Origin of the sequence: Nesterenkonia sandarakina, from assembly GCF_003003175.1 — a bacterium.
GTDB lineage: Bacteria > Actinomycetota > Actinomycetes > Actinomycetales > Micrococcaceae > Nesterenkonia > Nesterenkonia sandarakina_A.
Genome location: NZ_PVTY01000015.1, coordinates 1 through 57,671 on the forward strand (window position 1 = coordinate 1; position 57,671 = coordinate 57,671).

The following is a 57,671-nucleotide window of genomic DNA, read 5'->3' on the forward strand; positions in this document are numbered from 1 at the left end:
CGGACGCCTGCGCGATGAAGCCGCATTCGCCGCACTCGCAGGGGTGAGTCCCATCCCGGCGTCCTCAGGCAATACCACTCGCCATAGGCTGAATCGCGGAGGCGACCGAAGACTCAATCGCGCACTCCACATGGCCACGGTCGCCCTCATGGCCCACAATCCTGAGACACGTGCCTACGTCGCCAAACGTCGGGCTGAAGGGCTCACCAACAAGGAGATCCGACGCTGCCTCAAGCGATACCTCGCCCGCCGGATCTACCGTGCCCTGGAAAACTCCCACAGGATCCCACTCGTTGCTTGACAGACATAGAAGAGTCCATGGGTATCATCGCACGTCGTGCGCGGACTTCCCGCTCCCGCAGTGTCGGAGGTGAACCGACCCACTGTTGGACAGCATTGGGAAGCGGCGACATCGCAGTGAGCACCATACGCGTTAGGCGATCTCCAGCGGCGAAGACGGCTGTCGCACCGACGTTTGAGACGGCACTCACAATGACAACCGGGAGTTGCATGTAGAGCGCGCTCGTTCCGCGCGCCGCCGCGATCGATGCCTGAGCTCTCACAGAAAATCGCAGCGAGCGCCCTCGGGCACGCCTGAAGTCATCGAGCGTAACGCCCGCCACTTTGAGCGAGAGAGTTACGGCAATGCACCAGGGCACGAGCAACGCAACGAGCGGGTAGGTCCACAGTGGCAATCCAGCAAAGAGCATAATGGCCGATACTCCGGCACCGGTTAGTCGCGGAATCGAATCTAGGGCGACGGTCAACCAGGGACGCCCAATACCAAAAAAATACCAAGCCATTGAGAGGCCAGCGAAGCAACTTGCCAGTGCAGTGAGCGCCGATTCCAATGCAAATGCACCACCGAGTAGGAAGGCAGCTGCCGTAGCGATTACTCCCAGGGGAAGCAGAAGTACGAGCCTACTGTTGACAGCCAGCGCAGCGTAGTGGCGACGCCTAGATGGCTTGGCACGCGCCACGCGCATAGGTCCATTCCAGGACCACCCTAACTCTACAAAAGCCGCAATTGCGCTACCGATCGCCTGGCCCACGGCAATCGCGGCCCATCCTTCCGCACCACTGTGCGTCGTTATCGCAGGTAGGACTAGAAGGGGCGTCAGCATTCCGAAAAGAGGGACTGCAGCGAAGCCGAATGTCTGCCTTACGCGGGGCATGAGGGACGTTCATGAGCTACGAACATCATTCGTTGCCTCCATTTTTAGCACCAGCGGCTCGGAGTATCGTGTGCGCAAATGTTGGATTTTAGAACACGCCACTCAACAATCTCGTCACCGAATGAAATTTCCAATAAAAGGCTCATCCAACTAGGTTAATGAAAAGGCATTACAAATTTTTTTATGCATAAAAACCGAGATAAGAGCCATGACTTGATAACGATTCTACGAAATAGCCCATCAGCTTAATGGGCACTTCCCCCAGGAAAAACCACTGCTTTGAAAGTTCTGAATAGAATACCGATATCTCCTGTAAGAGACCAGTTCTCTATGTAATAGAGGTCCAGCCGCACAGCTTGCTCCCACTCCAGCTCGCTGCGGCCGCTCACCTGCCAAAGACCGGTCACGCCGGGACGCATGATGAGGCGACGATGATGGGCATCCGTATATAACGCAACCTCCGCGGCGACCTGCGGGCGCGGTCCGATTAGACTCATTGAACCAACGAGTACATTGAACAGCTGTGGTAGTTCGTCCAGCGAGTACTTCCGCAAAAAACGTCCAATGGATGTGATCCGTGGATCGTTCTGAACCTTGAAAAGCGGCTCCTCTGCTGTCCCCTGCGCTTCAAGCAACGCTTGCAGTTCTCGGTCCGCTCCAACGCGCATCGACCGAAACTTCAGCATATCGAAAGGTTCCCCACGCTGGCCGATCCTCCTCGAACGATAAAGCAATGGCCCTGGCGAAGTAGCTTTTACGAGAAGCGCTATTATCAGCATGGGAAGCGCCAAGCCGGCGATGATCGAGAGCGACCCAACAACATCGAAACTTCGCTTCATCACCATCCGCAAACCAGTGTACTGAGGCGTTTCGACATGAAGTAGGGGCAGTCCTGAAACGGGGCGGCTATGGATTCTAGGCCCGCTGACGTCCGTTAAACTGGGCGCCATTATAAGAGAATACTTATCTTGCTCGAGTTCCCAGCTCAGTTCCTTAACGCGCCTTGGGTCGAGGTCATCGGAACTAGTGACGATGACGGTGTCGGCTGCGATCCGCTTCATTGCAACACGGGCGGTTGAGAAGTCTCCCACGACGGGGATCCCGGCAATTTCAGTCTTGATCCCAACTTGGGTGCGGCTGAGGCACACGCCGACTACCTTATAACCCGCCCATTGCTGACGTCCGAGTTCTTGAGCGATGTGCTCTACCGACGCAGGTGAACCCATGAGTAGGACACGTCGACAATGTTGTCCATTGCGCCTTCGACGGTGAAGCCACCTCCTCCATACCCAGCGCTCGACAAGTAGCGCCATAATCCCTATTGGGAAGATCAATAGGAGGTACCCGCGCGCAAGGTTCAGATTGAGGAGGAAAGCGAGTGTCGCGAAGCCGGCAAATAGTTTAATCCCGGAATCGGCGATGATACGATATTCCAACCACCCGGACCCTATTACCCGGCTATTGCGGGAACCCGTCATCCAGAGCATGGCAAGCCACAGACCCACGATGACCAGGGACACCAGAAGGTAGTTTATTCGACCCTCACCTGCAGCTGGGAGGCTGAATTCCGCTTCGGAACCCAAGCTGACCCAAGCCACCTGCACACCCACGACCACAGCGATAACAACAACTGAATCACTGAAGGCAAGGCGATTGGCGAAGCTCCGGCGCCACGACTCCCATTTCGACTCTTCCGGATGGGAATTTTTCAGCTCTAGGTTCGGTCTTGGACCCAACTTATGATCACTGTCGGGGGCTTCTGGCAGATTCAACCCGATGCTCACACAATCACCGCCCTTACGACATGGCCGTGACGGTTGCACGATGACACTGCAAACTTCATGGCTGCCTCCTAACAGGGAGATCTCCCAGACGAGCGTTCTTGCTTCGTGTAATATACCACTGATTATTGCGGAACTTACTACGCATCCGGCGCATCTCCTGTTGCGAATCCTACGCAGTATCACCGGCGTTTTCGCCGGCCTAAAGACCTTGTTTCACGCAAGAGCCGCCGCCCTACTTTGAATTCCTCGCCGCACGTGCCGGCGGCGTTATGCGCAGCCCATCAATTCCACTGTCGCTTTGACATGGCAACTTGACCCACAGTCTGGTTTCGCCAACACCTCGCCAGCCGGTGGCCTTGATCGGACGCGGGACAACGAGTGCCGATCCAGGCAAGTCCAGGGCTGCAGATCCATCGCTCGTTCGCGAGAGCCGCCAGATCAAGCAGACCGCAGCCAACCTTGCGATACACATGCTCGCGCTGGACTCCGGGCTACACCACGATGGCATATACCAGAGCCTTCGTCCGGACCAGGTTGCGTAGGAATGGGCTGAACTGCGCGCAGTTCATGCAGTGGCTTGTCAGTTGCGGCAACGGTTCTTGGCCCTACGAAGAGCGCGCACAGGAACCTTTTCTACCCAGAGCGTCCAGTCGCTGATCTGACAGAACACCACCCAACGATTTAAATGACAGCTGAGATTTGTCTCTGGACAATGCAAGGAGTTTCTCCGTTCGTCGGGTCATAAGATCCCACGAGCGAAGCAGCCATGGTGCTGTCCTGGTCGGATGACGTCAACTAATTCACGGTGCCCGTACTTGAACATGAGACTCTTTCCGCTCCCAACTGAGTCTCAGGGCGACAAGGACATAATCCGCTGCGATGAATGCCAGCAATGGGGGGACCGGCAAGAGAACCAGCGCGCCTCCTGACGAGGGTCTGCGCTGTGCCCCTTATGCTCTGAGCCGCTCGGCCAGGTGCATCGCGGTGCTCTCGATGTCATTCAGCGCTTCAACGATCTGGCGCGCAGATTCTTCATAGGTCTTTTGGGAACGACGGTAAGGATCCACTACGTCGACTGGACTGCCTTCTTCGACGGCCAGGTAACCACGTCTCGCTGCGGCCCACTTCACTCCGCTACGAAGCTTGTCAGCGGCGTCCAAAGTGGAGAAACCTGCAGGCGGCACTGCGAGAATTTTCCCTGCGCTCTCCAGGAGAGCCGCGAACTCCGTAAGTGTGAAGGCGATGCGCGAAGAGCGCGGGAGGAGACGCACCACGGCACTACGATGTTCCGTGGCCATACCTAAGACGAGGTCTGCTCGTCTCACATGCCCCATCGTCAGCTGACATCCAGAGTGGCCTGCAGGAGACCCTCCATAGCGTACGGAGCCGGCGGCGGCTTCTGTTGGCATGTCTGACCCGACCATGGCTCTCGTTCCGGCGCTCTCCACCACAACTGCCGGTTTCAGTAGTGGGAAGCGCTCGGCGATTCTGGCTCGGATGAGCTGTTCCGCTTGGGCGGAGCGGCAGATATTGCCAGTGCACACCACAAGGATGCGGAACGGGTCAGACATCACTCAGGCCCTTCGATCCTCTTCATAGGTATATGCGTAGTTGTATAACCCATATCCGTAGGCATCGGGGCCCTTGGTCGGAAGCATGGTGGGAATCACGCCAAACAGTTTCGCACCGACGTGCTCCAATGCAACCACCGACCTGCTGAGCTGGTGCCGGTGTGTCCGTCCCGCAGCAACCACGATGATGGCACCTGTTGCACGTGTGGCGAGGATCGCCGCGTCTGTGACAGTCAGTGGCGGCGCATCGATCAGCACCACGTCAAACTGTTCCTTCACGAACCGCAGCAAGGCATCCATGCTAGGCGAACCTAGAAGCTCACTGGGGTTTGGGGGAATGTCCCCGGCAGGAAGTACAGCAAGGTCGTGAGGGCCCCAATATTGGACGACGTCTTCCAGGTCCACTCTGCCGATCAGTACGTTGGTAAGGCCCACCGCGCCTTCAAGCCCGAAGTAGTCCGCGACCCTTGGACGACGGAGATCAGCGTCGATGACCAAGACCCTCTGACCGGCCTCCTGCATGGTAATAGCAAGGTTGGCGACCGTGGTTGACTTGCCTTCTCCCTGGTGGGACGAGGTCACTACGAAGCTTCGCTTGGTTTCACCGACCTCAAGGAACTGGAGATTGGTTCGCAGGGTGCGGAAGGACTCTGCACGCGGGCTCTTTGGATCCACCTGGACCACCAAGGGCCGCTTTGGGGCCTCGGGATCATAGGATATGCCTCCCAGGAGAGGTGTGTCGGTGACTGCGGCGATATCGTGCTCACCACGGATTCTGGTGTCGAGGACCTCGCGTAGCACCGCGATGCCCACACCAAGAACCAGCCCCGCAAGAAGACCGAGAGTGAGGTTGAGTGGGATCCGCGGTGCTACCGGAGTTTCCGGCGCCACTGCCTGCTGAAGGACTTCCACGGTGACCGCGCTGTCCTCGCCTGAAGAGCCCGGCGTAATCTCGCCGACTACCTCGATCAGGCTATCCGTCACAGCGTTTGCGATCTCGGCCGCAACGGCCGGATCCTCGTCCGTCGCCGTGATTTGCATGAGCACCGTATTTACGTCGGTGGAGATTGCCACAGATTCTGAAAGTTCCGTGGGCGTCTGCTCGAGGCCCAACTCATCGATAACAGGCTGCAGCACTCTTGGAGTGGCGGTTACCTGGACGAAACTTTGAACAATTTGCTGGGTGTAGGTGGTGCCCTGACCCAGCTCCGCCACGGTTGAGGCGGAATCCGTCGACACGTAAACCCGCGTCCCGGCCTCGTACTGGGGACTCTGGAGCATCGAGAACGTGGCAGCAGCACCGATCCCGGCGAGGGTCGCCAACACGATGATGAGCCATCCGCGACGGGCGATCCTTAGATATTCATGCAATTCCACGTACCGCTGTCCCCCAAAGTCCCACTGTCATGGCCTGCTTCAGCATAAGGGATGTACGGCGAAAAGACAGATTCTCCGTGAATGACTGGAGGACCTGAGACGTAGCACACGTTCGTCACATCTGGTCGTGGCCGGCGTTCTGCATCTGGCGGAGCTCCTTCTTCAGCTCGCCGATCTCATCGCGCAGCCGGGCGGCCACCTCGAAGTTGAGCTCCTCCGCGGCGTGGTGCATCTGGCCGGTGAGCTGGGCAATCAGGTCGGTGAGGTCCTTCGCCGGGGTCTGCGCCGCCAGGGACTTGCCGGACTTCTTGCCAGTGCTGTCCTCCCCGTCCTCATGATCGAAGCTGGTGTAGCCGCGATGGCCCTTGCCGTACTGGAAGCCGGTAGCCAGGCCACCCATCCCCTGCAACAGCTCTGCGGTGTCGGCATCCTCGCGGGCCAGCTGGTCGGTGATGTCGGCGATCTTCTTCTGCAGCGGGGTGGGATCGATCCCGTGTTCATTGTTGTACGCGATCTGCCGCTCACGGCGTCGGTCGGTCTCATCGATCGCGCGGCGCATCGAGTCGGTGATCCGGTCGGCGTACATGTGCACTTCGCCAGACACGTTGCGGGCGGCACGGCCGATGGTCTGGATCAGCGAGGTGGTGGACCGCAGGAAGCCTTCCTTGTCCGCATCCAGGATCGCCACCATCGAGACCTCCGGGAGGTCCAGGCCCTCGCGGAGCAGGTTGATCCCGACGACCACGTCATGGACGCCGCGGCGCAGATCCCGCAGGATCTCGATCCGCTTGAGCGTGTCCACGTCCGAGTGCAGGTACTCCACCTTGATGCCGTTCTCCAGCATGTATTCGGTGAGGTCCTCGGCCATTCGCTTGGTCAGTGTGGTGACCAGCACGCGTTCGTTCTTCGCGGTGCGAGTGCGGATCTCCCCCAGCAGGTCATCGATCTGACCTTTGGTCTTCTTGATGATGATCTGCGGGTCCACCAGACCGGTGGGTCGGATGATCTGTTCCACATAGCCATCGGCCTGGCCAAGTTCGTAGGGACCGGGCGTCGCCGAGAGGTACACGGTCTGTCCGATCCGCTCCAGGAACTCATCCCACTTCAGCGGCCGGTTGTCCATGGCGGAGGGCAGCCGGAAGCCGTGATCGACCAGGGTGCGCTTGCGCGACATGTCGCCTTCGTACATGCCGCCGATCTGCGGGATGGTGGCGTGGGACTCGTCGACGATCAGCAGGTAGTCATCTGGGAAGTAATCCAGCAGGCAGTGCGAGGCGGAGCCGGGTCCGCGGCCGTCGATGTGCCGGGAGTAGTTCTCGATGCCGTTGCAGAAGCCCATCTGCTGCATCATCTCGAGGTCGTAGGTGGTGCGCATGCGCAGCCGCTGGGCCTCCAGGAGCTTGTCCTGGGATTCCAGCTCGGCCAGACGCTCGCGCAGCTCGTCCTCGATGCGGCTGATCGCGCTGGCCATCCGCTCATCGCCGGCCACGTAGTGGCTGGCGGGGAAGATGTACATCTCCTCTTCCTCGCGGACCACGGTGCCGGTGAGCGGGTGCAGGGTGGAGATGGATTCGATCTCATCGCCGAAGAACTCGATCCGGACCGCGAGCTCCTCGTACATCGGGATGATCTCCACGGTGTCCCCGCGGACCCGGAAGGTGCCGCGGTGGAAGTCGGTGTCATTGCGGGCGTACTGCATCCCGACGAAGCGGCGCAGCAGCTCGTCGCGCTCGATCTTCTCCCCCACCTCGACCGCGACCATCTGCTTGATGTATTCCTCGGGTGTGCCGAGCCCATAGATGCAGGAGACGGTGGCGACCACGACCACGTCACGGCGAGTCAGCAGCGCGTTGGTGGCTGAGTGGCGCAGCCGCTCGACCTCCTCATTGACCGAGGAGTCCTTCTCGATGAAGGTGTCCGTCTGCGGCACATAGGCCTCGGGCTGGTAGTAGTCGTAGTAGGAGACGAAGTACTCGACCGCGTTGTTCGGCAGCAGCTCCCGGAACTCGTTCGCCAGCTGGGCCGCCAGGGTCTTGTTCTGGACCATGATCAGCGTGGGCCGCTGGATCTGCTCGATCAGCCAGGCGGAGGTCGCTGATTTGCCGGTGCCGGTGGCGCCCATCAGCACGACGTCCTTTTCGCCACCCTCGATGCGTTCTACCAGCTCAGCGATCGCCTTCGGCTGATCACCTGAGGGCTTGAAGGGGCTGATGACCTCGAAGGGGGCAACAGTGCGGCTGATCTTCTGAGCGAGACTCATGCATCAATGCTACTGCTGGGCGCTGACCCGCCCGTGGAGTTTCTCGTACAGCTCATCGACCTGAGCATGCAGGTCGTCGAGGGTGCCGGAATTGTCCAGCACGACGTCCGCCACGGCGGTCCGTTCGGCCTCGGAGGTCTGTGCGTCGATGCGCGCCTGGGCGTCCTCCGGGCTGGTGTTCCGGTGCCGCACGATCCGGTCCAGCCGCTGCTCCACCGGCGCTGAGACCACCACGACTACGTCGAACCGATCGGCCTGTCCGGTCTCCACCAGCAGCGGGATGTCCTCGACCACCAGGGCATCCTCGGGCGCCTGCGCGCGCAGCGCGTTGCGGGCGTCGCGGACCCGGGGGTGGACGATCGCGTTGAGCTTGGCACGGGCGTCCTCATCAGCGAAGACGATCTGACCCAGCGCCTCACGGTCCAGAGCGCCGGCCTCGGTCAGCACGCCGGACCCGAAGGTGTCGACCACTTCTTCGAGGCCTGAGGTGCCTGGTTCCAGGGCCTCGCGGGCGAGGATATCGGCGTCGATGATGATGGCGCCGTGCTCCGCCAATCGCTTGGAGACCGCTGACTTGCCTGAGGCGATCCCGCCGGTCAGGCCCACGGAGAGGATTCGATGCATCCCCTGAGTCTAAATGAGCGGCGCGGAGGCAGGGCGGGCGCCCTCAAGTTCGCTCACCCGGAAAACCGTAGTGATATTCGTTACATTTTTGTCTTGACAGCCCGATCCGGTGCTCCATACGCTCGAGAACAGCAAAATGTGATCGTTCACATTTTGATCCGCCCACCCAGAGAAGCCCGTTCTGAAGCACCTGACATCGGAGTCACTATGAACCAGGCACCACGCAAGACCGTCGCCGTCCTCTCCCTCGCCGCGCTGACCTTGGCCGGATGCGGCGGTGGTGGTGGTGGCGATGATGAGAACGTTAATCTTCGCTTCACGTGGTGGGGTGGCGATACCCGGCATGCCTACACCCAGGAGATCATCGACGCCTTCGAGGAAGAGCATCCCGACATCACCATCACCCCGGAGTTCGACTCCTGGGAGGGCTATTGGGACGCTCTCGCCACACAGTCCGCCGCGCGGGACACCCCGGACGTGATGCAGATGGACCTGTCCTACATCCGCGAGTACATCGAGAACGGCCTGCTCCTGGAACTGGACCAGGTAGAGACCGGCGCCTTCACGGACGAGCTGCTGGCCACCGGAAGCCAGGATGGCACGCTCTACGGAATGCCCGTGGGCAGCACCTCGCTCGCCATCATGGCCAACGAATCGATCTTCGAGACCGCCGGTGTGGACATGCCTGACGACGACACCTGGACCTGGGATGAGTTCGCTGAGACCGCGGCAGAGATCTCCGAGAACTCTGAGGCCTACGGCCAGGCGCGACCGTTCAATGATGCGGGCATCGGGATCTGGCTGCGTCAGCACGCCGGCGTCGACATGGTCACCGAAGACGGGGAGGTCGCCTGGGAGCCGGAGGACGCGGTCCCCTACTTCGAGATGCTGGGTGACTCGCTGGACTCAGGCGCTCTGGCCTCCGGATCCCAGGTCAACGAGGACCGCGCCGCTGCGTTGGAACAGACCATGATCGCGACCGAGGGTGCGGCGATGGACTCCTGGTGGGACACTCAGATCATCGTGCTCTCCTCCAACGAGGGCGTCGAGCTGACGCCGTTGAAGTTCCCCAGCGAAGCAGGAGATGCTGCGGAGGCTCAGCTGTATTACAAGCCCTCGATGTTCTACTCGGTCTACGAAGGCTCTGAGCACCCTGAGGAGGCTCAGCTGTTCATCGATTACCTGGTCAACAATGAAGAGGCCGGGCGCCTGCAGCTGATCGAGCGCGGGATCCCGGGCAATGAGGACGTCCGCGAAGCCATCCGAGACGACCTGGACGAGACCGAGACATCGGTCCTGGAGCACAACGAGAGCCTCGAAGACATCGTGGCCGAGGCTCCCCCGCTTCCACCCGAGGGCTTCGGGGCGGTCCAGGAGATCATCTGGCGCTACGAGGAGGAGTTCCTCTTCGGCCGGGTCAGCGCGGAAGAAGCCGCCCAGCGCATGCACGATGAGATCGAAGCCGCTCTCGGCTGAGCGTCGCGGGGCTCTAGCCCTCCTCCACGCCGTACTCCGCCATCAGCTCGAGGCCGATGCGGACCAGGTGATCGGTGACCGTGCGGACCGCGAGGCGCTCGTGCCGATCGGGTCGACTCAGGGCGACGATGTTCCGCGCGGCCCGGACCCCGATCAAGGGGCGCAGGACCACGCCTGGCGCGGGGCGCGTGCTGAACCTGGGGAGCAGACCGATCCCCGCGCCGGCGCCGACCAGGGATTCCACCAGGTGGTTGTCACGCAGTCGGAACGTGCGGTGCACGGGGCGCCCGGTGAGCTGCTCGATCGCCACCGGGATCGCGTCGAAGGGGTAGCCCTCGGGGACTCCCAGCCAGTCGTGATCGATGACGTCCTGTGCGGTCAGCTCGGTCTTACCGGCGAGGTCGTGATCGGCGGGCAGCACCACGTCGATCGGCTCGCGGGCCAGCACGGTGCTGATCAGCCCTTCCGCCCCGCGGGGCACTCCCCCGCTGATGCTGTGGCTGATCACGATGTCGGCGTCCAGGGCGCGGGCCGCGAAATCCGCCTCGGCGATGTCGAAGTCATCCAGAGTCAGCGTGATCGCACTCTCCCGCAGCCGGCGCAGCAGCGGCGGGAGCAGCACCTGCCCGGCGCTGGGCAGGGTGCCGATGCTCACCAGTCCGCGGGGATCGCCGGTGGCGGCGTCGAGCCGGGCCTGGACGCGGGCCAGGCTGGAGATGACCTCATCGGCGCCCTCGGCAAGCAGCTGACCGGCCGGGGTCAGCCGCACCCCGCGGGAGTCCGGCTCGACCAGCTTCACCGCGAGCTCGCGTTCGGCGGTGCGCAGCTGCTGGGACAGCGCCGAGGGGGTGCGGTGGGTGGCGCGGGCCACGGCGGCGAGGGTGCCGCGGGCGGCGATCTCGCGCAGCAGTTCGAGGTGTCTAGGTTCTATGTGACGAGGCTCCAGATAGCGCCGCGGGAACTGGTCGGGTTGTGAGCGTTCGGCATCCATGTAGGCAACCTACACGGTTGATGCAGAAGCATTCAGTAGACCTGATGGGTTTCTCGGCGGAGGATGAACCCATGCCCTTGCGTCATGTTCTTCTCGCCCTGCTCGTCGCTGTCCTGTGGGGGCTCAACTTCCTGGCGATCCGGATCTCGCTGGATCAGTTCCCGCCGCTGTTCCTGGCCGGACTGCGGTTCCTGATCCTGGCGCTGCCGGCGCTGCTCTTCGTGCCCTGGCCCGGGGTCAAGGTGCGCTACCTGCTCGGCTACGGGCTCGGCTTCGGGACGCTGCAGTTCTTCGGGCTCTACCTCGGCATGAACGCCGGGTTCCCCACCGGGCTCGCCTCCCTGGTGCTCCAGGCCTCGGCCCCATTCACGGTGCTGCTCGGCGCGCTGGTGCTCAAGGAACACATCACCGCGCGGCGAGCGACCGGCGTCGCCGTCGCGGTGCTCGGCCTGGGACTGGTGGGGGTCTCACGAGGCGTGCTGGACGGCTGGACCCCGTTCCTGCTGGTGCTCTTCGGCGCCTTCGGCTGGGCGCTGGGCAACCTGGCCTCCCGCAAGGCCCAGACCGATCGCCCTATGGCGCTGGTGCTCTGGATGGCGGTGGTCCCCCCGATCCCGCTGCTCACCGTGGCGTTCCTGGTGGAGGGCCCGGAACAGATCGGTGCGGCGATGGCCAGCTCGATCAGCGTGGCCGCGATCCCGGCCTGGCTGGGACTGGTCTATACGATCCTGTTCGGCACCGTGGTGGGCGCCGGGATCTGGGTCTGGCTGATGCGCCGGCACCCGGCTGGAACGGTGGCGCCGTTCTCGATGCTGGTCCCGGTGGTGGGGATCCTGGCCGCCTGGGCGGCCCTCGGCGAGGTCCCGACCTGGCTGGAGCTCGCCGGCGGGGTGCTGGTGGTCGGCGGGGTCATCTACGCCTCGGTGCGCGGCACTCCCCCGGCGCAGCCCGCGCCGCCGCCGGAGGCTGCTGCCGTGGATGAACCGGCACCGTCGCAGGATCCGGCGCCCGCCAAGGATCAGCCGTTGGAGGATGCGTCGTCGTCGGCCAGGTAGTCGATCACCGTCTCACCGAACTGTTCCTGAGCGTCCGGGGTGAGGTGGACGCCGTCGTTCGTGGTTCCGGCGAGGAATCCGCCGTCGGGGCTGCGCAGGAACTCCAGGCCGTCGAAGAACTCCCAACCCTGCTCCTCAGCTAGCTCCTCCAGCTGCGTGTTGAACTCGGCGCTGCTCGGGGTGGTCTCCTGCTCGCGCGGCGGGATGGCTAGGAGCACGACCCGCTCGGCGGGAGCCTTGGCGACGATCGTCTCCAGGCTCGGGGCCGTCTCCTCGAAGCCGACGCCCCGGGCGAGGTCGTTCGTGCCGGTCATCACCAGCAGAACGTCTGCGTTCTCGACCTCCGCGAGACCCTCCGCCTGCTGGACCGAGGTGGATCCGGCGACCGCCCACCCGCCGGCGAACCGGTAACCCTCGGCAAGCAGCGTGGACACCCAGGAGTCGTCACCGATCTGCCCGGCCGCGAAGTCCGGGGAATCCATCTCGGTGTTGGAATCCCCGACCACCGCCATGCGGTCGCGCTCGGCGGCTCCCTCCGGCCGGGCCAGGACGATCACCAGGGTCGCCAGCAGGAGGGCGGCTGCGGCCAGGGCTGCGCCGCCGAGCGTGACGCGCTTCCAGGCGCGGGGACTGCTGCGGGGCCGCCGCTGCTGACTCATGGGCGCCACGGTATCGCATCTGGTACCAGACTCCCCCACACAGAAACTCTTCAGGGACAGAAAAGTCCCGCCCTCCGAGGAGAGCGGGACTTTTTCTGTGTGGATCCGTAAGTGTCAGCGGCTGTTGTAGCTGCTGTTCGGCTGGGTCGGGTCCACGACCGGGACATCCCCGGTGCGCACACGGTACTCCTCCACGATGGCGGGCTGCTCCACGTGCTCCACCTCCGGCGCGTTCTCCGGCTGGGTGCCCTCGTGATAGTCCGGGGCCACCACGGCCTCGGTGAGTGAACCGTCGGGCTCCTCCATGCGGCGCTCGTACTCCTCCGGAGGCAGCGTGCGCAGCCAGCGGCGGGTGCGCAGGAAGCCGACCTCGCCGGCGTCCTCGCGCATCGCCCGGGAGAGGTTGTACATCATGAAGTAGCCCAGGATGAAGAACGGCAGACCCAGCACCAGGGCCACGTTCTGCAGCGCCTCGAGCCCGCCCTCGCCGGTCGCAGTGAGCAGCACCGCGGCGATCAGGCCGATAGAGATGGTCCAGAACGCCCGCTGGTGCAGCGGAGCCTTGCCCTCGTAGCCGTTGCACATGTCATCGAGCACCAGGGCGCAGGAGTCCATCGAGGTGATGAAGAAGATGCCGACCAGCATGATCGCGATCGAGGAGGTCAGCGTGGCCAGCGGGAACTCCGCAAGGAACGCGAACAGCGCGCCTTCCACGCCGTCTTCCAGCACGGTGTCCACCACGCCGCCCTCGCCGTTGAGCTCGATGTCGAAGAGGCCGGTGCCCCAGATGCCGAACCAGACGATGGTGAACAGGGTGGGCAGGCCGAGCACGCCAGCGACGAACTGGCGCACCGAGCGGCCGCGGGAGATCCGGGCGATGAAGATGCCCACGAAGGGCGCCCAGGCCACGGTCCAGGCCCAGTAGAAGATGGTCCAGCCGTCCTGCCAGCCCGTGTCCGAGAGCGTGTCATTCCACAGCGCCAGCTCGGGCAGCATCGCAGCGTAGGTGCCGGCGAACTCGACCACGCCGCGCAGCATGAACACCGTCGGGCCGGTGGCCAGGATGAAGATCAGCAGCAGGATCGCGGTCCAGATGTTGAAGTTCGAGAGCCGCTTGATCCCCTTGTCCACGCCGAGGATCGCCGAAAGCGTCGCGATCAGGGTCACCACCGCGATGATCAGGATGAAGTTCCAGGCTGCATCGCTGATGCCGAAGAGCCGGGCGAGGCCGGCCTGGATCTGCAGGGTGCCCAGGCCGATGGAGACGGCCACGCCGAAGATCGTGCCGACCACGGCGAAGATGTCGATGGCCTTGCCGGCCGGGCCGTGGATCTTGTCGCCGAGCATCGGCTGGAAGATCGAGGAGACGCGCGGGGGCAGGTTCCTCTTGTAGATGAAGTACGCGAACGCCAGGCCGGGCAGCGCGAAGATCGTCCAGGTGTGCAGGCCGAAGTGGTACAGCGTGAAGCCCATGGCCTCGTTCGCGGCCTCGATGGAGCGGGGCTCCACGCCCTCCTGGGCGCCGCGCGGCGGCTCGGCGAAGTGGTAGGCGGGCTCGGCCACGGCCCAGAACATCAGGATGGTGCCGATGCCGGCGGCGAAGAGCATGCCGAACCAGGCGATGTCCGAGTGTTCGGGCTGATCGCCGTCCGAGCCCAGCTTGATCCGGCCGAAGCGTCCGACAGCGATGTAGACCAGGAAGATCAGGAAGATCGTGACACCGGAGATGTAGAACCAGCCGAGGTGGTCATAGATCCATCCGGAGCCTGCGCCGAAGAACTCGCCCATTCCCGTGGGCATGAGGAGCGTCAGGATCACGAATCCGAGGACGATCGCGGCGGAGCCGAAGAAGACGATCGGGCTGGTTCTCAGCCGGAGCACGTCGTGGAGCCGTTGCAACATGATTGCCTTTCACGGGAGTAGTCACTGCCGGCGCCCGACTTCAGGAACAGCCCCCGGTCCCCTGCGGGACACGAGGACAGCGGCGCTGAGCCCTGACGGGCGGGATGATCGTCCCTACGGTATGGAATTTGGGCACGCGATGCACTTTCGTGATCCGGATTCTGAGCCACCCGGGCCGGATCCCAGTCCAGCACAGCGGAATAATTCCCGGCATGAGCCCGATCCACGCACCGCGTCTCATTCAAATAACAATTCTTGGGCTCAGCTGGTGAGAAGCTGGTCGGCAGGCTGGCTGGGCCGATCCTCTAAGCTGGCTCCATGCCATTTCCCGCGGGTCAGACCCCCGATGTCCAGCCCTCCCCGCTCACCCAGAGCTTCGACTTCACCCCGATCAGTCCCCCACCCGATGCGGTGGACCTGCTGCTGCTCGACACCGCCGCAGCCTGGTGGGAGAACGGCCACCCGCGCGAGGGCGTGCTGATCCTCGATGACCGCTCCGGCGCGATCACGCTGCCGATCCTGGACTCGCTGATCAAGGACGCCGGCAAGCCCGGCTCGGTCTGCGCGAAGGTCGAGGACGCGGTGGCCGCGGTGCGGGTGCTCTCCGATGAGCTCGGCGCCGAACGCGCGCTGCAGGGCAACGCTCGCCGCGCGAATCTGCCCGCCCCGGTCCCCGCCGAGCTGCCGACCCTCACCGAGCAGGCCCCCGAGGCGTTCACCGGGGTGCACACGGTGCTGATGCACCTGCCCCGGTCTCTGGAGACGCTCACCGACTGGGCCTGGCTGATCCGCGAGCACGCGGCGGCCGACGTCGTCGTCCTGGCCGTGGGCCGGGACAAGCACATGAACCGCTCGATGAACCAGGTGCTGGAGAAGAACTTCACCGACGTCTCGGCAGGCCGCGGCCGCTCGAAGTCCCGGGTGCTCACCGCCCGCGGACCGCGCGACGGCGTGCCCACCTCCGCACCGCGGAAGAACACCCACCAGCTGGCCATCCCCGGGAAGGGCTCCACCGAGCTGACCCTGTGCAGCCTGGGCGCCACCTACGGCGGCACCAAGCTCGATCCGGGCACCCGGCTGATGCTCGCAGCCGTAGAGGCGCACCAGGGGTTCCCCGGCGCCGAGTACGTGATCGACTTCGGCTCCGGTAACGGCACGGTGAGCGCCTTCCTGACGCTGCGGCACCCGCAGCTCAAGGTCATCGCCACCGACCACTCGGCGTCCGCGGTGCAGTCCACCCAGCTCACTGCCGAGGCCAACGGGGTCGCTGACCGGGTCGAGACGGTCCGCGACGATGCGCTCTCCCGCTTCGAGGACGGCTCTGCCGAGGTCATCCTGCTGAACCCGCCGTTCCACCAGGGCAATGCGGTGGACCCCGGCGCCGCGCACCGGCTGATCCGGGCCGCGGGCCGTGTGCTGGCCCCGGGCGGGCGGATCTACAGCGTCTGGAACTCTCACCTGAAGCACCGCACGGTGCTCTCCAAGGAGGTGGGGCTCACCGAGCAGCTGGCCCGGGACGCGCGGTTCACCGTGACGGTGTCGACCAAGCGCTGAGGCTGCTGGCGCCGCCTGCCTGGTTGGAGGCGGCGCCGCTCGCAGTCGCCTGACCCACGCTTAGCCAGACATAAAGAAGGCCGGTCCCACCCGCAGGTGGAACCGGCCTTCTTTGTCACTCAGGCGGGATCAGCGATCCGCCCTCATGGGGTTCAGCTGTTTCCGGTGAGCTTCTCGCGCAGCGCAGCCAGCGCCTCGTCGGAGGCCAGCGTGCCGGCATCCTCGGAGGAGGTGTTCTGCGAGGAGGAGTAGTTCGACGGAGCCGGCTCGGACTTGGAAGAGCTGGAAGAGCTCGAGGAGCTGGAACCGACAGTGGCCTGTGCGGCAGCTTCGGCGTCGGCCTCGATGGCGGCGACGACCTGCTTCTTGTGCGCTTCCCACCGCTCCTGGGCCTTGGCGTACTGGGCCTCCCAGACGGTGCGCTGCTCGTCGAAGCCTTCCATCCACTCGTTGGTCTCCGGATCGAAGCCCTCGGGGTAGAGGTAGTTGCCGGCGTCGTCGTACTGAGCGTCCATGCCGTAGACGGCCGGATCGAACTCGGCACCTTCGGGATCGACACCCTCGTTGGCCTGCTTCAGCGAGAGGCTGATGCGGCGGCGCTCGAGATCGATGTCGATGACCTTGACGAAGAGCTCGTCACCGACGGAGACGACCTGCTCGGCGAGATCAACGTGGCGGACTGCCAGCTCGGAGATGTGCACCAGACCCTCGATGCCGTCTTCGACGCGGACGAATGCACCGAAGGGCACCAGCTTGGTGACCTTGCCGGGGACGACCTGGCCCAGCGCGTGAGTGCGGGCGAAGGTCTGCCACGGATCTTCCTGGGTGGCCTTGAGCGACAGGGAGACGCGTTCGCGATCCATGTCCACCTCGAGGACCTCCACGGTGACTTCCTGGCCGACCTCGACAACCTCGTTCGGGTGATCGATGTGCTTCCAGGAGAGCTCCGAGACGTGGACCAGACCGTCGACGCCGCCGAGGTCCACGAACGCACCGAAGTTGACGATCGAGGAGACGGTGCCGGTGCGGACCTGGCCGCGCTCGAGCTTGTTGAGGAAGGAGGAGCGGACCTCGGACTGGGTCTGCTCGAGCCATGCACGGCGGGACAGGACCACGTTGTTGCGATTCTTGTCCAGCTCGATGATCTTGGCTTCGATCTCCTGGCCGATGTAGGGCGCGAGATCACGGACACGGCGCATCTCGACCAGGGATGCGGGCAGGAAGCCGCGCAGACCGATGTCGAGGATGAGGCCGCCCTTGACGACCTCGATGACGGTGCCGGAGACGACGCCGTCCTCTTCCTTGATGCGCTCGATGTCACCCCAGGCGCGCTCGTACTGTGCGCGCTTCTTGGACAGGATCAGGCGGCCTTCTTTGTCCTCCTTGGTGAGGACCAGAGCCTCCACCAGATCGCCGACTGCGACGACCTCGTCCGGGTTCACATCATGCTTGATGGACAGCTCGCGGGACGGGATGACGCCTTCGGTCTTGTACCCGATGTCGAGGAGGACCTCGTCGCGGTCGACCTTGACGATGGTGCCCTCAACGAGGTCTCCGTCGTTGAAGTACTTCATAGTCGCGTCTACAGCGGCGAGGAACTCTTCTGCGGTGCCAATGTCGTTGATGGCGACCTGTGGGGCAGTGGTGGTGGGGGTCATGTAGTAGGGGCTCCGTTATGGATTGTGGCTGAATGGTCAGTGCACGGTGCCGCCATCGTGAGATGGCATGTCTATGCACTGAGCGTTGGACAGATGAACAGGGTGAGCTCGGCAGGTCCCGATTCCGGCGAATACGCCGAAGAGCGGACTTTCGAGCAAGGTCTGCATCAGATGTCGTGTTCGACTCTGTGCGCAGAACGCGCTGGCCCAGTTTATACCGGCAATCCAATACGAATCAACCGGTGGGCGTGGCCGAGGACTTGCTCAGAAATGTGTCGCGCAGAAGGGAACGGTGGGCAGGTCCAGGATCTTCGCGATCCGTTCCACGTCGGCGGCGGTGGTGTCTTTGAGCCGGCCGGCGGCGTGCAGCGTGCGCACGGAGAAATCGCCCAGGTAGAGCGAGCCGAGCGTCTCGACGCTGAGCTGGAGCGTGGGGAGATCTGGTGTCGCTTCTCGTGCCGGCGCTGCTGGTGTGGTGTTCGCTGCGGGGGCTCCTGCGGGGGTTCCCGACGCGTCACCCGCAGCGTCGCGGGTGACGGTGGCGGCGCCGTCGTCGACTCGCACCGTGAAGCTGCCGCCGGTGATCCCCAGCGGGTCCTCGAGTTCGAGGCGGAAGGAGCCGTCGGCGGTCCAGGCGCGGGCCTCGAGGGCCTTGACCACGTCGAGGATGCGCACCCAGAGCAGGTCGGCCAGTGCGGTGACCTTATAGCTGCGCGGGTTCACCAGTGCGGACTGCAGCGGGTCCACCACCGGGGCGGTGCGCATGGTGGCGCGGCGGACGATGTCGAGTCCGGCGATGTAGTCCCAGAGCGCGAGGTGGCTCTGGTCATCGGCCGCGATCAGGTCCCCGATGCGGATGGTGCTGGGCTCGGTGTCCCAGCCTTCGTGCTTGAAGGTGACGTAGCCGCCGATGGTCCCGTCCTCGCGGACATGGACCGCGGCGCGGAGCTTGCGGTTCCAGGCGGCGGGGTCCTCGGAGTTCCAGCGTGCCGTGGCGGCCATCTGGTAGGTCTGCTGGCGTCCGATCGAGCCGCGGGTGCGGGCGTGGAAGGCCTCGAAGCTGGTGTTGATCACGTCATCGAGCTTCACCGGGTCCGCGGAGATGACGCGTCCGGCGGGCTTGCTGCGCAGCGCGAAGCCCTGGCCCTGGCCCTCGCCGAGGTCCACCCGGATGTTGGCCTCGCGGGTGGCGACGCCGAAGCCGAACCGGCCATAGATGCCGCCCTCGGAGACGGTGAGCGCGGCGACGGCCATGCCGTCCTCCACGGCGCGGGCGAGCGAGGAGGTCATCATGTGCTTGAGGATGCCGCGGCGGCGGAAGCTCGGGTTCACCGTGACCACGGTGATCAGCCGGGCCGGCAGCGGACCCGCTGGGCCTCCGGCGTTGAGCGTCTTGTCGTAGCCCACGAAGGTGCCGACCGGGTGGTCGGCGTCGAAGCCGACCTGCGCGAGCGCGTTGCCCCAGGGCTCTGCGGAGGCGGCGTCGCGGTCCACGTAGACCGCGGTGAGGTTCTGCTCGTCCTTGACCAGGATCCGACCGACCTGGTTGATCTGCTCGTCGGTGAACCACGGCTCGTAGAAGCCCTGCTCAGCAGTCCGGGCGAAGGCCGCGGTCTTCGCGTCGACGGTCTTGCCGTCGGAGTCCAAGGACGCAGGGAAGGTCTCGCTGCGCAGACCTGGGGCGAGCGGAGCGACCTCGGGCGGCTGGGGGAAAGTCTGGTTGTCCACGAGCAACCACATTATCGGTCCGGTGAGACGGGTGCCAGGTGGAGCGGCGGGGTCTCGGGAGGGCGGCGACGCATGCATGCCTGCGACTCGCTCGCCATGGAAACTGCCCGGAAAGATACATTGAGGGCTTGTCCGCGGAGAGCCGAACCCCCGGAGGGAGAGTTTTAGAGACCCAGGTCACTCGGATACGCTGGGTGGGCAGCTCAAGCAGCGGGCTCTTGGAACAATCTTCAAGGCAGGCTTCTTGCAGCACTTCTCCCCCGCCCGCGGACTTATTCTCTTCGCGACTGGCGGCCACAGGCTCGCTCCGAGCAACGACACCCTGACACCCATGCCTCTCTGGTGCGTCGCGTGATGCAGGTACAAGACCTCATGTCTGGTGCCCCGCGACGCGTCTGGACGACCCAGTCTCTGCCCGACGCGGTGGACCTGTTCGATCACCAGAACCCAGCGGTCGTCGTCGTCGACCTACGCGACCACCCAGTCGGGCTGATCACCAAAGCTGCGGTCTCTCGCACGGCCGCGAAACAGCCCGACCGCTGGAGCACCATCAGGTGCGCACACCTGATGGAACCACTCACCAGCCAGCTGCGACCCGATGACTCCCTCGAGGGGGCACTCGCCCTCTACCGCGACGGCGGACCACGACCACTGCTGGTCTTCAACGGAGACCACCCCATCGGGGTGCTCTACCCGGAGTATGTCCTGGCCTCGACACCGGCATCCGATAGACCCGCACGTGCCTCCGATCCCATGGCCCCAGCAAGTCGCCCCCGTAGTTTTTCTGCGTCCACGCCGTTGGACCTTCCCACATCTGACACAGATACCTTCTGACAGGAGAAACCCCACACCATGACGACCGTCGCAGAACTGATGACCTTTGGCGTGCCGCACCTCAGCGCGCACTGCACCCTGGAAGACGCCGCCCGCGCCTTCGATCAGTCCGGTATCGCTGCCCTGCCGCTCTGCCACTCAGATGGCGCACTGCTCGGCCTGGTAACCCGCCAGGACATGTCTCGGGCTTTCCGCTCCCTCGGAGAACTCGCGAACTCTTTGAGAGCCCAACACCTGATGAAGCCTGACGCGCCGAGCATCGGAGTCCACGATTCGGTCGAGCAGGCGATGGCGCAGATGGCCGTGCACCAGACCCAGCACCTCCCAGTTCTGGACGGGACCGCTGTCTGCGGCGTCATCACCAGCACTCAGATCGGCCTTGCCCGCCCCGAGGTGGATATCGAGCAACTCATCGAACACGTCAAACTCCCGGCGGACCCCACCCAGGCGTCGTTCTCCTGAGGTCCCCAGGAGCAGCGCCTGAGGGTCACGGGCCCGCATAGACCAGATTCACCTGACGTCGTAGGTGACACCAGCACAGCGATCCTCGCCGACCATTCTTCAGTGGTATCACGATCGGCCAGTACCGCGCCCAGGGCCTTCAACCCGTAATACATCCGAGTGCGCAAGGTGGCGACCGGAACACCTGTCTGTTCTGAAAGTTCCTCAAAACGCACGCCGTGCAGCTGCACGGCGGATATCACTTGGCGGTGCTCGAAGGTCAGAGTGGCCAGACCTTCATAGAGAGCAATCCGCTCCACGACGCGCAGATCCTCTGTCACCGGTTCACTCAGCCACTCAAGCTTCTCTGAGTCCGTCGGTGTCAGACGGCGAACCCGCGCCCGCATGGCGTCGATGACAAGGTTCCGGGCGATTGCGAAGAGCGCTTCCCCGTGCTCTGCAAATGCCTGCTGGACGTCGAAGGGCATGTCATTCGTGGAATCCACGGCGACCACCAGCTCGCAGACCACGCCAGAGGCCCCACTAAAGTGTCCATACCGTCAACAGGTCCTTAGCTCAGGAACTTGAAGGAGTGCGGAGATGACCATCCGAATGGCGCGCTTCGAGCGAACCTCGGGAACTCTCCTCACCCACGGGCGTCAGCCCTGTGATGGCGGGGCCGACGCTCCATGTCCATGACCGGAGGGGTCAGCGTTGATGGTTCTGTCAAGAATGCGGGCCTCCAGTCCGGCTGGCAGGCCTTCCTCGCGCCACGTCACCCCGGCTTTACCGAACCGTCGGATGATTTCCCGAAGCTCCTCGAGCTCCAGGTCGATCGTGGGGTCCGCCGCTCGGGCCTGGTCGAGTTCCTGCTGTTCGCCATCACTGAGACTGCCCGCCAAGACACCAGCGATGAGAGCTTCTCGCCGGGAGGGATAACTGTCCATGGTGAGAATCAACCTCCAGGCTCTTTTCCACAAAAATGTACCGTCGCAATACCTTTGAGTACCCCATTATGCATCAAAAACCTGGACCGCCGCTGGAGCCGGGAGAGCACCCCTGTGGCCGCTCTTGAACCCACCAGGACAGACTCCCAAAGATTGGCCATGGGCAAGCACTCTCTCATTTCTCAGGTTCTTTCGGGCGAGGCTATCTGGGACGCAGAAGAGAAATCCCTCTTTGACTGCGGGTTGATGACTCCATTGAAAACATCCGTGCGATGGATCCTGGCTCGCCTGACCCTTCCTCTCAACCGGGATCTCCATCTACGATCGAGCCACAGTCTGGCTCTGGGCCCCTCGGACCAGGCTGTTTCCTTTCGGAGAACATGAGAGGGCCAGGCCCCGTTGGCTACGCACCAGGCCAGCGGGGCTTCCTACTGACCTGCGCCACCCGCGGAGAATGTCACCAGTATTATCTTTTGTATACCAAATCAACTCTTAAAAAACTCCAATCTATGCAGATCATTTAAATGTAGATCACGACGTGCACGTATCACCCACGAGTAATACTTGAGATTCAAGGAATGGTGCTGGGCATGGGATCTTGCCGGCTTTCAACCGAAAAGCGAGGCACTGAGTCGATTCAGGAGGCAGAAGCAGCCCCCTGGGACGAACTTGATGAGAGTAAACCTCGAGAGATCGTCACCTAGGGCTCGATGCGAGGCGTCCTCACGTTGATCTCAGCAAGAATCACGCCCTCGGAGCACCTCGACGAGAACGTGGTCACCGTGATGGATGAGATCGGGATCAGCCTCGACGAGCAGTTCCCCAAGCCGCTCGCCGACGACGTCGTCCAGGCCGCCGACGTCGTGATCACCATGAGCTGCGGCGACACCTGCCCGATCTACCCGGGGAAGAGGTACGAAGACTGGACCATCAGCGACCCCGCCGCCCTAGACCTCGAAGGTATCCGCAGCGTCCGGGACGCGCTGAGGACCCGAGTCATGGAGCTGGCCGACGGGTTGGTCACGCTGCCCTGAGCCACTCTGTGCGGTGAGGCGCAGCAGCGACTGCCCCTCCCCGTGCGCGAGCTTCCCCACGCGCCGCAGTCCGGCCCACAGGGTGGCCTGGTTGGCGGTGATGATCGGCTTCCCCAGCTCAGCCTCCAGCGGCGCGATGAGGTCGTACGTCGGGAGGTTGGTGCAGCTGACCAGGATGGCCTCAGCGTCTGGTGTGTCAGCCCGCCGGATCAGCTCGGCGGCCTGCGCGTAGGGGACCTCCCAGATGCGGCCGTCGAGCCCGAGCTCAGCCCTTCCGGTCACGCTGATGCCGTACTCGTCGAGGAACGATTCCAGCAGCAGGGACAGCGCGGGCGTGTAGGGGGTCGCGGTAGAGACCTGTGTGATTCCGAGGACGGCGAGAGCTTCGACCATCGCCCCGGAGGCCGTCACCGCGTCACGAGCCCCGGCGTCGGTCATCGCCTGGACGAGACCTTCCTGCCCCGCCCGACCACTCACGAAGCTCCCGGACGAGCAGGCGTAGAGGACCACGCCTGCGCGACCGGCGGTGAGACTGCGGACCCCTTCGGTGACCACGCTGGTCTCGGCGACCTCCCGGGCGAACTCCACGGTGACCACATCGTCCAAAAACGGCGTCCGGGTCACCAGCAGGTCGACGTCGGCGGGGAGCCAGCGCCACAGCTCGGCGTCGAGCTCCATGTCGAACGGCACGACCACGCCGAGCGCCTCCCGGGGAGCCGGGCCGGGGATCTCGGGGGTCATGTCTGTCCCTTTCCACATCGCTGAGTGTCTGGTCAGAGTGTCTGGTCATGGCGTCTCGAAGCGGGCGAAGCTCAGGGTCTCTCCGCGAGCGCCACCCATCCAGATGTCCTGGCACGCGGCGGCGAGCTCCTCGAGCCCTTCCTCGATCGCGCCGAACACGTTCCCGGGCACCCACCCGACGTCACCGTTGATCAGCAGGTTGTTGCGGCCGTAGAAGACCGCCAGGTCGATCAGCAACCGGTTCTCCGCGGTCCCGGCGGTGGCCTCGTACCCGTAGGCGGGGTTCTCCAGCACGCCGTCAAAGCTGAAATAGCACAGGTCCCCTGGGATGGGTGTGACCGTCTGGTTCTCGGGGCCCGGCTCCTCGGGGGCGAAGGCCGGGACCAGGGCGTAGATCTCATTGCGGGCGTACTTGCCGTGGTAGACCTGCCCGAACTGGGGCAGGGCCCGCCAGACGGCCTCTGCGGTGCGCGGCGCCTCGGCGTCGAGCAGCCGGGCCCTCGCGGTGACGCCGCGCTTCTCCAGCGTGATGGTGAGGTAGCGGGTCATCAGCAGGCTCCGTTCGACGGCCTCCAGGCACCGCAGGACGGCACCCTATGTTTGTCTACAAGCTACCTGTAGATTTCTTCGGAGAGACTCGCCACGCACCACGAGAGGGCACATCATCATGTACACCCTCGCCATCCTCTATCCCGGATACAGCGCGGAGGACGAGTTCCCCGCCCTGGAGCAGCTGATTCCAGACACCACCTTCCGGGTGATCCACACCTGGGAGGGCCGCACCGCCCACGACGTCGAGGCCCTGCTGGACCTCGGATCTCGGGACAACCTGGTGCCGGCAGCGGAGCAGGCCCGTGAGCTCTCCCCCGACGCGGCGATGTGGGCGTGCACCTCGGGAAGCTTCGTCTACGGCCGGGATGGCTGCCGGGAGCAGGCGGGCTGGATCGAGCAGGCCGCCGGCGTCCCGTCCTCCTCCACCTCTCTGGCCTTCGCCGAGGCCGTGCACCACCTCGGCCTCAGCCGGGTCGCGGTGGCAGCGACCTACCCGGAAGAGGTCGCCACGCATTTCGTGCGGTTCCTGGAGCAGGACGGGATCGCGGTGACCGCGCTGTCCACCTATGGCGTTCCCAGCGGCGAGGACGCGGGCCGGTTGGACGCCGAGTGGGTGCTCGAGACCGCCCGCGCCGCAGACCTCACCGACGCGCAGTGCCTGCTGATCCAGGACACCGCGCTGCACACGATCGCCGTACTGCCCCGTCTCGAGAAGGCTCTGGGCCTACCGGTGCTCACCGCCAACCAGGTCACCGCCTGGCAGGGGCTGCGCCTGGCCGGCCACTCGGGCCGGGCCGAGGGGCTCGGGGCGCTGTTCCGCGGCTGAGCCGGACGTCCGGGTTCCCGTAGGTCTCGGGGTCTTCAGAGACTTGAGCAAGCTTCAGTCGAAGCGCACGAATGCCCGGATCGGTCCGCCCGGGAACTCATCGGATCGGGTGTAGCCCAGCGCCTCGTAGAAGGCCCGCTGCTGCGGCCCGTCGTCGGTGATCAGGACCTTCTGACGAACATGCGGGTATTCGGCGAGCGCCCGCTCCGCCAGCGCCCGACCCACTCCAGCTCTGCGGTGTGAGGGCAGCACCAGGATGTCTTGGAGATAGCAGATCGTGCTTCCGTCGGAGATGACTCGGGCGAGTCCGACCAGCCGCTGGTCATCGTGGGCGGCCACCAGAGTCGATGACCCCTCCAGGGCCTTCCGCAGACTCGCGGGATCATCCGTGTAGGCAGTCCACTGCACTGCGCCGTAGAGAGCCAGCACCTCGTCGAAGACCAGATCCTTCGCGGAGACAACGTGGGTGGTGATCATGGACTCATCGAATCACACGGAGCGGAGAAACTGGCAGAGGCCGACTCGGCCAGCGGACGTGAGCTGCGGCGGGGTGCGCCCGGAACCACTCCGGCCCCCGCCTAACCGATCTACCTCAGTGCGCGGCCTCGTGCCAGGATGAGCCGACGCCCACGTGGACGTCCAGCGGGACGTCGAGCTCGGCGGCGGCGCCCATGTGGATGGTCACCAGCTTCTCCAGGGCCTCGCGCTCGCCGGCGGCCACCTCGAAGATGAGCTCATCGTGGACCTGCAGCAGCAGCCGGGACTCGAGGCCCTCGGCGCGCAGTGCGGAGTCCACGCCGATCATCGCCTGCTTGATGATGTCCGCCGCGGAGCCCTGGATCGGGGCGTTGAGCGCGGCGCGCTCCGCCATCTGGCGCAGCTGCCGGTTCTCGCTGGAGAGGTCCGGCAGGTAGCGGCGCCGGCCGAACAGGGTAGAGGTGAACCCGTCCTGCTTGGCCTGGGTGACGACCTCGCGCAGGTAGTCGCGCACCCCGCCGAAGCGTTCGAAGTATTCGTTCATCAGGTTCCGGGCCTCATCGACCCCGATGCCCAGCTGCTTGGAGAGCCCGAAGCTGGAGAGCCCGTAGGCAAGCCCGTAGCTCATCGCCTTGACCTTGGAGCGCTGCTCGGACGTGATCTCCGACGCCTCGACCCCGAACACCCGGGAGCCGACGAAGTTGTGCAGGTCCTCCCCCGCCCGGAAGGCCTCGATCAGCGCCTGGTCCCCGGAGAGGTGCGCCATGATGCGCATCTCGATCTGCGAGTAGTCCGCGGTCAGCAGCGACTCGTAGCCGGGACCGACCACGAACGCGTCGCGGATCTTCCGCCCCGCCGCGGTGCGCACCGGGATGTTCTGCAGGTTCGGGTTCAGCGAGGAGAGCCGCCCGGTGGCTGCCACGGTCTGCGCATAGGTGGTGTGGATCCGCCCGTCCCCGTTCACGGCCTCCATGAGTCCGGTGACGGTCTGGCGCAGCTTGGTCGAGTCGCGGTGGTTCATCAGGTGCACCAGGAACTCGTTCTGGGTCTTGATCAGCAGCGCCTGGAGGGTCTCCACATCGGTGGAGTAGCCGGTCTTGTTCTTCTTCACCCCGGCGGTGGGCAGCTCGAGCTCCTCGAAGAGCACGGTCTGCAGCTGCTTGGGCGAGCCGAGCTTCACCTCATGCCCGACCACCGCGTAGGCCTCCTGTGCGGAGGCCTCGATGGCCTCGGCGAACTCGGCGTCGAGCGAGTCCAGCTTCTCCGGGCTCACAGCGATGCCGGTGAGCTCCATCTGCAGCAGGATCTCGGCCAGCGGGATCTCCATCTCGCGCAGCAGCTTCTCGCCGTTGCGCTCGACCAGCTGCTCCCCCAGCGCCTGGGAGAGCTGGTGCAGCAGCATCCCGTGCAGCGCGGCGGCGTCCAGGTCCTCCGCGGTGACGCCGGGCAGCAGGTCTTGGGAGGAGAACAGGTCCGGTCCCTGGGAGCCGGAGGCCTCGGCGTCGTCCTCGCTGTGCCCGCCGAGGTAGGAGGCCGGGTCGGTGGAGGCGCCCAGGTACTGGGTGACCAGCTCGGTGAACGCGAAGTTCCGCCGGTCCGGCTGGATCAGGTATCCACTGATCAGCGTGTCCTCTACCGCGCCGCGCAGGTGCAGCCCGCGCCAGGCCAGCCGCTTGCCGGCGTCCTTGATGTCATGGACCAGCTTCGGCGCCTCGGGGTCCTGCAGCCATTCGGCCAGCACCGCGTCGGCGGCGGCGTCGAGGGAGGTCAGCGAGAGCGCCATCGCGGGGATGCCGGTGGGCTCGGGAGCAGACTCCGCGTCGTCGTCGTTCTGCGCGGTTTCAGCAGCGGCAGCCGCGTCTCCTGAGGCCGAGGGCACCAGCACGACGGCGAGCGCTTCGGCGATCCGGGCGGCCTCGTCACGCTTGGGCTTGGTGGTCAGCGATTCCCCGGACCGGTCCAGGCAGACCGCGATCGCCATCGGCGCTCCGGCGTGGGCCTTGAGGAACGTGGAGAGCTCCTCGGCCTGCTCGGTCACGGTGACCGCGGGCAGCGCGTCGGTCGGGGTGGGCGCGACCACGGTCTCCGGGAACCGGGCGGCGAAGGTCTCGAAGAGCCGTTCGCGGATCTGGTTGAACTGCAGCGCGTCGAAGAGCGGGTCCAGGACCTCACGGTCGGGGACCTGCAGCTCCGAGTCCTCCAGGGCCACCGGGAGGTCGAGGTCGCGCAGCAGCAGGTTCAGCTCCAGGTTGCGCTCCACATCGGCGAGCGCCTCGCGCAGGTTCTCCCCCGCCTTGCCGCCGATCAGGTGGGCGTTCTCGATGATCCCGCGGGTGGAGCCGTATTCGGCGATCCACTTCGCGGCGGTCTTGGGCCCGACCTTCGACACGCCGGGCAGATTGTCCGCGGACTCTCCCACCAGGGCGGCGAGGTCCGGGTACTTCAGCGGCGGGACCAGGTACTTCTCCTCCACCGCGGCCGGATCCAGCATCGCAACCTTGGAGAGGCCGGAGGTGGGATACATCAGGGTGGTCCGCTCGGTGACCAGCTGCAGGGTGTCGCGGTCACCGGAGACGATCAGGGTCTCCCAGCCGGCGGTGTCGGCGCGGGTGGCGTAGGTCGCGACGATGTCATCGGCCTCGTAGCCCTCCGAGGTCACCACGGCGATGTTCATCCCCTCGGCGACCTGCTGGATCAGGTCGATCTGGCCGCGGAACTCCTCGGGAGTCTTCGCGCGGCCGCCCTTGTACTCGGCATAGGAGGTGTGCCGGAAGGTCGGGGTGTCCAGGTCGAAGGCGAGGATCACGTGGGTGGGGAGTTCCTCACGGATCAGCTTGAGCAGCATGTTCGTGAAGCCATGCACCGCATTGGTGTATTGGCCGGAATCCGTCAGGAAGCTCTCGGTGGGCAGGGCGTAGAAGGCCCTGAACGCCATGGAGTGACCGTCGATGACCAGGAGTTTATTGGGACTAGTTGACACGAGCACCAGCCTATCGCGAGCCGGTGCGCTGACCCCAGACCTGCTTCGGACTTGCCCCGGACCAGATCCCGGCCGCTGCACCCACCTGCATCTAAGCTGATCCCCATGACTTCTGCGAATGACGACTCGAACCCGCTCTCGAACTACCCGGCGCCCGGCGTACCCACTCCCCTCCCCGATGAGGAGGAACGGACCGCCCGGATGATTGCCGCCGGCATTCCGGAGGAGTACCACCACCTCACCGGCCCGCACGGGACCACCCCGCTGGGCGCGAAGATGGGGCTGCGGTATCTCGAGATGAGCCCGGAGAAGATGGTCGCCACCATGCCGGTGGGCGGCAACGAGCAGAACGTGGGCCTCTTCCACGGCGGCGCGCACATGGTGCTGGCCGAGACGCTGGGCTCGATCGCCGCGATCCTGCACGCCCGGGTCAACCTGGGCATCGACAACGCCGTGGTGGGCACCGAGCTCGGCGCCACCCACCACCGCTCAGTGACCGAGGGCCTGGTCACGGCCACCTGCACCCCGATCAACCTGGGCCGGCAGCTGACCAGCCACGAGATCGTGATGACCGACGACGCCGGCCGCCGCCTCTCGACCGCCCGGATGACGAACATGATCCTGCCGAAGAGGGACTGAGCGCCTGATCTCGGAGACCGCATCAGCTACGGTTCAGGAGACATTCCCGTCGTCTTCCGCACTCGTCTGCGAAGGAACACAGCATGCCTTCTGCGCACACCCACTTCTACGAGCCAGCGGACGGACACGGCCTGGCCCATTCACCTTTCAACTCGATCATTGCGCCACGGCCCATCGGGTGGATCTCGACGCAGAATCACGCCGGGCAGCTCAACCTCGCGCCGTTCAGCTTCTTCAACGCGTTCAACTACACCCCGCCGATCATCGGGTTCGCGAGCAACGGTCCCAAAGATTCGCTGCTCAACGCCGAGTCCACCGGAGAGTTCTGCTGGAACCTTGCCGATGAATCCCTCGCCGAGGCGATGAACGCCACGTCGGCAGCGGTCCCGTCCGAGGTGGACGAGTTCGCTCTTGCTGGGCTCACCCCGGCCAGTTCGAGAATCGTCAGCGTGCCTCACGTGGCTGAAGCGAAGGCGGTCTTTGAATGCAGGACCTCTCAGGTCGTGCCGCTCGTCGCCGCGGATGGAAGCTCGACAGTGACCACGGTCGTCTTCGGTGAAGTCGTCGGTGTCCACATCGACTCGTCACTGCTGGAGGCTGGTGTCTATCAGACGGTGAGATCCAGACCGCTCCTGCGCGGCGGCGGCCCCTCCACCTACTTCACCATCCGAGAGGAAAACATCAGGGACCTGCGTCGACCGGGAACGCCTGGCGGAGGATGAGCGCTACTCCGGAGCCTCCGGGCAGCTGACCACATCGGCCGCGGTCGCCACCGAATCGACGAGGTCATTGCCGAAGGCATCGCCGATCCGCGCGTCGGTCGTGACCGACCAGCGCACGAGATCGACGGATTCGAGCTCCGGCTTGTCGAAGTTGAACCAGTTCACCAGGCGCAGCTGCGGGAACTGGGTTCGCAGGTCCTGCGAGTAGACCTGGCGCCACCATCCCTGCTTGACCTCCAGAGCCAGATCCGGGTCCGCCGCAGCGGTGACGAAGGCCGCGGTCTCAGGGATCGCCATCGGCTTGTCCCGGTCTTCGGCGTAGCGCGCGTAGAAGTCCGGAACGCCGCTCTCATCCCCGCCGAGGCCGTCATAGGCGCCGCGCAGCTGCGCGGCGAACTTGTCGGGCTCGGGAACGTTGTTGCCGTCCCACTGGGACGCGCCACCGTAGTGGTAGATCGTGAGTCCGACCCAATCGACGACGTCGTCGCCGGGGTAGTACGGCTCATAGGGGTCATCGGCCTCGGTCAGGGCCCCGTCGGAGTTGGTATCGGCCCACTCGAAGTCAGGGCTTCCAGACGCGGGCGCCGTCTGGTCACCTGCGGCCGCAAACTCGCCGCCGGTGAAGGGATACCCGCCGCCGTAGTTCGGGGCCCACAGCATCTCGGTGGCCGAGGTGCCCTCGGCCACCGCATGGGCAACCTTGCGGAAGGCCTGCACATAGGACTGCGGCTGCTGCCCCCAGGGGTACCAGGAGCCATTCATCTCGTGAGCAAAGCGCAGCAGCACCGGGACCGAGGAGTCGTTGAGCGTCGCGAGGAGCTCTACCAGTTCTTGCACCGAGGCGTCGTCGACGGCGTCCAGCCCCTGGTGGGGTTCCAGCGTCAGCATCAACACCCCGCCGATGCCGGCGACCTCCTCGGCGGCACTCTGGATGCGCCTCCGATCGTCGGCCGTGAGCGGCATCTGCACGAAGGACCCAGCGACGCCGGGAGCTACGCCCGTGGTGGCCGCGAACTGATCGAGCGTCTCAGCGTCCCAGTCCGGGTTCACCCCCAGGGTCAGCCGGTCAGCGGGAAGCGCCAGCCCCGGGGGCAGCGCCTGGGTGAGCGCCTGGTCCGGGGGTTCCGACTGACAAAACTCCATCACTGCTCGTGCCGCCTCGTTCTCCTGCGCTGATGAGGTTGATGAGCAGCCCCCGACCAGGGTGCCCGCCGTGGCGATGGTCAGCGCCACGGAGATGAAACGGAAGTCACGACGACGCACGAGCCTCCTTCGACGAATGATGGCCGGGGCCCGGACGATCGAGATCGCTCCCGGTCAAGGCTGGTCGGGCCAATGTATCAAGGCGCTGGAACAGCCGGGCTGCAGCGACTCTGCCGGGGTCTCCTCGTTCTTTCGGCATCGGAGAATTTCCCGTTCCTCGCTGCCTAACGTGGCTGCCAAAACCTTCGATTCCCCAGCGGATCAGTGAGTGGAAAAACTTTTTGTGATCTACACCATCCAATTCCGATCCCGCTCCGAACACTGCGTACATGCCTCGATCGGATCCACGATCACGGCGTGCGACCACGTCACCTCGATGAGGAGTTCTTCTTATGCGTAAATCAACATTCTTCGCCGTCCCCACCCTCGCGCTCGGCGCACTGCTCGTGAGCGCGGGCCCAGCGATGGCCCACTCAAGCCACGGCGGACCCGAGACCGATGGCGCCACCACCCACGACTCGAGCCATTCCTGGTCCTTCCAGGCTGACCTGGACCCGCTGAACAACTCCGGCACCGTCGGTGACGTGCTGATCGAGGGCCAGGGCAATCAGGCCACCGTCTACATGACCGTTGAGGGCGCCGCAGAGACCTTCATGGACGCACCCTTCCCCCACGCCCAGCACATCCACTTCGGCGCCCAGGGCCTCTGCCCCGCTCCCGATGCTGATCAGAACGGTGACGGCGCCGTCAACGTCGAAGAAGGCGCACCCTTCTACGGCGGCATCGGCACCTCACTGACCATCGAAGGCGACACCTCAGCCGATTCAGGTCTGGCTGTGGAACGCTTCCCCGGTGGCAGCAGCTACACCTACGAGCGCAGCCTGGAGATCCCCGATGACGTGCTGGAGTCCATCGTCAACGGCACCGGCGTCGTCGTGGTCCACGGCGTCGACCCCACGGTCCTGACCGAGGAAGCAGCGAACGCACAGTCCGAGCTGGATGAGTCGCTGCCCCTGGCCGCGACCCTTCCCGCCGCCTGTGGCACGCTGACCGCTTCGCAGATGGACGCAATGCCTGAAGGCGGCGCCGACACCGGCGTGGCCGCAGGATCTGAGGGTGCAGGCATGGCCATGGCCGCCGGTGGTGGCGTCCTCGCCCTCGGCGCCATCGGTGCCGGTGCCTACATCATGCGTAAGCGCCCCGTCGAGTCCTGATCCGCAGCCCCAGCTGGCCCGCGTCGCAGTGACGATGCCATCCTGCTGAGGCAAACACCAGGAATCACACAGACGATGTAGCGGCTCCGCGGAACGTCCTCGTTCCGCGGAGCCACTCTCGGCTCCTGATCGTTGCTGCCACTCAGAAGGTCCACACCGAAAGAGACCCCCATGCTTCCTCCCCGCCGGCCACAGCACGAGGCCATCTCCACGGCACCCGCCAGTCCTCGCCGCGGTGGCGCACTGGCCCTCGGCTGCGCCCTGATGCTGGCACTCTCGGCATGTTCACCCGGCCAGGACGCGGCGCCGGCCGCCGGCGAAGAAGCAGCGCCGGCCGCCGTTGAGTCCGAGGCAGGCAGACCGGAGACTACTGAACCAGCCGAGCCCTCCGAACCGACGGAGACCGACGCAGACCCGGACGGCCAGGACGCTGGCGAAGACGACGCCACCCCCACCCCCACATCGGCCCCCACTGAGACCGAAGCGGCCCCCGAGGCGGCACCGCCGGCGTCCTTCGAGATCCCGGCCATCGGCGCCGGCTCAGACCTGCTGCACCTCGGACTGCGCGAGAACAACACCCTCGAGGTCCCGCCCGGCGACCCGGGCTCACCAGCGAGCTGGTACACCGGCTCCCCTGCCCCGGGAGAGCCGGGTCCGGCGGTGCTGCTGGGCCACGTCGATGACTCCCTCGGCCAGCCCGGGGTCTTCGCTGACCTGCCCGCGCTCGCCGAAGGCGATGAGATCACCGTGGACCAGGAAGACGGCGAGACCGCCACCTTCGTGGTGACCAAGGCCGAGCAGTACGGCAAGAACACCTTCCCCACCCTGGAGGTCTACGGCAACACCGAAGACCCCGAGCTCCGGCTGATCACCTGCGACGGCTACAACGAAGCGACCGGCGAATACGAGGACAACTACGTGGTCTACGCGACCCTCGCGGATTAGAAGGTTGACAGCTGGCCTGACACTGCAGCCCAGCCCTTCCGGCGCCGAGCCTCATCCAGGGCTAACCGATGAGAAGCGCCAGCAGGGAAGCGACGAACCCAAGAACACCTACGCCCACCAGGACGCTCCCCAGCGCAAGACTCACCGTGGCGATGGAACTCCGTGGGTCCCAGTACATGCTCGATGGATCGCGGTCGCTCACGAAGCCAATGCGGTGTTGTTCACCCTCGACCACGGCACGTTCCCGAGGCTGCAGGGGGCGTTCGTAGAAGTCATCCTCCGCGAACCAGCGGACTCGAGCACCGTCTTCGTCGTAGATGATCACGACCTCTACAGGCACCCGGCGTCCGTCGAGGCGGCGTCGTAACCACCCGTAGAGCAACAACGGCGACCCAATCCCGACTCCGACGAAGGTCAGCACCTCACTCACGAGCCCAAGAGCCTCTCCGACGTTCACCGAATCAGACTACGGCTAAGACACGTCACGACGGCTCTAGGACGCGCCCTGTTGCTCCTGACTACATGGCGAGGCGCAGCTGCATCCCCTCGTCTCAGGGCGATGCGCCATCACACTGGGAACTCCGAGCCCGTGAGGTCACGGGCAGCGTCTCATCGCTTGCCGCGGGCCAGCAGCACGTCCAAGGCGTCTTCGATCGCCTCGGCGTGCTTCTCCGCGGTATAGCGATCGCGCACGACGGCGAGGCTCGCCTCCCCCAGCTGCTGCAACTGATGCGGGGCGGCGAGGAGTTCGGTGAGAACTCTGCGCAGTGAGCCGGCGTCGCCGGTCTGGTAGTACCGTCCGGTGACCTCTTCCACCACAGCCTCGATCTCAGGGCTGGAATCCGGGTTGCCGTCCTCGGCGAGCACCGGCACTCCGAAGCTCATCGCCTGGGTGATGTTCAGCCCGGCCCCGCCCACGGAGACCGCGAGATCGGCCTGGGCGTACAGTTCGCGCAGCTGGTCATAGTCATAGACGGCGCCGAGGAACTCAGCGTCGACCCCGTGCTCGGCGAAGACCTGTTCGAGCCGGGGACGCTCGGCGCCCTCCCCCACGATGAGCAGCTTCGGCCGCGCCTCGGCGGGCATGCCGCCGAGCGCCTCGGCGAGCAGGTCCAGGCGATGCCGGGTCGTGAGCCGGGAGCTGTAGATGATCGTGGGCGAACCGGCGTCGTCGTCGGGGGTCTGGGCCGGGTGAGCAGCGTGAGTTGCACGGGCGGACTCACGGGCGGAACCGGTCAGGGCCTCCGGGTAGATGCTGTTGTAGATGACCTGGATCTTCTCGGCTGGGACGCGATACGAGCTGCCGAGCTCCTTGGCGCGGTCGCCGTAGACGAGCAGTCCATCGGTCAGCCGGTAGAACGCCAGCCGGACCTGACGCTTGAGTCCATCCTCGGGGCGCTTCCAGCCGTGGCCCCACATGATCAGGGTGCGTCCGCGCAGCGCGGCGACGGCAGAGGCGGCCCAGGCGGAGACGGTGGGGATCCGGCCGGCGATCACGTAGGCGTCGTGGTGGCCCGCCCAGATCTCACCGACCTGGCCGTGTTCCCACCAGAACTTCCCCACGGCCGAGAACCTCAGCGGGCGAACCTTCGCGAGGACCTCGTCGGCGGCGGAGTGGATCGTGTCCGCGGCGGTGGCTTCGGAGTTCTTGAACCGGCCGACCAGATCGAAGTCGTAGCGCGTGGACTCCAGCAGTCGGCGCACCAGCGGCTCCCGGTAGTGCGCGACGGTGGGCTGAACCACGAAATACACCCGGGGACGCGCCATGGGTTCCTCTCACTTCTGAGCTCGTACGGTCAGCCGATACAGAAAAAGCCTCTCCTGCTGTGATCGACGGGCTCGATCACCGGGAGAGGCTTGTCCGTGACTGGAGGGGATGACGGGAATCGAACCCGCATCGTTGGTTTGGAAGACCAAAGCTTTACCACTAAGCTACATCCCCGAATACGCCCGTGATCTCCACCTTTCCAGGCCGAACCACCGCCGTAACGAGACTTCACTGTAGCAAGCCGGACTGCCTCCTCCAAACCCAACACGCCTCGGGATAGTGTCGAGGGGTGAATCTCCCCGACGCAGCCTCCGCCCAGCCCGCGAGCACCCCCGCCAGCGCTCCGGAAGCAGGCCCGTCCCGCGCTGACATCACCGCGACGGCGCAGCGCGCCGCCGAAGCTCATGAGCAGGCTGCGCAGGAACTCTCCAGCTCAGCGCATCACGAACAGCTCTGGGGGCCCCTGGCGCGAGCCCACCGCGAGCGCGCCGCGGATCTGCACGGCCGGGCCACGGTCGCAGCGGCGCCGGAGACCGCCGAGAGTCGGACCGCGCCGGATGAACGGCTGACCGCACCCCTGGCAGCGCCCCTGGCGGCCCGGTCCACGCGGGACGCGCTGGCCGCCGCCCGCGCCGCCGCCGCCAAGCTGCCCGCCACCGAGCCGGGCATCTCCCGACCCACCCTGGACCTGCGGATCGGGATCATCAGCGACCGGTTCCTCTTCGACACCTACTCCGGGGCGGCCACGCTGATCCCGATCACCCCGACGAACTGGCGGGACCACCTCGAGGAGGTGGACCTGCTCCTGGTCGCCGCCACCTGGCGGGGACACGACGGGGTCGCGTGGGACAACACCGCCGCGGAGGCTCCGGAGCGGCGTCGTCTGCTGATCAACACCATCATCCCGGCCTACCGCGAGGCCGGCGCCCCGCCGGTCTACTACGGCAAGGAGGACCCGCCGGACTACCGGCAGTTCCTCGACGTCGCCCGCGCCTGCGACCACATCTTCACCACCGCCGCCGAGGTCCTCGAGGACTACCGCCGCGACTGCCGCGACGCGCGCAGCATCGAAGTGCTGCCCTTCGGGGTCAACCCGCTGCTGCACTCACCCCTCGGGTCCCGCAGCGCCCCCGCCGAAGCCCGCGAGCTGATCTTCTTCGCCGGCTCCTGGATGGGACGGAAGTACCCCGAACGGGCTCGCTTCGCCGAATGGATCTTCGACGGGGTGCTCGATGCAGGCCGACCGCTGGCGATCATCGACCGCTGGTGGGCGGAGGTCTCCGCACAGCTGGACTCCGAGCAGCCGATGCTCAGCCCGAACCACCTGATCCCGGTCAAGTACTGGCCCTACCGCACCCCCGCCATGGACCACCACGAGCTGATGGACCTCCAGCGTGTGGTCGACATCGCGGTGAACCTGAACTCGGTGATCGACTCGCAGACCATGTTCGCGAACCGTGCGCTGGAGCTTCAGGCGGCCGGCACCCTGGTGCTCTCCAGCTACAACCAGGGACTGAACTCGTATCACCCGCAGGTGCGCATCGGAAACTCCGCCGCGGACATGGAAGAGAGCCTGCGCGGACTCGACCTCGAGGAGCTGCGCCGGGCCCAGGGCGACGGCGTGCGAGAGGTCTTCCTGCGCCATCACGTCTCAGACCTGCTCGCCCGGGTGGCCCGGACCGCCGGCAGACCGGTGGAGTCACAGCAGGAGCTGGTGGTCGCCGTCGCTGAGACCCTGACCCCGGAGCTCGCCCAGGACATGGCGGCACAGAGCCTCGCCCGCAACGAACATCCACCGGTGGAGCTGCTCACCTGGGAACAGCTCGGCGCCCGCGCCGCAGACCCGCTGGCGCAGCCCATCGACGTGCTGCTGCCGCTGACGGACCAGCGCCGGTACGGACCGCACTACGCGGCCGATCATGTGGCAGCCTTCCGCTACCAGTCGGCGACGATCACCACCAAGCTCGACGGCACTGCTGCTGCGGCCGACGCTGATGCTCATCAGCACCGGCGCGGGTTCGCGGATCTCACCCTGACGGCCTGGTGGCGGCCCGAGGCCGCGGCGCTGGTCACTCCGGCCGTGCTGGCAGCCTCCGGGCAGGACGCCCGGGTCTACGCCGTCGACCACCTGGGACATGCCGGTGCAGCCACCATCGAGGCCTCCGGTGTCACTCCCGCACCGCTCCCCCATCCCGGGGATGACCTCGCCGCGGTGAAGGCAGAGGTCTTTGCGACTGCCCAGGCCGAGCAGCTCGAGCTCTCGGTGATCGTCCCGATCTACAACAACGGCGATCACCTGCGGCACAAGGCGTTCGCCTCACTCCGCCGTTCCCCGCACTTCCCGCGCACCCACGTGCTGCTGGTCGACGACGGCTCGACCGACCCGGTCACCGTGGCCACCGTCGAGGAGCTGGCCCGGACCTACGGAAACGTCACGGCGTTCCGGCACGGCACCGGAGGCTCCGGCTCGGCCTCCCGCCCGCGCAACACCGGCCTGGAGCTGACCGCCACCGAGTTCGTCACCTACCTGGATCCCGACGACGAGGAGCTCGAAGCCGGCTACCACCTGCTGCAGCAGCGCCTCGCAGCGAAGCCCGATGCGGAGTTCGCGCTGGGCACCCAGGTCACCTGGACCAACCGGTACCAGGTCCTGCCGGTCCACGACTGGTACTCGAGCATCGAACGCTACGAAGGTCTCTGCTGGCCGACCCGGAACTCGCTGCGAAACATCAAGTTCCGCCCGGCGTCGATCGAGGGCATCGTGGCGCGCACCGAGTGGCTGCAAGGTCTGGGACTGACCCAGCCGGTGGGCGCCACCGGGCAGGACACCTTCTTCTTCCAGCAGATGATGTTCTACGCCCGCGCGTACGTGCCGGTGGACCGGCCGGTCTACACCTACTACGGCGCTGTGGACACCTCGATCGTGAACGTGGTCAGCCCCGGCTATTTCAGGAAATACCTGATCCTCGAAGCGGCCCGCGCCTCCTGGCTGCGCGAGGTGGGACTCCTGCAGGACTACCTCGATACCCGCTTCGAGCATTTCTTCGTCACCTGGTACCTGTGGAAGTTCTCCCGCGTGCCGGCCGCGGACAAGCCCGAGGCCGCCGAGGTGCTCGCGGAGATCGCCGCGTTCTACGTCGAGGACCCGAAGCATCACACCTGGCAGACCCCGGAGGCGCTGCGCTTCTTCGGCCAGCATCGGCTGCCCTCGCGAAAGAAGCTGCGCCCGCTCGCGGGGCGGGTCAAGCGGCAGGTGCTCAACGCTGCCGGAGAGCGGCTGGGCCAGTTCAAGCGCACCCGCGTGGGACGCAGCGCCGGAGCCGTCTACCGCCGCACGCTCAAACCCAAGTCGAATGACCAGGTGACCGCGCTGCGCGAGGTCTCCGCCGAGATCGACCGCATCCACCGGCGCGCGTCCGGGCACTGGGGCATCACCGCGGCAGAAGCGGCCTACGCGCTGGCCATCCAGGACCGCCGGAAGAACGACGATGGCTGAATCAGCGCACGTCGGCTGATTTCGACTGCGGAGCTCATGTGAAGCGCGGAGACGTGACGTCCGAGTTGTCCACCACAAAGGTCGCTCGTTCCCACGGGCGTGCGGCTTCGAAGTAGAGCCGCTGGCCCTCCACGTAGCGTCTCATCGAAGGGTGCTCCGGGTCGTGGTTGCTGCCATCGCGAACAGACATTCGCGCGGCTGTCTCCGAGAAGGGGACATCCAAGAAGACCGAGGCATCCCAGTAGGGAACCAGCTCATCACGGTGCAGGAACATGCCCTCCACCACGATGACGGCGTCGGAGGGGAGCTGAACCGCCGTCGGCCTCACAGTTGTGTCCGTCGACGCGTCATAGCCACGAGACCTGTACCAATCGTCTCCTGCGCTCAATGGTTCGAGTACATGCTCGCGCAGAGCATCGTAGTTGTAGGTGTCCTCCCAGAAGCCCCTGGGCGAGTGTCGTCCCTGCGCGTGCCTGACCGGTGAGGGATTCAAGAAGTCGTCTGCGTGGATGACGATCACCGGTCGGTCCCGAACCGCATCGGCCAGGTTGGCGGCGAAGCAGGTCTTGCCGCTTCCATCGACACCGTCGATCGCGACGAGTCGACCCCTGGCACCAAGGACGTCAAGAATGTCGCTCGTCAGCGCGCGCACGAAGGTGTCCATGGCGTCATCTTCTCAGAGGAGGGCTCACGTGCCCTGACCACGGAACCCTTCGGAAGCCAGCCTGGAACCGCCGCGGAGGTATGCGTTCACCGCTTCCGCGATGCTGCCCGGAGGATCCGCAGAGCGGTCCACGAGAAGACCAGACATTCCGGTGGCCCGAGCCCCTGCTACGTCGTGAATCGGATGGTCCCCTACGAACAGACACTCCGCAGGATCGAATCGAAGTCCCTGAGCCAACGCGTGAAAGGCACGGGCGTCGGGCTTCTGGGCTCCGATGGCCTCAGAGATGCCGATGAAGTCGAACGCGCGATCCAGCCCGGTGCAGCGAAGCTTGTCGAGCTGTTGCGCCTCTGTGCCGTTGGTCAGGAGTCCAGTGCGGTAGCCGGCTGCTCGCAGAGCAGTCAGAAGTTCGAGACTGTCCGGAAAGGCGCGCCATTCGTCTCGATACGCCTCCACGTACACCTCGAACAGCTCGTCCAGGCGCGTGGCGGTCGTCGGTGGAGTAATGCCCAGGACGGGCAGAACTGCGCGAAGTCGCTCCCGGCGTTGTTCCTGGAAGCTGATCTCTCCCGATCGCCAACGCTCAAACTGCGCCTCCTCAGCCGCGAACCAGATGTCGCGGGCCTGGTAAGACTGATCCAGACCCAACTCCTTGAAGAACCTGTCCACCCCGGATTCAGCGGATCCGCGGTGGTCAAAGAGAGTTCCGTCGAGATCGAATCCCACTGCCTTCACCATGCTCATTCCTCACCCTCTCAACAAGTCTGGAGGACTTCCTCCGTATGACCAGCCCGGGTCAGCGGCCGTATTCCTCGTAGCGGCGCCCAGCGGCCGCCTGGAGCATGCCGAGGCCTTCGCGGTGATAGACGCTGTCCACGTACCGCACGGGTGCGCGCGTCACCCGGCGCACGGCGGTGCGCGCGACCCCGTAGCCGAGCCGACCGATGCCTTCGGCGGCGATCCGGATCCGCAGCACCGGGGTAGGCCGGTCCCGCTCGGCGCGCCGGATGAGTTTCGTGGCGCGCACGTGACCGGCGCGGATTCCGCGCTGCCGCATCCAGGCCGGGCTGAGCCGCTCGGCGGGGAGATCTTCTTCCACCTGCGCTTCGGCGCACCACCAGGAGCGGGCCCCGGCGGCCTGCATCCGGCCGAACAGGTCCGAGTCCTCGCCGCCGATGAAGCTGAAGGCCTCGTCGAAGCGATACCCGGCGCTGGTGAACCAGTGCGCACGGACCAGCACGTTGTTCGTCGCCGCGCGCAGCCCCCAGGGGCCGGTGGGGAAGTCGATGCGTCGGATGAAGCCGCTGGCCTGCAGCCACTCCGGCGGATCCTCCCCGAAGTGGGTGATCACCGGACCGGAGACGGTGTCGGCCCCCGAGTCGTTGGCGCAGTCGATCATGGTGCGCAGCCAGTCGGGGGCGGCGCGCTCGTCGTCGTCGAGGAAGAGCACCGCCTCCGCGTCCGAGGGCACGGCCTCCACCGCGGCGTTGCGTGCGGCGGCGATTCCGGGGCGCGGCTGATGGATATAGTGCGCGCCCGGGTATTGGCTGCGGACCTGGGCCTCGGCGTCGCCCTCGGGGCTGTTGTCCACCACGATCAGCCGCGGCAGCTCTCGCTCGCTGAGCGCATCGGACTCCCCCGCCGGCCCCAGCTCCTGGGCGCCCAGCGAGTCAAGCAGCTCGCCCAGCGGGCCGGGGCGGCGGTAGGTGCAGACACAGATGTAGGCGTTGTCGGCGGTGATCACCGCGTGTGCTCCTGCAGCAGCTTGCGCAGCAGCGCGGCGTAGCGACGGCCCAGCCCCGGCAGGTCCGCGTATTCAGCGACCCAGTCCCGTCCGCGACGATCCACCGGAGTGGAGTCAGGGTCGGCGGCAAGCTGGGTGAGCGTGGCGGCGATCTCTTCCGAGTCGCCGGAGAGGAAGCTGACATTGGGTGCATGGCCGAGCACCCAGGCGGCCTCGCCGGTGACCGCGGCGGTGATGTGTTTGCCCAGGCCCAGCAGCTCGAAGGTCTTCGAGGGCACGGTCCAGGCGAAGGAGGCCCAGTCCGTGCGCAGGCTGACCAGTGCGGTGTCGGCCCAGCGGTAGTGCTCCCAGATCTCCTCGCCGTGCACCGGGTCGAAGAACTCCACCGCGCCGCTCTCCAGCGCGCCGGCCTCGGCCGCGATCCGGCGCAGCTGGTCCTTCCTCGTGCCGGAGCCGATGAGCCGCAGCGTGACGTCGAGCCCTGCACCGCTCGAGCTCTCCCCGGGGCGAGGAATCATGGCTACTGCCGTGATGATCCGCTCCAGGGCCTGGCTCTCGCCGTGGTTGCCCAGATACGCGATGCGCAGCTGCCCGGGCGCGCGCGTCCGGTGGTCCAGCTGCGGCACCTGGTCCAGGGCCACACCGTTGCTGATCGTCTCCACCCGGGAGACGCCGCGTTCGCGCAGCCGCTGACCGAAGCCCTCGGTGACGGTGACGACCAGTTCCGCCCGGCGCTGGACGGAGACCACCGCGGACTCCATCAGCATGCCAAGCACACCGGCCTTGACCCCGGCCTCACGAGCCAGCTCGGGCCAGGCGTCGCGCATGTCCACCACCAGCGGGACCCGCCGGCAGCGGCTGACCAGCCAGCCGGCGCAGATGGTGGGCAGCGCCGGGACGGTGGCGATGACCAGATCAGGTTTCGGGGCACCGAGCGCCCGCGGCACCATCAGCACCGCGGAGGCGAGGTCGGAGGCGAAGCGTCCGGCGCGGGAGTTCCGCAGCAGGATGTACGGAGTCCGGTGCAGCCGCTCCCCGGTGGGGCCCTGGGTGGGGCGAATCCGGAACCGGCCCTGCCCGCGGACCTCCTCCGGGGTGTGGTGCAGGTTCACCGCGGGGGTGACGACGTCGACCGCCCAGCCGTCCTGGCGCAGCGAGCCCACCAGACGCTCCCAGCGGCGCTGGGGCGCCGTGCGCTCGGGCCAATAGCTATGGGTGAGCAGCTGTGCCCGGGGGGTCACTGCTGCTCTTCCTCTTCTTCGCGCAGCTCGGTGTACTCGATGAAGCCCTCCATGTTGTCGTTCTTCAGCGATCGCTGGAGCAGCTCCAGCATCTCTTCGTCCTTGAGGATCACCTGCGCGCCGCTGGCCGTGGTGGCCATCTCCCCGGTGGGGATGGTGAACATCTCGATATTGCCCGAGCGGATGTCGCGCATCTCCAGGGCGTAGGCCGCGATGGTGTTCGCGTCCAGGCCGTCGTCCACGCTGAGGTAGGGCACGATTCCGTTGACCACGTCCATGACCCGCTGGGGGTTGGTGAGGGTGTCGGCGGAGAGCAGCTGGTCGACGATCCCGTTGATCACCAGCTGCTGGTTCTGCACCCGGCTGAAGTCTCCGTCCGGGAAGGCCTTGCGCTCCCGGACGAAGCGCAGCGCGTCGGCACCGCCGAGGCGGATGGTGCCCTCGGGGTAGAACGCCGGGTTGTGCTGACCGGCGGAGAAGGGCCGCGGATTGTCCACGTAGACCCCGCCCAACGCGCCGGTGAGGTCGGAGAAGCCTTCGAAGTCGATGATCGCGACGTGGTCGATGTGGGTGTTGAGCAGCTCCTCGATCGTGTCGACGACCAGCGGGTAGCCGCCTGCGCCCAGCGCCGAATTCACCCGGCCCTGGCCCTCGCCGGGGACGTCGACCCAGAGGTCACGCACGATCGACATCACGTAGACGCCGGAGCGGTCGGCGGGGATGTGGACGAACATCATGGTGTCGGAGCGCTCGGCGCCGGCGTCGTCGCCGATCTCCCCGCGATACGCCAGATCGTCTTCGCCGCGGCTGTCAGAGCCGAGCAGCAGCATGTTCACCGTGCCGTCCTCGGTGCGCCCCGCGGTGTCATCGCCCTCGAGCTCAAGGTCCAGGACGTTGCGCTGCTCGTCGAAGGTGGTGCGCAGCTGATTGACGTAGAGCAGTCCTGCGCCGATCGCGACGATCACCAGCACTGCCACGGCGATGAGGCCGTTGCGGATCAGGCGGCGTCGTCGTCGGGGGTCTTTGGGGGCCGGCTCCGAGGCGCCGTCTGATCCGGGGGGCTCTGGTGGGCCGGAAGGAGCCCCTGAACCGGGCTGATCGGGGGACTTCTTGGGACCGATCGGGTGGGTCGACTGTGAGGCTGCCGTCGCGCCTCCGGGGAGCCGGGCGGCTCTGCGCGGGCGGTGCGGCTGTGGCTCGGGTGCCTGCTTATCGGCCACATACCCTCCTTTGCACGTTCGTCGATCCGATTCATGCTAGCCCAACACTCTGAGCTGTTGCGCATCCGTCCTGTTCAGGCTCGTTGTGCCGGGGGTTCGCGAACACCGGCGCCACCGAGGCGCACAGGAGAAGGCCGGTGGCGCCTACGCGTTGTGCCGACGCCGGTGATAGTCGATGCGCCGTGGGTCGGGCTCGATCCCATAGGCCTCCCAGAAGACCGACTCGTCGTAGTCGGTGAAGTTCCATGCCAGGGACATCGACATCACGGCGAGGTCAGACCAACGGTCCGCCACCCCGAGCCGAGCCAGGTCGACGTGGGCGAGAAAGGATCCGTCGGCTGCCAGCAGGGTGTTGGGAGCGCAGGGATCCCCCTGACACAGCACGAGCCGGTCGATGCTCGGGGCGCCGTCGGGATCTGAAGCATCAGCATCCTCCACGCCTCGTGGATGTGTGACGTTCCAGTCGGCGGGCCACTGGTCGAGCGCGACGCTGTGCAGCTGGCGCAGACCGACGCCCAAGGCGCGCAGCGCAACCTCCGGCTCGTGCTTCCATCGGCGTGAGACTGCAGACTCACCGGGCAGCGCGCGCGTGAGCAGCACCTCCTCATGGGCGTTGGTGACCAGCTCGATTGCGGCGGGCGCCGGGTGTCTCCCCGCGATCCAGCACAGCCGCTCAGCGTCAGCGGCGAGTGATTCCCCAGCCGCTGCCGGATTCCATTTCACGTAGTAGTCGATCGGAGATGCCTCACCCGCGCTGGCCACCGAGAAGGTCAGCCCGCCGGCTCCGTTGCGCCACACCGGGCTGAGCTGGGCCCTGCCGAGCCCGAAGGATTCCAGGGCCGCGTCGAGAAAGCCGGGTACCGGGGTGTCCGCAGGTGGTGGCCCCGCGAGGTCGGACGGGATCTCCATGACGGTCAGAGCCGCTGACACGCCGGGCAGAAGTGTGAGCCTCGGTTCATGAAGCTCTCGCGCAGGATCCGGGCGCCACACCGCGGACACGGCTGGTCCTGCTGGCCGTAGACCTTCAGGGCTCTGGAGAAGTAGCCGGAGACGCCGTTGACGTTGACGTAGAGCGCATCGAAGCTGGTCCCGCCGGCGTCCAGCGCGGCGAGCATCACGGTCTTGATCCCGCTGAGCAGCCGGTCTGATTCGGCGCGGGTGATGGTCTCGGTGGGGCGCAGATAGTGCAGCTTCGCGAGCCAGAGCGCTTCATCGGCGTAGATGTTGCCGATTCCGGAGACCATGCCCTGATCCAGCAGCGCGCGTTTCAGGCCGGTCCTGCGGCGGCGCAGGGTGCGGAAGAAGGTCGCCTCATCGAATCCGGGTTCCAGCGGGTCCGGGGCGATGTGCACGGCTGATGCAGGCACGCTGCCGCTGGGGTGGGTGGAGGGGACCAGTTCAGAGATCTGCATGCCGCCGAAGATCCGCTGGTCGATGAAGCGCAGCTGTTTGGGGCCGGGGCCTCCCCCGGCGGCGCCTCCTGCGTCTCGGTCTCCCGGGTGGGCGCCTGCCCCACTCAGCTCGAGCGTGACCTTCAGGTGCTTCTGCGCTGCCGCGGAGGGCTCGTCGATGAGCACCTGCCCGCTCATGCCCAGGTGGATCAGCAGCGACTGCTGGACCGGTCCGGGTCCGGAGTCACCGCGGGCATCACGCCCGGCACCGGGGAGGGTCCCGGGGGCCAGAGTCTGCTCCAGCGGAATCCAGAGGAACTTGCCGCGGCGCTGGGGCTCCAGCAGCGTCTGCTCCTCCAGGGCGGCATGGAAGGAGTCCAGTCGGGCCGGTTCGGCCAGCTGCGAGCCCAGGGCATGACGGCGCAGGCTGCGCGGATCATGGACGGTGACCGACGTGACCGTGCGCCCCGAGGCCCAGCGGCTGATGCCGCGGCGGACCACTTCGACCTCGGGCAGCTCAGGCATCAGCTGGAGGCGGGTGCGGTGTCCCCGTAGCGATCCAGGACCAGAGTCAAGATGTCGCCCTGTTCACCGCGGCCGGCGGTGAGGGTCTCCACGGTGACGCGGGCGGCTTCGCGCTCGGCCTCCTTCTTCGACGGTCCGGAGCCGGAGCCGTACTTGGCGCCCCCGATGGCCAGGGTGGCGTTGAAGGACTTGTGGTGGTCCGGACCGAAGTCGGTGATCAGGTAGCGGATCTCGCCCATGTCCTGGGCGGCCGCGATCTCCTGGATGGTGGTCTTCCAGTCCTTGCCGGCGGTCATCGCGTCCTTGTCGCTGAGCAGCGGGACCACGAGACGCAGCACCAGACGGCGGGCCGTCTCGGTGTCGGTGGAGAGGTAGGCGGCGCCGATGAGCGCCTCCATGGTGTCGGCGAGGATCGAGTCCTTGTCCTGGCCACGGGTCAGCTGTTCGCCGGCGCCGAGGCTGATGTGGGGGCCCACGCCGAGGCTGCGGGCCACGCGCGCCAGGGCGCGGGTGCTCACCAGCGCGGCGCGGAGCTTGGCGAGATCGCCCTCGGCCAGATCCGGGAAGGTCCGGAACAGGTAGTCGGTCACTGCCAGACCGAGGATCGAGTCCCCGAGGAACTCCAGCCGCTCATTGGTGGGCAGGTTGGAGTTCTCATACGCGTAGGACCGGTGTGTCAGGGCAAGGCGAAGAGTCCCGGGGGCAATATGCACCCCGAGACTCTTCACAAGCTCTTCGTGATCACTCACGTGCGATGTCGTCATGTTTCGACGACTCAGGCGTCAGCGACCTTGCGACCCTTGTACTCATAGAACAGCGGGGAGCCGGCGGAGTCAGTGACCAGCTTGGCCTGGTGAGGCTGGCTGTAGACGACGCGACCGTTCTCCACGGTCTTCACCAGCTTCGGCACAGAAGCCTTCCACTGCGAGCGGCGGTGACGGGTGTTGGATCGGGACATCTTCCGCTTTGGAACAGCCACGGTGTCTCTTTTCTCTCTAGATGATGGACAGGGTCTTGGTCAATGAAGTTCTAGATGTTCAAGTTCTAGGTGCTGGAGCCGGACTCGGCGTCCGGATCCGGCAGTCCCGCGGCCACGTCTTTCAACGCTGCCCAACGGGGATCGAGCTGCTCGTGGTAATGCTCGAGATCGTCCTCCATGCGGAATCCGCAGACGGAGCACAGTCCCGGGCAGTCCTCGCGGCAGACCGGCTGGAACGGCAGTGCTGAGACCATCAGGTCCCGCAGCACCGGCTCCAAGTCGATGGTGAGGTCATTGCCCATCGGGCGGGTGTCCTCATCCTCTTCGTCTGCCGGGTCGGTCCGCGCCTTCTGGGGCCAGCTGAACAGCTGCATGATGTCCACGGTGAGCGGGTACTTCAGCTCATCGAGGCAACGTCCGCACTGTCCAGTGACCTCGCCAACGGCGGTGCCTGTCATCAGCACACCTTCGTGCACCGATTCCAGACGCAGATCAACCTGCAGCTCACTGCCCTGCGGGATCCCGATGAGGACCGTTGAAAAGTCCTCCGGGGCCGGGGCAGTCTTGTGAATCTCGTGCTGGGTTCCGGGCTTTCCCCGAAGCTCCTGCACATCTACGCGTAGAGCAGTCATTGCTGAACCACTCCTTAATGATCTAGACCGACGTGCCACTCTACCAGTCAGGGCGGCCGCGGGGCGAACCCCCGATCACATCTGGCTGACGAACTCTTTCAGCCACTCGCGCAGGTCCGGGCCGAGGTCTTCGCGGTCCGCGGCCAGGGTCACCGTGGCCTTGATGTAACTGAGCTTGTCCCCGGTGTCATAGCGGCGTCCGCGGAAGATCACCGCGTGGACTCCGCCGCCGTCTTCGACCGGCTTCGACGCCATGGCCTGCAGCGCATCGGTCAGCTGGATCTCGTCGCCGCGGCCGGGCTGGGTCTGCTCCAGCTCGGCGAAGATCGCCGGGTGCAGCACGTAGCGACCGATGATCGCCAGGTTCGAGGGGGCCTCCTCCACGGGGGGCTTCTCCACCAGCGCGTGGACCGGGACGACGTCGACGGCCTCGCCGTTCTCGCCCGCGACCTTGTCCTGGCCGTTGGCATCGATGACGCCGTAGGCGCTGATGTTCTCCTTGGGCACCTCCATCACGGCGATGACCGAGCCGCCGAGGCGCTCCTGGGTCTCGAGCATGGTGGAGAGCAGCTCGTCGCGCTCGTCGATGAGGTCATCACCGAGCAGCACCGCAAAGGGCTCGTTGCCGACGTGGCGCTTGGCGCAGAGCACCGCGTGACCGAGGCCCTTGGCCTCACCCTGGCGGATGTAGTGCAGGTCGCCGAGCTCGGTGGCCTTGCGCACGGCGGCGAGCTTCTTGGTGTCACCCTTGGCCTCAAGGGTGGCCTCCAGGTCGGGGACCCGGTCGAAGTGGTTCTCCAGCGCGCGCTTGTTGCGGCCGGTGATCATCAGGATGTCCTCGAGGCCGGCGTTCGCGGCCTCGGCGACGACGTACTGGATCGCCGGCTCGTCCACGACGGGGAGCATCTCCTTGGGCATGGCCTTGGTGGCCGGGAGGAATCGTGTTCCCAGGCCCGCGGCGGGGATCACAGCTTTGCGAATAGACGTTGTTGAACTCATTTGCCCACCTTATCGTTTCCTGTACGCCAGATCGGAATATTCTATGAAGTTTTTGGTACCAGGGCGACAGTCGGTTCAGCGGCGTCGGTCCTGAAGCCTGCGCTGGACCGCGCGCGGGATGAACTCCGCGACGTCCCCGCCGAGGGTGTGGACTTCCTTCACCAGGGTGGAGGACAGATGGGTGTAGCGGCCGTCCGCGGCCAGGAACACCGTCTCCAGCCCGGAGAGGTGACGGTTCATCGTGGCCATCGGGGACTCGTATCCGAGGTCCTTGGGGTCGCGCAGGCCCTTGACCAGGGCGTTGGCGCCGACCTCCTTGCAGAAATCGGTCAGCAGCCCGCTGCCCAGCGGCTTGACGCTCACTCCGCGCACATACGAGAAGGTCTCCTGCGCCATCGCGATGCGCTCCTCGACGGAGAACATCGGGTTCTTGTGCATATTGGGCGAGACGGCGACGATCACCTCGTCGAAGAGGTTCGAGGCGCGGGCGATGATCTCCACATGACCGTTGTGCAGGGGGTCAAATGATCCGGGGCACACTGCTAGCTGCATGATCTGACACTACTTCAGGTGGTCAAGGACGTGCCCGAAGGCGCGCAGGCGATACGGCCGAATCCGGTGTCCCCGCGGGGGCTGTCTACGATGGAGTCCATGTCCTCTCACTCCACCCCCAGCCCCGATCCGCTTGCCCTCGAGACGCCCTGGGCCCGGTCCGCGGCCGGGGCGAACACTCTGGGCTTCCACGCGGCGACCGGCGCAGCGCCTGGCACACCGCAGGTCATGCCCACCATCTACGAGCGCACGACGGCGGCGGCCATCGCCCACGGGGCGATCAACCTGGGCCAGGGATTCCCCGACACCGAGGGCCCGGACTGGCTGCTGGAGCTGGCGGCGCGGGCGATCACGGAGCCCGAGACCGGACCGCGGAACCAGTACGCCCCGGGGATGGGCCTCATGGAGCTGCGCGAGGCGATCAGCGCCGCCCAGGCGCGGCGCCAGCAGGTCACCCTGGATCCTGCCACGCAGGTCATGGTGACCACCGGGGCCACCGAGGGGATCTCTGCGGCGATCCTGGCCTTCGCCCGTCCCGGCAGCGAAGTGCTCACCTTCGAGCCGCACTATGACTCCTACGGCGCCTGCGTGGCGCTGGCCGGCGCGAGGCTGGTCGGTGTGCCGCTGCGCGGCCCGGAGTTCCGCCCCGACCTGGACGCCTTCGAGGCCGCGATCACCGAGCGCACCTCGATGATCCTGCTGAACACACCGCACAACCCCACCGGCACGGTCTTCAGCACCGAGGAGCTGACCCGGATCGTGGAGCTGGCGCGTGCCCATGATCTGCGCATCATGTGCGACGAGGTCTACGAGCACCTGATGCTCTCCGACGCGCGGCTGCCGCACCGCAGCATCCTGAGCATCCCAGGCGCCGAGGAGGTGGCGGTCGCGGTGGGATCCGCCGGGAAGTCCTTCTCGGTCACCGGGTGGAAGATCGGCTGGGTCACCGGCGGCGCCGAGCTGGTCAGCCAGATCCGCGGGGTCAAGCAGTTCCTGAGCTTCTCCTCCGGCCCGGCCTTCCAGTGGGCGATCGCCCACGCGCTCGAGGACGACCGCGGGTTCTTCGCACAGAACACCGCAGAGCTGGAAGCCGGCCGTGACCTGCTCCGTGACGGATTGCAGGAACTGGGACTGGCGCCCAACCGCGCCGAGGCCGGCTACTTCGTGCTGGGCAACGTCTCAGGGATCACCTCGCTCTCCGCCGCCGAGTTCTGCCGGATCCTGGTCGAGGAGGTCGGGGTCGCGGCGATCCCAGTCTCCGCGCTGACCATCCAGCACCTGGCCACGCCCAGCGATGAGCTGGAACACCTGGTCCGGTTCGCCTTCTGCAAGGACCACGCCACGATTCGTGAGGGGCTGCGCCGGATGCGCGAGCACCTGCCCGCCGCGCTGGCCGCATACCCGCCGGCCGTGGGGCCTGGAGTGTCAGGACATGAAGCTTCAGGGCCTGGTGCTGCCGGGCCTGCGGGTGTCGGCGAGGCCGTGCCCTCCGCTGGAACCGGAAGCCTGTGATGCCGAGCCGCGACGCCCTGGGGCTGCCGCGCAGCCAGCGGCTCTCCTTCTCCGGGCAGCTCGCCGAGCTCACGAAGGACGACCTCACCGAGGACGGAGTGGTGCTGAGCATCGGCGGGGCCGAGCAGTCCCATGTCGAGGTCGGCGATCCCGACTACCTGCTCCACGACTACCTGTTCCGGATGGGCTCGGTGCTGCAGACCTGCGCCCGCGAGCGCCTGGACCCTGCCGCGGCCGGCTCCCCGCGGGTGCTGCACCTCGGCGCCGGGGCGCTGACCCTGCCGCGCTGGATCGAGCACCACTGGCCCGCGGTGGAGCAGACCGTGGTGGACATCGAGCCCGAACTGGTGGAGTTCGTGCTGGAACACCTGCCGATGCGCACCAGCCCGCGCAACCTCGTGGCCGATGCCGCCGCGGTCATCGGCACCGGCGGAGCCCTGGCGGAGGTGAGCTTCGACGTCGTCGTGGTGGACCTGTTCAACAGTGCGGCCGCGCCGGAGCACCTGCGCAGCCCCGCGTTCCACCGAGCGGTCTTCGAGCGGGTCCTCCCGGGTGGACTGCTGCTGGTGAACCTCGGCGACGAGCCCCCGATGGACTTCGTCCGCGCCCAGGTGGTCTCGCTGCTCACCGCCGCCGGCCCCACTGCCACCGAGGCGGCACGATCTGCGCTGCTCAGCGCGCCCAACGACGTGCTCGAGGCGCGGGCCGAGGGGAACCTGACCTATGCCGCGCGCCGCGGGCCTGCGCTGGAGCAGACCGAGCTCAACGCGATCTGGGGCGCGGGTCCGCACCCCGGGGACGTGCTCAGTGCGGAAGAGCTGCGCCAGTGGGCTCGACCATGAAGATCTGGGTGCTGCCGTAGGACTTCTCGCTGAAGATCTCCAGGCCCTCGGGCAGGGAGGGGGTCCCGCTGCCGGCGTCGCGCTCGATCACCACGGTCGCCGCCTCATGCAGCTGCTCCCGGGCGGCGCCCAGGACCTTGAGGAGCTCGGCGTCGCCGAGGCTGTAGGGCGGATCCAGGAAGAGCAGCTCGATGGGCGGGCCGCTGCGCGAGCCGAGGTACTTCAGCGCGTCGGCCTTGTGCACCGTGACCTGCTTGCGCAGGGCGGGCTCCGCCTCCGCGCCGAAGAACTCGGCGTTGCGGCGCAGCGTGCGCACCGCCGCCTCGGCCTTGTCCACGGCCTCCAGGCTGCGGGCCCCGCGGCTGAGCGACTCGAAGCCCAGTGCCCCGGAGCCGGCATAGAGGTCGACGACGACGGCGTCGATCAGTGCGTCATAGCCCTCGAGCCGGGAGAACAGCGACTCCTTGACCCGGTCGCTGGTGGGTCGGGTGGCGTCGGTCGGGACGGCCACGAGGCGGCGTCCCTTGTGCGTGCCGGCGATGATCCGTGCCATCTCACACTCCTGTCTCGAGGCCCTGAGGGTCAGCCGCGCTGGATGAATTCGTCCGCGCCCTCATGGAGGTCGCGGTACTCCCCCACCGCAGCGCGGAGTCCAGGGTAGCGCTCCCAGCTGGGATCAGCTGCGCTGAGCGCGGTGAGCAGCTCGGAGGCGCGGACGATGATCTTCTCATCTCTGATGGTGCGCAGCAGCTTCAGCGTGGACGCCCGGCCGGCCTGCGCGGCACCGAGCACGTTGCCCTCTCGCCGGCGCTGAAGATCCAGCCGGGCCAGGGTCATCCCGTCGGTGTGCTCGGCGACCTGCTCCAGCCGCTCCAGCGAGGGGTGCCCGTCGGGCAGCCGGGTCACCAGCAGGGCGAGCCCATGGGCGCCGCCGCGGCCGATCCGGCCGCGCAGCTGGTGCAGGGTGGAGACTCCGAAGGCGTCGGCGTCGAGCACCGCCATCACTGTGGCGTTGTGCACGTCCACGCCCACCTCGATCACGGTGGTGCAGATCAGCACGTCGATCTCGCCGCGCTCGAAGGCGGTCATCACCGCTTCCTTCGACGCCGCGTCCATCCGGCCGTGCACCTCGGCACGCCGGGTCTTCCCCAGCAGCGGGTGCTCCGCCAGGCGCTGGGAGATCAGCTCCACCGAGGCGTCCTGGTCGGTCTGCACCCCGGTCTCCGGGTCATCGCGCGCGTCGGCCTCGCTGATCTTGGGGCACACCACATAGACCTGGTGCCCGGCGGCGACCTCCTCGGCGATCCGCTCCCAGACCCGGCGGATGAACCGCGGACCCTGCACGGTGCGCACCACGTGGGTGACGATCGGCTGGCGTCCCCGCGGCAGGCCCTCCAGGGTGGTCAGCTCCAGGTCGCCGAAGACCGTCATCGCCACCGAGCGTGGGATCGGGGTCGCGGACATGACCAGCATGTGCGGGGTGAGCTCGTAGCGGGTGCGCAGCGCGTCCCGCTGCTCCACGCCGAAGCGGTGCTGCTCATCGACCACGGCGAGTCCGAGGTCGACGAAGTGCACCTGCTCGCCGAGCACCGCGTGCGTGCCCACCACCAGTTCGGCGGTGCCGGAGGCGATGTCGAGCAGCGCCCGGCGGCGCTCGGCGGTGTTCAGCGATCCGGTGAGCAGGGTCAGCCCGATCTCATCGGCGAGGCCGCCGAGCATCCGGCGCAGCGAGCGCTCGTGCTGCGCGGCGAGCACCTCGGTGGGGGCGATCAGGGCGGCCTGTCCGCCGCTCTCGAGGACCTGCAGGATCGCGCGCAGCGCGACGAGGGTCTTGCCCGAGCCCACCTCGCCCTGCAGCAGCCGGTTCATCGGCTGCTCGCTGTCCAGCTCGGCGGCGATGAGCTCCCCGCACTGGACCTGCCCCTCGGTGAGGGTGAACGGCAGCGCGGCGTCGAACCGGGCCAGCAGGCCGTCCTCGCGCCGGGGCCGGGAGAGGGCCCGCCGGTGCTGCTCCTGGGCGCGACGCAGATGCAGCAGCCCCTGGAGCAGGAACGCCTCGTGGTAGCGCATCCTGCGCAGGCCGCGGTCCGGGTCCTGAATGGTCTCGGGCCGGTGGATCAGCCGGTAGGCCTCCGCGAGGTCGGGAAGCTCCTCGGCGGCACGGACGCTCTCGGGCAGCGGTTCGGGCCAGGCGCTGAAGTCGGTGAGGTCCAGCAGGATCTCGATGCAGTCCAGGATCCGGAAGCTGCTGATCCCGGAGGTCGCCGGGTACAGCGGGACCGGGGTCTTGCCCCGGCTCAGCGCGCGCGGCAGTTCGGCTGCGCCGAGCGGGTCGGCCTCCGGGTCCACCTGGTCGGTGATGGTCCCGGGGTCCGCGTCGACCAGCACGGTGAAGTCGGGGTTGTTCAGGGTGGGCCGGTCGCGGTAGCTGCCGACCTTGCCGTGGAAGATCGCTCGGACGCCCTGGGTGAGCTGGCGGTTCACGGTCCAGCCGTTGAAGAACGCCATCTTCAGCGAGTTGCCCTCGTCGTCGGCGACCCAGACCTCGGCCAGCGAGCCCCGCCGGTTCGCCATCTTGCGCACCGAGACCCCGGTGACCTCAGCGATCAGGCTGACGTGCTCCCCGGCCTCGGGGAGGTCGCGGAAGGAGGAGAGCTGGCCGAATTCGATCCAGCGGCGCGGGTAGTGCTGCAGCAGCTCGGCCGCGGTGGTGATCCCGAGGCCCTGCTTCAGCGTCTTGGCCGACTCCGCGCCGATGACGCGGCTCAGCTCGGTGGAGGGCAGCACATCCACGCGTGAATCACTCCTGCTCTCTGGGCGACTGGTTCTTGGGTGGTGTCTCGTGCTGGCCCTCGTTGGAGGACCCCTCGGCCTCTGCCTGGGCGGGAGGATTCCGGTGCAGCGCGGTGGCGGCGTAGGACTCCACCGGTCCCGCGGCGTGCACGGTCTCGGAGGTGCGCGGCTCCTCCAGGGTGTGGACGTGGATCCGCCAGCGGTAGGTGCCGTCCTGGTCGGCGGCGGAGTCGATCGGGGTCACGATCACCGAGTCGCCGAGGTCATCGAGCGCGTGGCGCAGCGAGGCCGCCCCGAGCGGGTCCAGCCGGACGGTGCACATGACCTCGACGCCGCTGACGTCAGCGTCGTCGGAGCTCATCGCCTCTGACTCCAGGTCTCCGGGGGAACCGGTTCCGGCTGCTGCGTCCTCGGGGCCCGAACCCTCGGGGACGGCGGCCCGCGCCGCCGCCGCTGAGCTGCCGGATCCGTCGACGTCGGGGCGCTGCTGCCAGCCCGGCAGGCTCTGCAGCGGCGCGAAGTCCATGGCGACCCCGGTGATGGTCGCGTGCAGCGCGATGAGCACCACCAGCAGTCCGGCTCCCCCGGAGTCCACCACGTTCGCGCGCTGCAGCGCGGGCAGCTGCTCCCGGGTGTCCTGGACGGCGAGGAAGGCGCGCGAGACCACGAAGGGCATGGCCGATTCCAGGGCGGCCCGGCTCTCGGGTTCCTGCGCCTGGTTCGCCCGGTGGCGGACCTCGGCGTGGACCGCGTCGAGGACCGAGAGCATGGTGCCGGCGACCGGGTCGGTCAGCGCCGACCAGGAACGGACCTGGGCGCGTTCCAGCGCCCGGGCGAACCCGGAGATGGTGAGCCGCTCCTGCCCGTGCAGCGGTTCAGCGAGCCCGGAGATCAGCACCGCGAGCAGCGTGCCGGAGTTCCCGTAGGCCTCTGACATGGCCCGCGATCCGGCGGCGGCGAAGAGCTCACCGAGGTCCTGGGTGGAGGAGCTCTCCACGCTCGCCCGGCAGGCTCGGATCGTGGCCAGCATGTTCTCCCCGGTGTCCGAGTCAGGGATCGGGAAGACGTTGAGCCGGTTGAGGTTCTCGACGTTCTGCTCCAGTGCGGCCTCGGCCAGCATGAACCAGCGGTGCACGGCGGCGGCGCCCTTGACCTTGCCCCTCATGAGAACTCCCCCACCGATTCGGCGGCGTCCGGCCCGGGCTCAGAGCGAGTTCGCATACTCGTCCAGGGTGCTCTCGGCCAGGGCCTCGGTGATGTCATCCATGGCCTGCTCATCCGGGTAGAAGATCCACTGGCCGTCCTCGGAGTAGCCGCTGCCTCCGGTGGGGACGGTGAGCATGTCGACGCTCTCGGAGGTGTCGCGCAGGTTCCAGCGCAGCGCGGCCGCGGCACCGGCGTCGAGGGTCTCGTCGACGGTCAGGTGCGGAGAGAAGGTCTCGACCATCTCCTGGACCTTGGCGGGGTTGCGCAGGTTGCTCGGGGTCAGCGTCTCGTAGAGCACGGCGCGGAGGAAGGCCTGCTGGTTGCGCACCCGCTGGAGGTCCCCGTCGGGGAAGCTCGCGCGGTGCCGGACGAAGGACAGCGCCTCCTCGGAGGTCATCTCCTGCCAGCCCGGATGGAAGGTGAAGCCCTGCTCGGTGGTGAAGGAGTGGTCGTAGCCGGAGTTCACGGTCACTCCGCCGAGCGCGTCGACCACGCCGATGAATCCGAGCATGTCCACCGCGGCCACATGATCGACCCGCACCTGGAAGAGGGATTCGATGGTGCTCACGGTCAGCGGGATCCCGCCCAGGCTCAGTGCGGCGTTAATCTTGTGCGAACCGTGTCCCGGGACCTCGACCCAGAGGTCCCGCGGGATCGACATGACCTGCATGCTCTCCCGGTCGCTGGGGACATGGATCAGCATCATCGAGTCGGACCGTCCGCCCTGGGGCACCCGGGGCAGGTCCTCGGTGGTGCCGGATCCGCCGTTGTCGTCGGAGCCCAGCAGCAGGATGTTGATCGATTCGTCGTGCTCGGCCTTGACCGGCCGGACCTGCTCCTCCGGAAAGCTCTCCACGAAGACCTGGGCATTGGACTCGTAGGTGTTGCTCAAAGTGTTCAGATATCGCACCGACGCGACCACGAGTCCCAGCACGACGACGGCGACCGCGGTCACGACGATCCAGGCGGCGCGACGCCCACGCCGTGCGGGCCGGGGCCTCACGTGGTCGACCTCATACGTCATCTGGTGCTCCTGGAATGGGCATGCGCTTGGAACTTCATACAGAATATGTCATGTGTCTATAAACCCCGCTGATCACCGTGCTCCCGCTCGTGGCGTCGCCACCGCCCTGCTGGGACTCGTGCTGCTCAGCGGCTGCGCCTCCACGGCGACGGTGGAGGCGGCCCCCGACGCCGCGAACCCCGACTGCGCCGATGTGATGCTCACCGTGCCTGACGTGCTGGGCGACCACGAGCTGCGCCCCACCACCTCCCAGGGCACCGCGGTCTGGGGTGAGCCCAGCCAGGTGGTCATGCGCTGCGGGGTGGTCCCGCCGGGTCCGAGCCCCGAGCACTGTGTGGGCGCCGACGGCGTGGACTGGCTCGCGCTGGAGGAGGACGAACAGACCTGGCGGCTGGTCACCTACGGTCGGGATCCGGCCGTGGAGGTGCTGCTGAACCTCGACGGGGTCGCCTCCTCCACCGCAATGCTCGGCCTGGCCCCCGCCGTGCAGCGGGTGGAGCAGACCCGGGCATGCACCACCACAGATCAGGAGATCGAGCAGACCGAGGACGCCCAGGAGGTCCAGGAGGGCGAGGTCACCGAGGGCGGCGTCCCCGAAGACTGAGGGGCCGGCCCCGACTCCGGGGCAGCCGCCTCAGCGCAGGCCGGCAGGACGCTGCAGCGCCAGCGAGATCAGTTCCGTGATCAGCTCGGTGTAGTCGATGCCGGTGGCCTTCCACATCTGCGGGTACATGCTGATCGGGGTGAACCCGGGCATGGTGTTGACCTCGTTGATGATCACGTCCCCGGTGGTGGTGTAGAAGAAGTCCGCCCTTGAGATGCCCTCGGCGTCGAGCGCCTCGAAGGCGACCACCGCCTGGCGGCGGATCTCGTCGCTTACCTCCTCCGGCAGCTCGGCAGGGCAGGAGAGGTCCGCGGCGGCGGCGTCGGTGTACTTGGCGTTGAAGTCGTAGAACTGGTGCGCCTGGGAGCCGTCGTGGACCACGATCTCGCCCAGCAGCGAGGCCCGGGCGGAGGCGCCGCCGTGTGAGCCGAGCACCCCGCACTCGATCTCCCGGCCATCGATGCCCTGCTCCACGATCACCTTGGGGTCGTGCTTGCGCGCCTCGGCGATCGCGTCCTCGAGCTGGACGGGGTCCTCGACCCGGGTGATGCCCATCGAGGAACCGGCCCGCGAGGGCTTCACGAACACCGGGAGCTGCAGCTCGCGGATCCGTTCCAGCGCGGCGGCGGGATCCTGGGTCCACTGCCGGTCGGTGATGGTGACCCATGGCCCGACGTTGAGCCCGGCGGCGGCGAAGGCGATCTTCATGAAGTGCTTGTCCATGGCCATCGCGGAGCTCAGCACGCCTGCGCCGACATAGGGCAGTCCGGCGAGCTCGAGCAGGCCCTGGAGGGTGCCGTCCTCGCCGAAGGGGCCGTGGAGCAGCGGGAACACCACATCGACATGGCCCAGCGCGGTGGAGCTGCCGTCGGCGTGGACCTCGAGGAGGTCCGCGCGGCGCTCGGATGATCCGGCGGCCCCGGAGTGGAGCTGCACCGTGGATTCGGTGGGCAGCACCCGGGGAAGCTCGGTCCCGCCGAAGCCGTGGCTGCGCGGGTCGGTGACCGGGCGGGTCCACTGGCCGGTGGAGGTGATGCCGATCGCGACGACGTCGTAGGCGTCGGTGTCGATGGCGCCCAGCACACCGGCGGCGGTCACGCAGCTCACCGA

At 66.5% G+C, this 57,671-nt stretch carries 51 protein-coding genes and 1 tRNA gene (1 of these 52 running past the window's edge); 16 read left to right on the forward strand and 36 right to left on the reverse strand.

Annotated features, from left to right (window positions below):
* Window positions 1-301, forward strand: a 301-nt coding sequence (locus tag BCL67_RS12000) for a transposase (protein ID WP_146131152.1), incomplete at its 5' end; no start/stop codon positions are given.
* Between the two features lie 1,119 nt (window positions 302-1,420).
* Here the strand turns inward: BCL67_RS12000 and BCL67_RS12005 are convergent.
* The 5 genes from BCL67_RS12005 to coaE form a co-directional block, all read right to left on the reverse strand.
* Complete coding sequence (locus BCL67_RS12005) at window positions 1,421-2,959, reverse strand: sugar transferase (RefSeq protein ID WP_258175022.1); 1,539 nt, start codon at window positions 2,957-2,959, stop codon at window positions 1,421-1,423.
* 950 nt (window positions 2,960-3,909) lie between these two features.
* Window positions 3,910-4,530, reverse strand: a complete 621-nt coding sequence (locus tag BCL67_RS12010) for an arsenate reductase/protein-tyrosine-phosphatase family protein (RefSeq protein ID WP_146131153.1) — start codon at window positions 4,528-4,530, stop codon at window positions 3,910-3,912.
* 3 nt (window positions 4,531-4,533) lie between these two features.
* On the reverse strand, window positions 4,534-5,907 hold the full coding sequence (locus BCL67_RS12015; protein ID WP_106123671.1) for a polysaccharide biosynthesis tyrosine autokinase: 1,374 nt from the start codon (window positions 5,905-5,907) through the stop codon (window positions 4,534-4,536).
* A 115-nt stretch (window positions 5,908-6,022) separates the two neighbouring features.
* Window positions 6,023-8,167, reverse strand: a complete 2,145-nt coding sequence (gene uvrB / locus BCL67_RS12020) for an excinuclease ABC subunit UvrB (RefSeq protein ID WP_106123672.1) — start codon at window positions 8,165-8,167, stop codon at window positions 6,023-6,025.
* A 9-nt stretch (window positions 8,168-8,176) separates the two neighbouring features.
* Entirely contained in the window at window positions 8,177-8,791 is a 615-nt protein-coding gene (gene coaE / locus BCL67_RS12025) for a dephospho-CoA kinase (protein WP_308738001.1), read from the reverse strand.
* Window positions 8,792-8,998: 207 nt separating this feature from the next.
* On the opposite strand from coaE, the gene BCL67_RS12030 reads away from it, so the two are divergent.
* Complete coding sequence (locus tag BCL67_RS12030) at window positions 8,999-10,267, forward strand: ABC transporter substrate-binding protein (RefSeq protein ID WP_181255992.1); 1,269 nt, start codon at window positions 8,999-9,001, stop codon at window positions 10,265-10,267.
* Between the two features lie 13 nt (window positions 10,268-10,280).
* On the opposite strand, the gene BCL67_RS12035 is transcribed toward BCL67_RS12030, so the two are convergent.
* Window positions 10,281-11,258, reverse strand: a complete 978-nt coding sequence (locus BCL67_RS12035) for a LysR family transcriptional regulator (protein WP_258175024.1) — start codon at window positions 11,256-11,258, stop codon at window positions 10,281-10,283.
* Between the two features lie 71 nt (window positions 11,259-11,329).
* Between BCL67_RS12035 and BCL67_RS12040 the strand changes: the two genes are divergently transcribed.
* Window positions 11,330-12,313, forward strand: a complete 984-nt coding sequence (locus BCL67_RS12040; RefSeq protein ID WP_106123674.1) for an EamA family transporter — start codon at window positions 11,330-11,332, stop codon at window positions 12,311-12,313.
* Here the strand turns inward: BCL67_RS12040 and BCL67_RS12045 are convergent.
* Entirely contained in the window at window positions 12,277-12,972 is a 696-nt protein-coding gene (locus BCL67_RS12045) for an SGNH/GDSL hydrolase family protein (protein WP_106123675.1), read from the reverse strand. The genes BCL67_RS12040 and BCL67_RS12045 overlap by 37 nt on opposite strands.
* 114 nt (window positions 12,973-13,086) lie before the next feature.
* Window positions 13,087-14,874 (reverse strand): BCCT family transporter, encoded by a 1,788-nt coding sequence (locus BCL67_RS12050; protein WP_106123676.1) that lies wholly within the window; start codon window positions 14,872-14,874, stop codon window positions 13,087-13,089.
* Between the two features lie 318 nt (window positions 14,875-15,192).
* Between BCL67_RS12050 and BCL67_RS12055 the strand changes: the two genes are divergently transcribed.
* Window positions 15,193-16,428 (forward strand): class I SAM-dependent methyltransferase, encoded by a 1,236-nt coding sequence (locus BCL67_RS12055; protein ID WP_106123677.1) that lies wholly within the window; start codon window positions 15,193-15,195, stop codon window positions 16,426-16,428.
* Window positions 16,429-16,580: 152 nt separating this feature from the next.
* Here the strand turns inward: BCL67_RS12055 and rpsA are convergent, their stop codons facing one another.
* Together rpsA and BCL67_RS12065 are read right to left on the reverse strand one after the other, a co-directional pair.
* Complete coding sequence (gene rpsA, locus BCL67_RS12060) at window positions 16,581-18,086, reverse strand: 30S ribosomal protein S1 (RefSeq protein WP_106123678.1); 1,506 nt, start codon at window positions 18,084-18,086, stop codon at window positions 16,581-16,583.
* Window positions 18,087-18,350: 264 nt separating this feature from the next.
* Window positions 18,351-19,814: a GNAT family N-acetyltransferase gene (locus BCL67_RS12065; protein WP_181255993.1), complete on the reverse strand. Its 1,464-nt coding sequence runs from the start codon at window positions 19,812-19,814 to the stop codon at window positions 18,351-18,353.
* Window positions 19,815-20,186: 372 nt separating this feature from the next.
* On the opposite strand from BCL67_RS12065, the gene BCL67_RS16005 reads away from it, so the two are divergent.
* On the forward strand, window positions 20,187-20,648 hold the full coding sequence (locus BCL67_RS16005; protein ID WP_374955648.1) for a hypothetical protein: 462 nt from the start codon (window positions 20,187-20,189) through the stop codon (window positions 20,646-20,648).
* Window positions 20,649-20,666: 18 nt separating this feature from the next.
* The gene (locus BCL67_RS12075) at window positions 20,667-21,110 is read left to right on the forward strand and encodes a CBS domain-containing protein (RefSeq protein WP_106123681.1); all 444 of its coding nucleotides are present in this window, start codon (window positions 20,667-20,669) and stop codon (window positions 21,108-21,110) included.
* A 638-nt stretch (window positions 21,111-21,748) separates the two neighbouring features.
* On the opposite strand, the gene BCL67_RS12080 is transcribed toward BCL67_RS12075, so the two are convergent.
* Window positions 21,749-22,048 carry a hypothetical protein gene (locus tag BCL67_RS12080; protein ID WP_106123682.1) on the reverse strand — a complete coding sequence of 100 codons (300 nt, stop codon included), beginning with the start codon at window positions 22,046-22,048 and terminating at the stop codon, window positions 21,749-21,751.
* A gap of 716 nt (window positions 22,049-22,764) precedes the next feature.
* Between BCL67_RS12080 and BCL67_RS12085 the strand changes: the two genes are divergently transcribed.
* A complete protein-coding gene (locus tag BCL67_RS12085; protein WP_258175026.1) occupies window positions 22,765-23,070 on the forward strand; it encodes an arsenate reductase/protein-tyrosine-phosphatase family protein in 306 nt (101 codons plus the stop codon).
* Here the strand turns inward: BCL67_RS12085 and BCL67_RS12090 are convergent.
* Both BCL67_RS12090 and BCL67_RS12095 read right to left on the reverse strand, forming a co-directional pair.
* A complete protein-coding gene (locus tag BCL67_RS12090; RefSeq protein ID WP_181255994.1) occupies window positions 22,984-23,811 on the reverse strand; it encodes a maleate cis-trans isomerase family protein in 828 nt (275 codons plus the stop codon). The two genes, BCL67_RS12085 and BCL67_RS12090, sit on opposite strands and share 87 nt — an antisense overlap.
* A 45-nt stretch (window positions 23,812-23,856) precedes the next feature.
* Window positions 23,857-24,360, reverse strand: coding sequence for a DUF3830 family protein (locus BCL67_RS12095; protein ID WP_106123684.1), 504 nt, complete (start codon window positions 24,358-24,360; stop codon window positions 23,857-23,859).
* Window positions 24,361-24,478: 118 nt separating this feature from the next.
* Between BCL67_RS12095 and BCL67_RS12100 the strand changes: the two genes are divergently transcribed.
* Window positions 24,479-25,189 carry a maleate cis-trans isomerase family protein gene (locus BCL67_RS12100; protein ID WP_106123685.1) on the forward strand — a complete coding sequence of 237 codons (711 nt, stop codon included), beginning with the start codon at window positions 24,479-24,481 and terminating at the stop codon, window positions 25,187-25,189.
* A gap of 54 nt (window positions 25,190-25,243) precedes the next feature.
* Here the strand turns inward: BCL67_RS12100 and BCL67_RS12105 are convergent, their stop codons facing one another.
* Window positions 25,244-25,666, reverse strand: coding sequence for a GNAT family N-acetyltransferase (locus tag BCL67_RS12105; protein ID WP_106123686.1), 423 nt, complete (start codon window positions 25,664-25,666; stop codon window positions 25,244-25,246).
* Between the two features lie 115 nt (window positions 25,667-25,781).
* Window positions 25,782-28,601 carry a DNA polymerase I gene (gene polA, locus BCL67_RS12110; protein WP_106123687.1) on the reverse strand — a complete coding sequence of 940 codons (2,820 nt, stop codon included), beginning with the start codon at window positions 28,599-28,601 and terminating at the stop codon, window positions 25,782-25,784.
* A 150-nt stretch (window positions 28,602-28,751) separates the two neighbouring features.
* On the opposite strand from polA, the gene BCL67_RS12115 reads away from it, so the two are divergent.
* Entirely contained in the window at window positions 28,752-29,285 is a 534-nt protein-coding gene (locus BCL67_RS12115; protein ID WP_106123688.1) for a hotdog fold thioesterase, read from the forward strand.
* 83 nt (window positions 29,286-29,368) lie between these two features.
* The gene (locus BCL67_RS12120; protein WP_106123689.1) at window positions 29,369-30,007 is read left to right on the forward strand and encodes a flavin reductase family protein; all 639 of its coding nucleotides are present in this window, start codon (window positions 29,369-29,371) and stop codon (window positions 30,005-30,007) included.
* Window positions 30,008-30,010: 3 nt separating this feature from the next.
* Here the strand turns inward: BCL67_RS12120 and BCL67_RS12125 are convergent, their stop codons facing one another.
* Complete coding sequence (locus BCL67_RS12125; RefSeq protein ID WP_106123690.1) at window positions 30,011-31,270, reverse strand: glycoside hydrolase family 26 protein; 1,260 nt, start codon at window positions 31,268-31,270, stop codon at window positions 30,011-30,013.
* 332 nt (window positions 31,271-31,602) lie between these two features.
* Between BCL67_RS12125 and BCL67_RS12130 the strand changes: the two genes are divergently transcribed.
* Complete coding sequence (locus BCL67_RS12130; protein WP_106123691.1) at window positions 31,603-32,424, forward strand: hypothetical protein; 822 nt, start codon at window positions 31,603-31,605, stop codon at window positions 32,422-32,424.
* A gap of 171 nt (window positions 32,425-32,595) precedes the next feature.
* On the forward strand, window positions 32,596-33,369 hold the full coding sequence (locus BCL67_RS12135) for a class F sortase (protein ID WP_258175029.1): 774 nt from the start codon (window positions 32,596-32,598) through the stop codon (window positions 33,367-33,369).
* A 61-nt stretch (window positions 33,370-33,430) separates the two neighbouring features.
* Here BCL67_RS12135 and BCL67_RS12140 read toward each other — a convergent pair whose 3' ends face one another.
* From BCL67_RS12140 to BCL67_RS12150, 3 genes are all read right to left on the reverse strand, one after another.
* The gene (locus BCL67_RS12140; RefSeq protein ID WP_106123692.1) at window positions 33,431-33,826 is read right to left on the reverse strand and encodes a hypothetical protein; all 396 of its coding nucleotides are present in this window, start codon (window positions 33,824-33,826) and stop codon (window positions 33,431-33,433) included.
* A 152-nt stretch (window positions 33,827-33,978) separates the two neighbouring features.
* The gene (locus BCL67_RS12145) at window positions 33,979-35,136 is read right to left on the reverse strand and encodes a glycosyltransferase family 4 protein (protein ID WP_106123693.1); all 1,158 of its coding nucleotides are present in this window, start codon (window positions 35,134-35,136) and stop codon (window positions 33,979-33,981) included.
* Window positions 35,137-35,237: 101 nt separating this feature from the next.
* A tRNA-Gly gene (locus BCL67_RS12150) sits at window positions 35,238-35,311 on the reverse strand.
* 115 nt (window positions 35,312-35,426) lie between these two features.
* On the opposite strand from BCL67_RS12150, the gene BCL67_RS12155 reads away from it, so the two are divergent.
* On the forward strand, window positions 35,427-38,633 hold the full coding sequence (locus BCL67_RS12155; RefSeq protein WP_106123694.1) for a glycosyltransferase: 3,207 nt from the start codon (window positions 35,427-35,429) through the stop codon (window positions 38,631-38,633).
* 34 nt (window positions 38,634-38,667) lie between these two features.
* Here the strand turns inward: BCL67_RS12155 and BCL67_RS12160 are convergent, their stop codons facing one another.
* The 12 genes from BCL67_RS12160 to coaD all read right to left on the reverse strand — a co-directional run bounded on the left by BCL67_RS12160 (window position 38,668) and on the right by coaD (window position 48,580).
* Window positions 38,668-39,297, reverse strand: coding sequence for a uridine kinase (locus BCL67_RS12160; RefSeq protein WP_106123695.1), 630 nt, complete (start codon window positions 39,295-39,297; stop codon window positions 38,668-38,670).
* 24 nt (window positions 39,298-39,321) lie between these two features.
* The gene (locus BCL67_RS12165) at window positions 39,322-40,035 is read right to left on the reverse strand and encodes an HAD family hydrolase (RefSeq protein ID WP_181255995.1); all 714 of its coding nucleotides are present in this window, start codon (window positions 40,033-40,035) and stop codon (window positions 39,322-39,324) included.
* A 58-nt stretch (window positions 40,036-40,093) separates the two neighbouring features.
* Window positions 40,094-41,041 carry a glycosyltransferase family 2 protein gene (locus tag BCL67_RS12170; RefSeq protein ID WP_181255996.1) on the reverse strand — a complete coding sequence of 316 codons (948 nt, stop codon included), beginning with the start codon at window positions 41,039-41,041 and terminating at the stop codon, window positions 40,094-40,096.
* Entirely contained in the window at window positions 41,038-42,282 is a 1,245-nt protein-coding gene (locus BCL67_RS12175; protein ID WP_258175031.1) for a glycosyltransferase family 4 protein, read from the reverse strand. Before BCL67_RS12175 ends, BCL67_RS12170 begins: the two co-directional genes overlap by 4 nt.
* Window positions 42,279-43,502, reverse strand: coding sequence for an LCP family protein (locus tag BCL67_RS12180; RefSeq protein WP_106123698.1), 1,224 nt, complete (start codon window positions 43,500-43,502; stop codon window positions 42,279-42,281). The genes BCL67_RS12175 and BCL67_RS12180 overlap by 4 nt, the downstream gene beginning before the upstream one ends.
* Window positions 43,503-43,646: 144 nt before the next feature.
* A complete protein-coding gene (locus tag BCL67_RS12185) occupies window positions 43,647-44,432 on the reverse strand; it encodes a phosphotransferase (protein ID WP_106123699.1) in 786 nt (261 codons plus the stop codon).
* A complete protein-coding gene (mutM, locus tag BCL67_RS12190) occupies window positions 44,417-45,418 on the reverse strand; it encodes a bifunctional DNA-formamidopyrimidine glycosylase/DNA-(apurinic or apyrimidinic site) lyase (RefSeq protein ID WP_106123700.1) in 1,002 nt (333 codons plus the stop codon). Before mutM ends, BCL67_RS12185 begins: the two co-directional genes overlap by 16 nt.
* Window positions 45,418-46,167, reverse strand: a complete 750-nt coding sequence (gene rnc, locus BCL67_RS12195) for a ribonuclease III (RefSeq protein WP_258175032.1) — start codon at window positions 46,165-46,167, stop codon at window positions 45,418-45,420. Before rnc ends, mutM begins: the two co-directional genes overlap by 1 nt.
* Before the next feature lie 26 nt (window positions 46,168-46,193).
* A complete protein-coding gene (rpmF, locus tag BCL67_RS12200; RefSeq protein WP_058888791.1) occupies window positions 46,194-46,397 on the reverse strand; it encodes a 50S ribosomal protein L32 in 204 nt (67 codons plus the stop codon).
* 65 nt (window positions 46,398-46,462) lie between these two features.
* Window positions 46,463-47,029, reverse strand: coding sequence for a YceD family protein (locus BCL67_RS12205; protein ID WP_106123702.1), 567 nt, complete (start codon window positions 47,027-47,029; stop codon window positions 46,463-46,465).
* 75 nt (window positions 47,030-47,104) lie between these two features.
* A complete protein-coding gene (gene galU / locus BCL67_RS12210) occupies window positions 47,105-48,028 on the reverse strand; it encodes a UTP--glucose-1-phosphate uridylyltransferase GalU (protein WP_106123703.1) in 924 nt (307 codons plus the stop codon).
* A gap of 75 nt (window positions 48,029-48,103) precedes the next feature.
* Window positions 48,104-48,580, reverse strand: coding sequence for a pantetheine-phosphate adenylyltransferase (coaD, locus tag BCL67_RS12215; RefSeq protein ID WP_106123704.1), 477 nt, complete (start codon window positions 48,578-48,580; stop codon window positions 48,104-48,106).
* 99 nt (window positions 48,581-48,679) lie between these two features.
* Here coaD and BCL67_RS12220 point away from each other — a divergent pair, with 99 nt between their 5' ends.
* Together BCL67_RS12220 and BCL67_RS12225 are read left to right on the forward strand one after the other, a co-directional pair.
* Window positions 48,680-50,092, forward strand: coding sequence for an aminotransferase class I/II-fold pyridoxal phosphate-dependent enzyme (locus tag BCL67_RS12220; protein ID WP_258175034.1), 1,413 nt, complete (start codon window positions 48,680-48,682; stop codon window positions 50,090-50,092).
* A complete protein-coding gene (locus BCL67_RS12225) occupies window positions 50,092-50,934 on the forward strand; it encodes a spermidine synthase (protein ID WP_106123706.1) in 843 nt (280 codons plus the stop codon). Before BCL67_RS12220 ends, BCL67_RS12225 begins: the two co-directional genes overlap by 1 nt.
* On the opposite strand, the gene rsmD is transcribed toward BCL67_RS12225, so the two are convergent.
* Genes rsmD through BCL67_RS12245 form a run of 4 tightly spaced genes read right to left on the reverse strand, consistent with a single transcriptional unit; the run spans window position 50,897 to window position 55,957 of the window.
* A complete protein-coding gene (gene rsmD / locus BCL67_RS12230) occupies window positions 50,897-51,535 on the reverse strand; it encodes a 16S rRNA (guanine(966)-N(2))-methyltransferase RsmD (RefSeq protein WP_308738002.1) in 639 nt (212 codons plus the stop codon). The two genes, BCL67_RS12225 and rsmD, sit on opposite strands and share 38 nt — an antisense overlap.
* On the reverse strand, window positions 51,517-53,727 hold the full coding sequence (locus tag BCL67_RS12235; RefSeq protein ID WP_106123708.1) for an ATP-dependent DNA helicase RecG: 2,211 nt from the start codon (window positions 53,725-53,727) through the stop codon (window positions 51,517-51,519). The genes rsmD and BCL67_RS12235 overlap by 19 nt, the downstream gene beginning before the upstream one ends.
* Before the next feature lie 7 nt (window positions 53,728-53,734).
* Complete coding sequence (locus tag BCL67_RS12240) at window positions 53,735-54,892, reverse strand: DAK2 domain-containing protein (RefSeq protein WP_106123709.1); 1,158 nt, start codon at window positions 54,890-54,892, stop codon at window positions 53,735-53,737.
* 39 nt (window positions 54,893-54,931) lie between these two features.
* A complete protein-coding gene (locus tag BCL67_RS12245) occupies window positions 54,932-55,957 on the reverse strand; it encodes an LCP family protein (RefSeq protein WP_106123710.1) in 1,026 nt (341 codons plus the stop codon).
* Between the two features lie 52 nt (window positions 55,958-56,009).
* Between BCL67_RS12245 and BCL67_RS12250 the strand changes: the two genes are divergently transcribed.
* Window positions 56,010-56,561 (forward strand): DUF3515 domain-containing protein, encoded by a 552-nt coding sequence (locus BCL67_RS12250; protein WP_258175035.1) that lies wholly within the window; start codon window positions 56,010-56,012, stop codon window positions 56,559-56,561.
* Window positions 56,562-56,591: 30 nt separating this feature from the next.
* On the opposite strand, the gene BCL67_RS12255 is transcribed toward BCL67_RS12250, so the two are convergent.
* Window positions 56,592-57,671, reverse strand: partial view of a D-alanine--D-alanine ligase family protein gene (locus tag BCL67_RS12255; protein WP_106123711.1) — the 3' portion only. It continues 69 nt past the right edge of the window; only the last 1,080 of its 1,149 coding nucleotides appear in the window; the start codon falls outside the window, past its right edge; the stop codon is at window positions 56,592-56,594.

Bases quoted from the DNA above. Each gene is read 5' to 3' on its own strand.
- BCL67_RS12010 (WP_146131153.1), bottom strand. From the start codon at position 4,530: ATGTCTGACCCGTTCCGCATCCTTGTGGTGTGCACTGGCAATATCTGC.
- uvrB (WP_106123672.1), bottom strand. From the start codon at position 8,167: ATGAGTCTCGCTCAGAAGATCAGCCGCACTGTTGCCCCCTTCGAGGTC.
- coaE (WP_308738001.1), bottom strand. From the start codon at position 8,791: ATGCATCGAATCCTCTCCGTGGGCCTGACCGGCGGGATCGCCTCAGGC.
- BCL67_RS12030 (WP_181255992.1), top strand. From the start codon at position 8,999: ATGAACCAGGCACCACGCAAGACCGTCGCCGTCCTCTCCCTCGCCGCG.
- BCL67_RS12035 (WP_258175024.1), bottom strand. From the start codon at position 11,258: ATGGATGCCGAACGCTCACAACCCGACCAGTTCCCGCGGCGCTATCTG.
- BCL67_RS12040 (WP_106123674.1), top strand. From the start codon at position 11,330: ATGCCCTTGCGTCATGTTCTTCTCGCCCTGCTCGTCGCTGTCCTGTGG.
- BCL67_RS12045 (WP_106123675.1), bottom strand. From the start codon at position 12,972: ATGAGTCAGCAGCGGCGGCCCCGCAGCAGTCCCCGCGCCTGGAAGCGC.
- BCL67_RS12050 (WP_106123676.1), bottom strand. From the start codon at position 14,874: ATGTTGCAACGGCTCCACGACGTGCTCCGGCTGAGAACCAGCCCGATC.
- BCL67_RS12055 (WP_106123677.1), top strand. From the start codon at position 15,193: ATGCCATTTCCCGCGGGTCAGACCCCCGATGTCCAGCCCTCCCCGCTC.
- rpsA (WP_106123678.1), bottom strand. From the start codon at position 18,086: ATGACCCCCACCACCACTGCCCCACAGGTCGCCATCAACGACATTGGC.
- BCL67_RS16005 (WP_374955648.1), top strand. From the start codon at position 20,187: ATGTCTGGTGCCCCGCGACGCGTCTGGACGACCCAGTCTCTGCCCGAC.
- BCL67_RS12075 (WP_106123681.1), top strand. From the start codon at position 20,667: ATGACGACCGTCGCAGAACTGATGACCTTTGGCGTGCCGCACCTCAGC.
- BCL67_RS12090 (WP_181255994.1), bottom strand. From the start codon at position 23,811: ATGACCCCCGAGATCCCCGGCCCGGCTCCCCGGGAGGCGCTCGGCGTG.
- BCL67_RS12095 (WP_106123684.1), bottom strand. From the start codon at position 24,360: ATGACCCGCTACCTCACCATCACGCTGGAGAAGCGCGGCGTCACCGCG.
- BCL67_RS12100 (WP_106123685.1), top strand. From the start codon at position 24,479: ATGTACACCCTCGCCATCCTCTATCCCGGATACAGCGCGGAGGACGAG.
- BCL67_RS12105 (WP_106123686.1), bottom strand. From the start codon at position 25,666: ATGATCACCACCCACGTTGTCTCCGCGAAGGATCTGGTCTTCGACGAG.
- polA (WP_106123687.1), bottom strand. From the start codon at position 28,601: ATGGCGTTCAGGGCCTTCTACGCCCTGCCCACCGAGAGCTTCCTGACG.
- BCL67_RS12115 (WP_106123688.1), top strand. From the start codon at position 28,752: ATGACTTCTGCGAATGACGACTCGAACCCGCTCTCGAACTACCCGGCG.
- BCL67_RS12120 (WP_106123689.1), top strand. From the start codon at position 29,369: ATGCCTTCTGCGCACACCCACTTCTACGAGCCAGCGGACGGACACGGC.
- BCL67_RS12130 (WP_106123691.1), top strand. From the start codon at position 31,603: ATGCGTAAATCAACATTCTTCGCCGTCCCCACCCTCGCGCTCGGCGCA.
- BCL67_RS12135 (WP_258175029.1), top strand. From the start codon at position 32,596: ATGCTTCCTCCCCGCCGGCCACAGCACGAGGCCATCTCCACGGCACCC.
- BCL67_RS12145 (WP_106123693.1), bottom strand. From the start codon at position 35,136: ATGGCGCGTCCCCGGGTGTATTTCGTGGTTCAGCCCACCGTCGCGCAC.
- BCL67_RS12160 (WP_106123695.1), bottom strand. From the start codon at position 39,297: ATGGACACCTTCGTGCGCGCGCTGACGAGCGACATTCTTGACGTCCTT.
- BCL67_RS12165 (WP_181255995.1), bottom strand. From the start codon at position 40,035: ATGGTGAAGGCAGTGGGATTCGATCTCGACGGAACTCTCTTTGACCAC.
- mutM (WP_106123700.1), bottom strand. From the start codon at position 45,418: ATGCCTGAGCTGCCCGAGGTCGAAGTGGTCCGCCGCGGCATCAGCCGC.
- BCL67_RS12205 (WP_106123702.1), bottom strand. From the start codon at position 47,029: ATGACTGCTCTACGCGTAGATGTGCAGGAGCTTCGGGGAAAGCCCGGA.
- galU (WP_106123703.1), bottom strand. From the start codon at position 48,028: ATGAGTTCAACAACGTCTATTCGCAAAGCTGTGATCCCCGCCGCGGGC.
- coaD (WP_106123704.1), bottom strand. From the start codon at position 48,580: ATGCAGCTAGCAGTGTGCCCCGGATCATTTGACCCCCTGCACAACGGT.
- BCL67_RS12220 (WP_258175034.1), top strand. From the start codon at position 48,680: ATGTCCTCTCACTCCACCCCCAGCCCCGATCCGCTTGCCCTCGAGACG.
- BCL67_RS12225 (WP_106123706.1), top strand. From the start codon at position 50,092: ATGCCGAGCCGCGACGCCCTGGGGCTGCCGCGCAGCCAGCGGCTCTCC.
- BCL67_RS12240 (WP_106123709.1), bottom strand. From the start codon at position 54,892: ATGAGGGGCAAGGTCAAGGGCGCCGCCGCCGTGCACCGCTGGTTCATG.
- BCL67_RS12245 (WP_106123710.1), bottom strand. From the start codon at position 55,957: ATGACGTATGAGGTCGACCACGTGAGGCCCCGGCCCGCACGGCGTGGG.